Source organism: Pseudomonas sp. FYR_7 (genome assembly GCF_043106155.1).
Classification (GTDB): domain Bacteria; phylum Pseudomonadota; class Gammaproteobacteria; order Pseudomonadales; family Pseudomonadaceae; genus Aquipseudomonas; species Aquipseudomonas parafulva_B.
In genome coordinates, this window is sequence record NZ_JBICMI010000055.1 from 1 (window position 1) to 48,766 (window position 48,766).

Genomic DNA, 48,766 nt, shown 5'->3' on the forward strand with positions numbered 1-48,766 from the left:
GGCATCCATGCCTGTCACCTCCCTCCGCAAGACCTGCGTTCGGCCTTCTGAAGTCGCGAAGATCAAAAGCAAGATCAAGATCAAGATCAACAGCAACAGCAACAGCAACAGCAACAGCAACAGCAACAGCAACAGCAGAAAGTTGACTATTTATGGTCAGGAGTTGATACATGGCGTACGAGCAGAGTTCAGAGTTTGCCCGCGTTGCCGCAGGCTCACGTCCACGGCTCAAACGCTCCGGATTAACAGGCTATCGCCTCACACTCCCTGCGAAAGCACCCGATCAATACAGTCCACAAAATAATCCACACTTGCCCGCGTGGTGCACATCGGCGGTTTGATCTTCAGGATGTTCAGGTAATCGCCCGTCGGCTGCATGAAAATCCCCAGCTCGCGCAGACGGTTACACAGCACCATGGTTTCCTCGGTCGCAGGTTCCAGCGTATCCCGGTCGCGCACCAGTTCCAGCCCCAGATAAAAGCCCGAACCATGCGCCGCACCCGCCAAGGGATGCTTGTCGACCAGCGCTTGAAGGCGGGCCTTGAAATAGCGCCCCGTCTCGCGGGCGTTGTCCCACAGGCCCTCCTGCTGCAACACATCCAGTACCGCCATGCCAATGCGGCAACTGACCGGGCTACCGCCGGCAGAGGAAAAGAAGTAACCCTCAGCCTCCAGCGCCTCGGCGATTTCGCGACGCGTGATTACCACCCCCAGCGGCTGGCCATTGCCCATGCCCTTGGCCATGGTGATGATATCCGGCACCACGCCTTGCTCCTCGAAACCCCAGAAATGTTCCCCTAGACGGCCATAGCCCACCTGCACTTCGTCGGCGATGCATACCCCGCCGCGTGCGCGCACCTTGGCATAGGCCGCTTGCAGGTAGCCCGGCGGCAAGGCAATGCCGCCGGCATTGCCATACACAGGTTCGCAGATGATTCCAGCCAGCTGGCGCCTGCTCGCATCGAGTTCGGCCAGCCGGTTATCGACGTCGCGCAGGTAGTCAGCGGCGCTGTCCGGGCCTCGGAAACGGCCGCGGAACGTGTTTGGGGCTTCGACCGGGTGCACCCAGGCGGGGCGGGTTTCCAGGGCCTGCGGGTTGTCGGCAATGGACGTGGAGATCGCATCGGTCGCCACCGACCAGCCATGGTAGGCCTCCAGTACGCTGAGCATGTCGCGTCCACCGCTGTAGGCCCATGCCAGGCGGATTGCCAGGTCATTGGCTTCAGTACCGCTGTTGACCATGAAAACGCGGTCGAATCCGTCGGGCGCCAGGGCCAGCAGGCGTTCGGAGAATTCGGTGACGGCGGCGTAGTGAAAGCGCGAATTGGTGTTGAGCAGCGACCATTGCCGTGCCGACTCGGCCGCCATGCGCGGATGACCATGCCCGAGTACGGCCACGTTGTTGAGCATGTCTAGGTAAGAGCGACCTTGCAGATCGATCAGGTAGTTGCGCCAGCCGCGCTCGATCTGGGGTGGGTCTAGGTAATAATGCTTCTGCGACCGGGCAAAACTGGCCTCGCGTCGAGCCAGTAATGCGTGAGGGTCTGGCAGGGCGTCTGCGTTGCAGTCCAACCTCAGTAAGCCCGCAGGGGAAGGGCACAGGGCCAGCCATGCTGGCGCGCGGGAGGGCGCGGCGAAGAACGGCGGTTCGAGGCTGCTGTCCAGGCATAGCTGGACGCTGAGCCTCTCCCCGCTGTTGCCCAAGGCATCGCCCTTTCGCAACCATTGCCCATCGGCGGGGGCCTGTGCCAAACCAGTGAGCCACAGGTCCCATGAGGAGCTGCGCAAGTACCCGCTCTGTTCATCTACAGACCGCCACGTGCCGTCCTGCGGCGCCTGCACGGCCGTGCCAGGCTCCAGTTTCAGCTCCACCCCCAATGCGCAGGTTGCCGGTTCTTCGCTACGATCGATGTGTGTCTGGGACAAGCGATACTGCCCATGCAACGTGCACGCTGGCGCTGACTGGGCTGCCAGCAGGCGCTGGTCGAAACCTGGCACCTCCCAATTGCCGGCATCGCAGTGCACGCTCAGCACCCCCAAATCGAGGCGGGCGACCGGGTGGCCAGCCACGGTAGGTAGCAGCGGTGCGCAATCAACGAAGCAGGGGGCCGAAGGCGCCGAACCAGCTGCCTGTAAAATGGCGACTTCCATCAGTGCCAACGGTGCGGCCTGCGCAGTCTCGAAAATCTGCCATTCATGGGCGGCGTTATCGCGAATGTACTGGTTACCGGGGTCGATGGCCTGCTGTTGAGCACTGCTGAGCACCAACACGATTGCACGGTTGACCACCAAGGGCCACAACGCGCGTAGTTCTGCCTCGGTCAGCGGATTGACCGCCTGATAGGCACTGACGGCGGCAAGCACTCTGAAAGGGTCACCGTCGGCATGATGCAGCAGCGCTGCGCAGGTCACCGACAGATCGGCAACGCGCCAGGTGCGAACCAGGTCGCCGAAATCGATGAGCCCCTGCAGTTGCCACTGGCGCTGCGCATCTTGAGCCCAGACGGTGTTGTCATCGGTGATGTCCAGGTGCACGGCCTGGATGGGCAACTGCTTCATCAGAGGGGAAAGGCGGATGGCAGCGGCTCGTGCTGCCTCGCTCAGCCGTCCGCGTAGCCTTGGGTCTTCCACCTGTGCCAGCAGGCGGTCAATCAATGCCGGGGCGTGCCTGGGGTCCCATTGCAGCGTGCGTGCCAGACCTTCGTGGTCGAAATCTGCAAGGGCCCTGTCGACCTGCGCGCAAAGGGTGCCCATCGCCTGAATCACAGGGGCTGGAAGCCACCCGCATCGGGTCAAGGGCTGTCCTTGCAAGTATTCCAAAACCCGGATCCTCAGCGCTTGCCCTTCGATATCCAGTGTCAGCAGGGTGTTGCCAGTCTTTGCGGCAACCACCGAAGGCACTGGCAAGCCCTGGTCACGCAGCACACCCAGCGCAGCATGCTGAGCGTGCAGCTCGGGCTCGGCGTAGCTGGCGTGGCACGCCTTGAGCACGAACTTGCCCTGGCCAGTATCCATAAGCACATTCAGATCCTGTTGACTGCCAAGCGGCTGTAGTTCGCCGCAGAGGCCGTAATGCTCCGAGAGCAGTTCACGTGCCTGGGAGAGTGCTAGGCAGGGCGCTGGCAGGCTCACACGTTCTGTGATCTGGCGAAGGACGGTGGCGGCATCATGAAGACGTGTAGGCATGGGTCGTACCGGGTCATAAGGAGACTGACGTCATTTATGCGCGTTCTGGGCGATGAAGAAAGACGATTGTCTTCAGTTTTTTTGAAAACCCTCCACGCGGCAGCGCGGAGCAAAGGCCCTTGTATTGAACCTGTACACAGGTGATTACTTGTACAGAAAAAGTGATAGCTGGATGATGGCGTCCTTCCCCGCGCCTTCGTCCCGTTCAATCACATTTATTAAGCCTGTCTATAGGAACGACCGCCGTATCTTCGAGTCGAAACGGCATCAGGGACGTGATGGACAGACCCCAGGCATCCTTTGGACCGCGCTGTGGGCCTGTACAAGTATTGACTGATCTGTCACACGTAAGCAGTGACAGTACGCTGGTGCTGACGCACCCCACCCTCAGGTGACCCCATGTTCAATCGGCAACTCAAAGCTACCTTGGCCGCCCGCGAAACCGAACTGGCTACGCTTCGTCAGCGCCTGGACGTTTTGGAAAACGGCGCATTTTTGCGCCTTGATGCACAACGTCGCGCTCTCGAATGCAGCCCGGCGTTCGCCACTGCCTTGGGCGTTTCGCCCGAAGCGGTGGTAGGGCAGCCACTCGGGAACTGGCTGGCGGCGCCGGCGCAAGAAAGCCAGGCGCTGTTGGAGGCCCTGTTGCGCTCCAGCGCCATCATCCAGTTCGACCTTGAGGGCAAAGTGCTGGCCGCCAACCCCAACTTCCTGACGGCGTTGGGTTACCGCCTGGACGACGTGGTGGGGCAGCATCACCGCATGTTCTGCAGCCCTGATGAGGTCAAGGGCGAGGCATACAGCAACTTTTGGCGCACCCTCAACGCAGGTCGCTATGTGACCGGGCGTTTCAAGCGCCTGGACCGCCACGGGCATGAGGTCTGGCTCGAGGCCAGCTACAACCCGGTCAGCGATGCCAGCGGCAAGCTGGTGAGGGTAGTCAAGTTCGCTTCCTTGGTGACCGACCAGGTGCAGCGTGAAGAGGCCGTCAAGCAAGCGGCGCAGGTGGCGCTGGAGGTGTCGCTGCAAACCGATGGCAGCGCCAGCGAAGGGGTCGTGGTCATGCAGGAAGTGGGGCAGTCCATGCAGGGGGGCGCGCGTCAACTGCAGTCGGCCGGTGACACCATCAGCGCGCTCGGCCAGCAATCGACGGTGATCAGTGCCATCGTCCAGACCATTGGCGCCATTGCATCGCAAACCAACTTGTTGGCGCTCAACGCAGCCATCGAGGCGGCGCGGGCGGGTGATCAGGGGCGTGGCTTCGCCGTGGTGGCAGACGAGGTGCGCAAACTGGCCGGTCGTACCAGCGCGGCCACGGCGGAAATCGATGCGGTGGTGGCACGTAACCAAGCGTTGGTGACCCAGGCCGTGGGCGAAGTGCAAAGCAGCCGTGCCGAAGCGGCCAATGGCCTGCAGCTGGCTGACCATGCAGGGCATGTAATCAGCAGTATCCAGGAAGGTGCCAAGCGCGTGGTCGGCGCTGTCGAGCGGGTCAGCAAGGACCTGCGTTAGCGTCCTGCAGGTCAGGGCGCAGTGTGAAACGCCCGCCGCCGCCTGACAGCGTGTCAAACCGACGCGCCCTGTAGAAGAGCGCGTCGGGCCGGGACACGGTTAACGCGCCGTGGGCGTTAACGGGCTTCAGGCTGCAAGAACGCGGCCTCCAGCAGTTGCTGGGTGTAGGGGTGTTGCGGGGCCTGAAATATGGTTTGAGCATCCCCTTGCTCGACCACATGGCCTTGCTTGATCACCATCAGCTGATGGCTCAAAGCCTTGACCACTGCCAGGTCGTGACTGATGAACAGGTAGGTGAGGTTGTATTTCTGCTGCAGGTTGCGCAGCAGCTCAACCACCTGGCGCTGTACCGTCCGGTCCAGCGCGGAGGTGGGCTCGTCCAGCAGGATCAGCGCCGGCTTGAGCACCAGGGCTCTGGCGATCGCGATGCGCTGGCGCTGGCCGCCTGAGAACTCATGGGGGTAGCGATGGCGCGTCTGCGGGTCGAGTCCGACCTCCTGCAGCGCTGCGATGATGGCGGCTTCCTGTTCCTGGGCGGTCCCGATACGGTGGATGCGCAGGCCTTCACCCACAATCTCGGCCACGCTCATGCGCGGGCTGAGGCTGCCGAACGGGTCCTGGAATACCACCTGCATTTCCCGCCGCAGGGGGCGTACGGCTTGCTGGTTCAGCCCTTGCAGTTCTTTCCCGTGGAAGCGGATGCCACCTTGGCTCCCGATCAAGCGCAGAATCGCCAGGCCCAGGGTCGACTTGCCTGAGCCCGACTCGCCCACGATGCCCAGGGTCTGCCCCTGGGGCAGGCTGAAATTGATACCGTCCACGGCTTTGACGTGGTCGACGGTGCGGCGCAGCAAGCCTTTCTTGATCGGAAACCACACCCTCAGGTCATCCACTGCCAGCAGTGGCGAGCCGGGGGTGTTGTGCGCCGGCAAACCGCTGGGTTCGGCGTTGATCAGCATCTGTGTATACGGGTGCTGTGGGGCATCGAATAGCGTGGCGCAGTCGGCTTGTTCGACGATCTGCCCCTGCTGCATCACGCACACCCGGTGCGCGATTCGCCGTACCAGGTTCAGGTCATGGCTGATCAACAACAAGGCCATGCCCAGGCGCGCCTGCAGCGCCTTGAGCAGGTCAAGCACCTTGAGTTGCACGGTCACGTCCAGCGCGGTGGTCGGTTCGTCTGCAATCAACAATTCTGGCTCGTTGGCCAACGCCATGGCGATCATCACACGTTGACGTTGCCCGCCCGAGAGTTCATGGGGTAGGGCCTTGAGGCGCTTGCGCGGCTCTGGGATGCCGACCATCTCCAGTAACTCAAGGGTGCGAGCGGTGGCCTGCTTGCCGGTCAGCCCCTTGTGGATGAGCAGAATTTCGTTGATCTGCTTTTCGATGCAGTGCAGCGGGTTGAGCGAGGTCATCGGCTCCTGGAAGATCATCGCGATACAGTCGCCACGAATGCGCTGCATGCTCTTTTCGTTCTGCTGCAGCAAATCCTTGCCTTGATAGCGGATCGTGCCACCAGGATGGCGAGCCAGGTGGTAGGGCAGCAAACGCAGGATAGAGTGGGCAGTCACTGACTTGCCCGAACCGCTTTCTCCGACCAGCGCCAGCGTTTCACCTTTGCGGATGTCGAAGCTGATGCCGTCGACCACCCGGTTGGTGTGCTCGCCGGTCACGAACTCGACGGCAAGGTCACGCACTTCGATCAGGTTTTCTTCGCTCATGTCACTTCCTCGGGTCGAAGGCGTCGCGGGCGGACTCGCCGATGAATACCAGCAGGCTCAGCATCACGGCCAGCACGGCAAATGCGCTGATGCCCAGCCACGGCGCCTGCAGGTTGGACTTGCCCTGCGCAACCAATTCGCCAAGCGACGGAGCGCCCGGAGGCAGGCCGAAGCCGAGAAAGTCCAACGCGGTCAGCGTGCCGATCGCGCCGGTGAGAATGAACGGCATGAACGTCATGGTCGAGATCATGGCATTGGGCAGGATATGCCGGTACATGATCGCGCCGTTGCGCATGCCCAGGGCGCGCGCGGCGCGGACGTACTCCAGGTTGCGTCCGCGCAGGAATTCGGCGCGGACCACGTCCACCAGGCTCATCCAGGAAAACAGCAGCATGATGCCCAACAACCACCAGAAATTGGGCTGCACGAAGCTGGCCAGGATGATCAGCAGGTAGAGCACTGGCAAGCCGGACCAGATTTCCAGGAAGCGTTGCCCAGCCAGGTCCACCCAGCCACCATAGAACCCCTGCAAGGCACCGGCGATCACGCCGATGATGGAGCTGAGCACGGTCAGGGTCAGGGCGAACAGTACCGAAATGCGGAACCCGTAGATCACCCGTGCCAACACGTCGCGCCCTTGATCATCGGTGCCCAGCCAGTTGTCAGCTGAGGGGGGAGCGGGGGCGGGCACGCGCAGGTCGTAGTTGATGCTCTGGTAGCTGAACGGTATGGGTGCCCACATCACGAAGCTGTCCTTCTTGGCCAGCAGGTCACGCACGTAGGGGCTCTTGTAGTTGGCTTCCAGCGGGAACTCACCGCCAAACGTGGTTTCCGGGTAACGCTTGAAGGCAGGGAAGTACCACTGGCCGTCGTACTGCACGGCAATGGGCTTGTCGTTGGCGATAAGCTCGGCGCCCAGGCTCAGCCCGAACAGGATCAGGAACAGCCACAGCGACCACCAGCCACGGCGGTTGGCCTTGAAACGCTCGAAGCGACGACGGTTCAGGGGGGACAAGGCCATGTCAGTGCTCCCGGCTGGCAAAGTCGATGCGTGGATCGACCAAGGTGTAGGTCAGGTCGCCGATCAGTTTCACCACCAGCCCCAGGAGGGTGAAGATGAACAGGGTGCCGAAGACCACCGGGTAATCGCGGTTGATGGCCGCTTCGAAACTCATCAGGCCCAGCCCGTCGAGGCTGAAGATCACCTCGATCAGCAGCGAGCCTGTGAAGAAGATGCCGATGAACGCCGAAGGAAAGCCTGCGATCACCAACAACATGGCATTACGGAACACGTGGCCGTACAGCACCCGTGACCGGCTCAGGCCCTTGGCCTTGGCGGTGACCACGTACTGCTTGTTGATCTCGTCGAGAAAGCTGTTCTTGGTCAGCAGCGTCATGGTGGCGAAGTTGCCAATCACCAGGGCCGTGATCGGCAAAACCAGGTGCCAGAAATAATCGAGGACCTTGCCCGTGGTGCTCAGCTCATCGAAGTTGTTGGAGGTCAGGCCGCGCAGTGGGAACCAGTCGAAGTAGCTGCCGCCGGCGAACAGCACGATCAGCAGGATCGCGAACAGGAACGCCGGGATGGCATAGCCCACGATGATCGCCGAACTGGTCCACACATCGAAGTGACTGCCGTGTCTGACCGCCTTGGCGATCCCCAGGGGGATCGAGATCAGGTACATGATCAGCGTGCTCCAGAGCCCCAGCGAGATCGATACCGGCATCTTCTCCAGGATCAGGTCGATGACCTTGGCGTCACGGAAGAAGCTGTCGCCAAAATCCAGCCGGGCATAGTTCTTGATCATGATCCACAGGCGTTCGGGCGGCGATTTGTCGAAGCCGTACATGCGCTCGATCTCCGCCACCAGCGCAGGGTCCAGGCCTTGGGCACCCCGGTAGTTGGAGCCGGCCACCGACACCTCGGCGCCCCCACCTGCGATTCGGCTGGTGGCGCCTTCGAACCCTTCGAGCTTGGCGATCATCTGCTCTACGGGCCCGCCAGGAGCGGCCTGGACGATGATGAAGTTGATGATCAGGATGCCGAACAATGTGGGGATGATCAGCAGCAGTCGCCGCAGGATATAGGCCAGCATGTCAGTTGGCCTCGCCGGCAGTGGCCTGGCTTGCCTTGGGCGATGTGCCGGGCTTGATCCACCAGGTGTCGATGCCAATGTCGTACTTGGGCGAAACCTTGGGGTGACCGATGTGGTTCCAATAGGCCACGCGCCAGGTCTTGATGTGCCAGTTCGGAATCACGTAGTAGCCCCACAGCAATACCCGGTCCAGGGCGCGGCAGTGGTCGATCAGGCTCTGGCGCGACTCGGCGTTGATCAGGCCATCGACCAGTTGGTCGATGGCAGGGTCACGCAGGCCGATGAAATTGCGGCTGCCGGGGTTGTCGGCGGCCGCGCTGGACCAGAATTCCCGTTGCTCGTTGCCAGGGGAGTTGGACTGGGGGTAGCCGCCGACAATCATGTCGTAGTCGCGCGAGCGCAGGCGGGTGATGTACTGAGACACATCAACCCGGCGGATGTTGAGCTCGATACCCAGGTCCGCGAGGTTGCGCTTGAAGGGCAGCAAAACCCGCTCAAACTCGGTCTGGGCAAGCAGAAACTCGATGCTGACCGGCTGGCCGTTGGTGTCGACCATCTTGTCGTCGACGATTTTCCAGCCCGCTTCCTGCAGCAACTTGTAGGCTTGGCGCTGCTGCTCCCGGATCATGCCGCTGCCGTCGCTGACCGGGTTATGGAAGGCCTGGGTGAAGACCTGCTCAGGCACCTGGCTGCGCACCGGCTCGAGGATTTTGAGCTCGCCAGGGCCGGGCAGGCCACGGGCCGCCATCTCTGAATTCTCGAAGTAACTGCCGGTGCGCGTATAGGCGCCGTTGAACAGCTGCTTGTTGGTCCATTCGTAGTCCAGCAGCAGGCTCAGCGCCTTGCGCACGCGTATATCCTGGAAGACCGGCCGGCGGATGTTGAAGATGAAGCCCTGCATGCCGGTGGGGTTGCCATTGGGCAGCTCCTCCTTGATCAGGCGGCCATCGCGCACGGCCGGCACGTTGTAGGCTGTGGCCCAGTTCTTGGCGCTGACCTCCAGCGAATAGTCGAAGGCGCCGGCCTTCAGTGCCTCCAGCGCAACCGTAGTGTCGCGGTAGGAATCGAAGGTCATGGCGTCGAAATTGTAGAAACCACGGTTGATGGGCAAGTCCTTGGCCCAATAGTCCTTGACCCGCTCATAGCGCACCGAGCGCCCGGCCTTGACCTCGGCCACCTTGTAGGGCCCGCTGCCCAGCGGAATTTCCAGGTTGCCGCGGTTGAAGTCGCGCTGCGCGTACCAATGCTTGGGCAGCACGGGCAACTGGCCGAGAATCAGCGGCAGTTCACGGTTGCCCTTGTGCTTGAACTTGAACACGACCTTGAGCGGGTCTTCGGCGACCACCTCGGCCACGTCCGCGTAGTACTGGCGGTACAGAGGGGCACCGTCCTTCATCAGCGCATTGAAGGTGAACACCACGTCTTCGGCGCGCATGGGATGGCCATCGTGGAACCGCGCCTCGGGGCGCAGGTAGAAGCGCACCCAGCTGTTGTCAGGCGCCTTCTCGATCTGTCGAGCGACCAGACCATATTCGGTGAAAGGCTCGTCCAGGCTCTGGCGCATCAAGGTGTCGTAGATGATGCTGATGTTTTCGGCCGATACCCCCTTGTTGATGAAGGGGTTGAGGCTGTCGAACCCACCAAAGCTGGACTGTCGGAAGGTGCCACCCTTTGGGGCGTCCGGGTTTACGTAATCGAAGTGCTTGAAATCCGCTGGGTATTTGGGCGGCTCGTCGTACAGGGTGAGTGCGTGCTGCGGCGCTGCCAGCGCGGGAAGGCTCAGGCAGGCCAGCAACAGGCTGCCGGCCAGCCGGCGCAAGGAATGCGTGGGCGTCATTGGGCTTTCTCCGAAGTCTTGATCCACCAGCTGTTCAGCCCGAGGGTATAGGGCGGCGTGGTGACGAAGCCGAACCGATTGCGGTAGGCCAGGCGGTGGTTGTCGAGGTACCAGTTGGGAATCATGTAGTGCTGCCATGACAGCACGCGGTCCAGCGCTCGCGCGGCTGCGACCTGGTCATCACGGGTGCGCGCCGCCAGCAAGGTGTCGAGCAGATGATCGACCACAGGGTCGTCAACCCCGGCGTAGTTCTTGCTACCTTTGGTGGCCGCCTGGCTTGAATGGAAGTACAGCCACTGCTCGAGGCCCGGGCTCAGGGTCTGGTTCAGGGTCATCAGAATCATGTCGAAGTCGAACTGGTCCAGTCGCTGTTTGTACTGGGCGCGGTCCACAGTTCGCAAGCGCGCGTCTACACCGATGCTGGAGAGGTTTTCGACATACGGTTGCAGGATGCGTTCCAGGTTGGGGTTTACCAGCAGCACTTCCATGCGCAGCGGTTGGCCCTTGCTGTCGACCAGGCGCTGGCCCTTGAGCGTCCACCCGGCCTCCGCCAGCAAGGCCAGGGCCTTGCGCAACGTCTGCCGGTCGATCCCGCGCCCGTCCGTGCGGCTGACCTGGTAGGGTTCGGTGAACAGCTTGGCCGGAAGCTGGTCGCGAAACGGGGCCAGCAACAGCCATTCCTTGCCCTGGGGCAGGCCAGCGGCTGCGAATTCGCTGTTGGGGTAATAACTGGTCGAACGGCGGTAGGCGCTGCTGAACAGCGCACGGTTGGTCCACTCGAAATCGAACATCAGGCCCAGCGCCTGGCGCACCCGCGGATCGCTGAAGGTGGCCCGACGGCTGTTCATGAACAGGCCTTGGGTCTGGGTCGGGATGCGGTGGGGGATCTGCGCCTTGATCACCTCGCCGCGCCGCACGGCGGGGAAGGTGTAGCCGTTGGCCCAGTTCTTGGCTTGATGCTCGATGTAGATGTCGAACTCGCCTGCCTTGAAGGCTTCGAAGGCAACGGTCGAGTCGCGGTAGAACTCGTACTCGACACGGTCGACGTTGTACTTGCCGCGATTGACTGCCAGGTCCTTGCCCCAGTAGTTTTTCACCCGCTCGAATACCAGGCGCCGGCCTGGCTGTACCTGGGTCACCCTGTAGGGCCCGCTGCCCAGCGGGGGCTCGAAGGTGGTGGCCTTGAAGTCGCGTGTGCGCCAGTAATGCAGGGGCAGAACGGGCATTTCCCCAAGGCGCAGGATGAGCAGCGGGTTGCCGGCACGCTTGAATACGAAGCGAATACGCAGCGGCCCGAGAATGTCCACCCGCTGCACTTCCTGCAGGTTGGTCCGGTAAAGCGGATGGCCTTCCTTGAGCAGTGTGCGGAAGGAGAAGGCCACGTCTGCCGACGTGATGGGCTTGCCATCGTGCCAGCGGGCTTGCGGGCGCAGATTGAACACCACCCAGCTGCGGTCCTGGCTGTATTCGACCGAGCGGGCGATCAGCCCATAACTGGAGGTCGGCTCATCGCCCGAGGGGTCGTACTGGCCGGTGCCCACCATGAGGGTTTCGTTGAGTTCGTTGACCCCATACTGTTGAAAGTTGGGCGTGCTCACCGGGCTCGTACCCTTGAAGGTATAAGGGTTGAGGGTATCGAACGTACCGAAGGCCATCGCCCGCAAGGTGCCACCTTTGGGGGCTTGCGGGTTGACCCAGTCGAAATGGGTGAACGAGGCCGGGTACTTGAGCGTGCCGAACTGCGCGTAACCGTGGCTTTCGCTCACGGTTGCGACGGCGGGAAAGCTCAAGGCCAGGCTGAGTGTAAGAAGGAGGGGACGTATCAAGTCGGCATCCGATCCAAAGGCATTGGGCTTTGATCGGGCTACAGTAACAGTTTGCACTGGCGCGGCAAGCGCCAAACGGCAAGAAAACACAGGTACGCGCACGTACGGGTGTCCCCTTGCCGCCAGGGGTCAGTGGCCGACGTAGACGGTCAGGGTCTGGCCTGGTTTCAGCGCATGGCCACTGCGCGGGTTCCAGCGCTTGAGGTGGGTCATCTCGACATTGAAGCGTTTGGCCACCAGATACAGCGAATCGCCCTTGCGCACCTTGTATTGAGTGGTGCGTTTTGCCGAACTGGCGACCCGGTTGGCGGCGCCACTGGAGGCGTTGCCGCCGCGCAGGGCTAGCACCTGGCCTGCGCGCAAGCTGCTGCCCGAAAGGCGGTTCCAGCGCTTGATGTCCGCAATGGAGACACGGTTGGCCTTGGCGATGGCCCCCAGGTTGTCACCACGCCTGACCTTGTAGCTGCGCGCGGCCACAGGCGCCTGGGCTTCGGCCACGGCGCGAGCGAAAGCTGCCTTGGGGGGCTGAAGGGTGACCAACTGCTCGGGGTTGAGGTTGGAGAGGCTGGCCGAGAGCAGCTGCGCCTTGGCCGTGGGTACCAGCAACTGCTTCGGGCCATCGACCGTCATGCGCTTTTTAAAAGCTGGGTTCAGCTGGATGAGTTCGTCTTCGTCGATGTCGGCGAAGGCAGCCACCCGCGTCAGGTCGAGCCGGTCGTTGATCGCGACGGCTTCGAAGTACGGTTCGTTGGCAATCGGTGTCAGGTTCACGCCGTAGGCTTCAGGCGTGGAAACTACCTGTGACAAGGCCAGCAGTTTCGGCACATAGTCACGGGTTTCCTGAGGCAGCGGCAGGTTCCAGTAGTCGGTGGGCAAGCCCAGCTTCTCGTTGCGCTCCATTGCCCGACTGACCGTGCCTTCCCCAGCGTTGTAGGCCGCCAGCGCCAGCAACCAGTCGCCGTTGAACATGTCGTGCAGGCGGGTCAGGTAGTCAAGCGCGGCGTTGGTCGAAGCGGTGACATCGCGGCGCCCGTCATAGAAGTTGGTCTGGCGCAGGTTGAAGTGCCGGCCGGTGGCTGGCATGAATTGCCACATGCCGGCTGCACTGGCGCGTGAGTAGGCCATAGGGTTGTAGGCGCTCTCGATCGCCGGCAGCAGGGCCAACTCCAGTGGCATGCCGCGCTCTTCGAGGCGTTCGACGATGTAGTGCAGGTAGAGGCTGCCGCGCTCGCCAGCACTTTCGATGAACGTCGGGTTGCTGGCAAACCACAGGCGCTGCTGATCGATGCGCGGGTTGACGTCGCGGTACTCTTGGAGCACGAACCCCTGGCGCATGCGTTCCCAGACATCTCGAGGCGCTTGCTCGACCGGCTTGACCAGCAACGGCGCGGGTCTTGGCTTGATTCGCGCTTGCTGGCTGTGCGCACGGACGCTATCGGCTTCGTCGAGCTGACGTGTGCTCTGGCAACCCACCAAGGTGGCGGCCAGCGCGAGCGCACTGACCTGGGCCAGGCGCGTCAGCGCGACGGAATGAGAGGTTCTGCGGCTTCGAGAAGACATCGGCGGGCACAGGTATCCGGGCAAAAAATTTCGGCGATTCTAGGAACCGCTCCGGACCGGGTCAACCTCTGACCGCCACTTGCGATATATCTTGGGGTTATCAGAAGCTATCTTTCCAAGACCTCAAGGCAGCAAAAACAGCGACATGCGAGGTGTTGGAATGTCCCTTCCATTCGTCTGCTTTTTGTTTAACAGATGTTTCAGCGGTGCGCAGGAAGGGGTTCGTCAGCCGTTCCAGGGCAATGGTGGTGGGCAACGTGATGCGGTCTTGCGCACGCAGACGGGAAACCGCTTCGAAACGCTTCAATACATCTTCATTGTCAGGTTCCACGGCCTTGGCGAAACGCAGGTTGCTCAAGGTGTATTCATGGGCGCAGTACACCAGGGTCTCGGCTGGCAGGGCTGCCAGGCGGGCCAGGGCCGGTTGCATCTGCTCGGCAGTGCCCTCGAACATGCGCCCGCACCCAGCTGCGAACAGGGTGTCGCCACTGAACAGTACAGGTGTAGCCGCGCCACCGTTGAAGAACGCAATATGCCCCAGCGTGTGGCCTGGCACGGCAAGCACGTCATACACCTCTCCCAGCACCGTGACCTGATCGCCATCGTCCAGTGCCACATCCCTGCACGGGATGCGCTCGTTGGCCGGGCCGTGTACGTGCGCGCCAGTCAACGCCTTGAGCCGCTCCACACCGCCCACATGGTCATTGTGGTGATGAGTGATGAGCATGTCGGTCAGCTGCCACCCCGGGTGAGCGGCGAGCCACCGTTCTACCGGGCCGGCATCGCCAGGGTCGACCACCGCGCAGTGGCGTTTGGCAGTATCCTGTAACAACCAGATGTAATTGTCCGAGAAAGCGGGCAACGCTTCGATCTGTATCATGGTGGGAATCCGATTCGCCTTGCTTGGCACATGAAGGCATCTTAGCCGCGATGGCGCGGTGGGAGAACCTTCCGAGGAATTGCACAATGACCGACCAAGCCTTCGCCCAGGCCGACCCGGACTGGGTCAAGCTGATCAGCCTGGCCCGTGAGTGGTTTCAGGGCCCGCTCGGCCAGTTGATGCTGCACGAAGAACAGAAGCTGCTGGAGGAAGAGCTGGGGCGCTTCTTCGGTGGCTACCTGGTGCACTACGGCCCCTGCGCCGATGCCCCGCCCAGTGCGCCGAAGGTCCAGCGCAACGTGCGCCTCGGCGCACCGCTGCCGGGGGTGGAGATCGTCTGCGAGGAACAAGCCTGGCCGTTGAGCGAGCACGCGGCCGATGTGGTGGTGTTGCAGCATGGGCTGGATTTCAGCCTCTCGCCCCATGGGCTGTTGCGTGAGGCCGCCAGCGCCGTGCGCCCCGGCGGCCACCTGCTGGTCGTCGGGATCAACCCGTGGAGCAGCTGGGGAGTGCGTCACCTGTTCAGCCGTGGCGCTTTGCGCAAGGCTCGCTGCATCTCGCCTTCGCGACTGGGTGACTGGCTCAATCTACTGGGCTTTGCCTTGGAGAAACGTCGCTTCGGGTGCTATCGTCCGCCGCTTGCTTCGCCTGCCTGGCAGCAGCGCCTGCAAGGGTGGGAACGCATGGCGGGCGGTTGGCAGAGCGCTGGCGGCGGTGTCTATGTGCTGGTGGCGCGCAAGATGGTCGTGGGCCTGCGGCCGCTGCGGCCCCAGCGTCGCGAGCCGATGGGCAAGTTACTGCCGTTGCCATTGGCCAAGGTCAACCGCACCTCGGCGACCCCCGATCCCGATAAGCAGTGAATACGAGTGGTACATGAGCGATAGCGTCGAAATGTTTACCGATGGTGCCTGCAAGGGCAACCCTGGCCCCGGCGGCTGGGGTGTGCTGATGATTTTCAAGGGCGTTGAAAAAGAGTTGTGGGGCGGCGAACGTGAGACCACCAACAACCGCATGGAGTTGATGGCCGCCATCCAGGGGCTCATGGCGCTCAAACGTGAGTGCGAGGTCGTGCTGACGACTGACTCGCAGTACGTGATGAAAGGCATCAGCGAGTGGATGGTCAACTGGAAAAAGCGTGGCTGGAAGACCGCGGCCAAGGAGCCTGTGAAGAATGCCGACCTGTGGCAGTTGCTGGACGAACAGGTCAACCGCCACAAGGTGACCTGGAAGTGGGTGCGCGGCCACATTGGCCACCCCGGCAACGAGCGTGCAGACCAGCTGGCCAACCGTGGCGTGGACGAAGTGCGCGCCCGGGCCTGAAGCCCTGAACCCGATCCCAGGTGCGAAGGGGGCACAGCGCTTGCCTTCGGCCTGCTGTTATACTGCGCACCTTTGTAAGCGATGCAAGTTGGAGTCCCCAGGTGGAGCAACAGCAAGACAAGCGGTTCGTTATCCTCGATACCGAAACCACGGGTATGCCGGTCAGCGAGGGGCACCGCATCATCGAGATCGGCTGCGTCGAGGTGGTCGGCAGGCGTCTGACAGGCAGGCACTTCCACGTCTACCTGCAGCCTGACCGCGAAAGTGACGAGGGCGCGATCAATGTCCATGGCATCACTGACGCCTTTCTGGTTGGCAAACCTCGCTTCAGCGACGTAGCCGAGGAGTTCTTCGCGTTCATCCAGGGCGCCACGCTGGTCATCCACAACGCAGCGTTCGACGTGGGGTTCATCAACAACGAGTTCGCGCTGCTGGGCCAGCAGGACCGTGCCGACCTGTCCCAGCACTGCACCATTCTCGACACCTTGTTGCTGGCGCGGGCGCGTCATCCGGGGCAACGCAACAGCCTGGATGCCTTATGCAAACGCTACGATATCGACAACTCGGGGCGCGAACTGCACGGCGCGCTGCTCGACGCCGAGCTGCTGGCAGATGTCTATCTGGCGATGACCGGCGGCCAGACCAGTCTGTCGTTGGCAGGGCACGGCAGCGATTCGGACGAAAACGGGCAGGGCAGTGGTGGAACTGACATACGCCGCATCAGCGGACGTGCGCCAGGCCGGGTCATTCTGGCCACACCGGATGAGCTGGAATCACATGCCGAACGTCTTGCAGCGATTGCAAAGTCCGCCGGCGGCCCCTCGCTCTGGCAGGCGCTGACCGAGCGGTCAGCGGACTGAAAAAGTCACGGCCCGTTGCTGTTCAATCCAGGCCCGCAAAATCGGTACAAACATGATTGAGTAGCAACAGGCTAGTACTGTCTCCCTGTCATGGGATACGAATGATTTCGACACCGGTGCGGGCAAGCTCGAATCGATTTTCACCCAGGTAGTTGACGCGGTCGCCGATGGCAAGGCGGTAAGTAGTGATAGGTGCGCCGGTCGTGCTGCCGTCCAGTTGCAGGGTAGATTCCTGGAACTCGTGAACGGGATAGATACGGCCTTCGGCGTCGCGGGCATGGAATTGGCCGACCATTACTGCTGCCATTTGGGTGGAACCCTCTGAATTGCGTAGGAAATGTCTGTAGCAGTAGACCTTCCAAGGGCAAGGGAAGTTTTCGCGGCCAGGAAAAAAAACCAAAGCCGTGCAAAACGGTCATCTATAACTACATCGTCCCTGAAAACGTGAAGTTGGAGATTGCCATGACCCAGGTCTATTCGGTTGCCGTCGTCGTCGGTAGCCTGCGCAAGGATTCCTATAACCGCAAGGTGGCCCGCGCGCTGTCTGAGCTGGCGCCGTCTAGCCTGGCACTGAAGATCGTCGAGATCGGCGACTTACCCATGTATAACGAAGACCTGGAAACCGATGCTCCGCCAACTGCCTGGACACGCTTTCGGGAGGACATCAAGGGCAGCGATGCGGTGCTCTTCGTCACGCCAGAGTACAACCGGACCATGCCAGGCTGCCTGAAAAATGCCATCGACGTGGGTTCAAGGCCTTACGGGCAAAGCGCGTGGGGCGGTAAACCGGCAGCCGTGGCGAGTGTGTCGCCAGGCGCGATCGGCGGCTTTGGTGCCAACCATTCGGTGCGTCAGTCTCTGGTGTTCCTGGACATGCCGTGCATGCAGATGCCGGAGGCCTACATTGGCGGCGCTGCCAGTTTGTTCGACGAGTCAGGCAAGCTCAACGACAAAACCCGGCCGTTTCTGCAGGGCTTCATCGACAAGTTCGCGTCTTGGGTGAAGCTCAATCGGTCCGTATGACGGTGGGCTAGGCGGCGCCACATTGCGCAGGCCAGCCGGCCGGCGCAATGTCTGTCAGCCAGAGAATGCTCGATTGTGGCAGTCAATGGAAGGTATAGGACACTCCAGCATAGACCGCAGCGCCTTCCCCCGGGGTGGAGCGGGCAATGTCGCGCCCTGCGTCATTGAAGCCTGGGGTAACGGTTGCCGCGTAACGCTTGTTGGTCAGGTTGCGTAGATCCAGCCAGGTCTGCCAGTCACGCTGCGGCGAGTCCCAACCGAGACGGGCACCGAGCGTAGCGTAATCGTCGGCGTGGTAGCTGTTGGCATAGTCCACTTGCACCTTGGACGCCATCTGCGTGTTGAGCCCGGCGTAGAAGCCATTGGGCCAGTCGAAGCGCAATTCGGCCTGGTAGTAATGCATGGGGATGCCCGGCAGGCGGTTGTGGCCGAATTTTTCGTCGTCGCGGTAATGGAAGTCACTGAAGGTATAGGCCTGGCGCAGGCTCAGACGGCCCATGCCTGACTGTTCCCACAGGGTGCTGTCCAGCCCGGCCTCCACGCCTTGGTGCACCGTGGCGCTGGCGTTGAATTCCGAGGTGAAGTTCGGCACCACCTCGACCGCGAGCAGTTCGTGGCGTACCTGGGAGTAGTACCAGGCAAGGTCCCATCGCCCGACCGCGGACGCGCCGCGCGCACCCACCTCCAGCGTGGTGGCGGTCTGGTTCTGCATTTTGATCGGTTGAATCTGCTTGCCGCCAACGCTTGGCGCACTCCAGATCAATGACCAAGGGTGCGGCGGTTCTACCGACCGGCTGAGGTTGCCGTATACCTGCAGGTCGGGGCGTATGTCGTAGCGCAGGCCCACCCGTGGCGCATAGTCCCAGTCGTGCAGGGACACCTTGCCGCCCTGGGCAGGGTAGGTCACGTCGCTCTCGCGGCGGGTATAGATCGCGGCCAGGCCTGTGGTCAGCCACACATTGGGTACCAGCTCCAGGTCGTTACCCACGTGCAACACGGTGTCTGAGCCTTGATAGGTAAAGTCTCGGGTGCGGTCTGCGAATACATGGCCGTTACGAGCAAACTGCGACGCGCCGCTGTTGGGCAGGTGTTTGGTGGTGCGCCAGCCGATTGTGGACTTGCTTTCGCGCCCGAACAACGTATCGCGGCGCCTGTAGTCGAGTGTGCCGCTGACGTCGGTATAGGCGACTTTCAGGCGCATGGGCCCTTCGCGAAGGTCCATGGGGTAATCGTGGTACACCAGGCCAGCTTCAAGCTTGGCGTCATCATCGAGGTAAAAGGTTGTTTTGTTGCCCACCCAGGTGCTGCCCGGTTGCGGGCGACTGTCATCGCGAGCCAGGTAGCTTGGGTTGGCTGCCCGCGGGTGGTGCTTGATCTGGTCTTTGGTCAGGCGGCCGGCCAGTTCGTTTTCGGTTTCCCGGTAACGCAGGTAGAACCGCGTTTCCAGGTTCGGGTTGAAGCGGTAGCCGATGTTGGCGGCCATCCCGCTGGCGCTGCCACTGCTGTGCCGCTGATAGCCGTTGTACTCGACGTCGGTAAGGGCCACGTAGTAATCCAGGTCACCGAGTACCTGGCCCGAACTGATGTGCCGATGCTGATAGCCCCGGCTGCCCACTTCGTAGCGTATTTGCAACGGCGCGGCATCGCGGCCCGTGTGGGTGACATAGTTGATCGCGCCGCCGAGGGCCAGGGCACCTTGATCAAAGCCATTGGCCCCCCGTAGCACTTCGGCGCGGCTCAACCATAACGGTTCGAACAGCTCGTAGGGCGTGCCACCTGGTCCAGTCAGGGGCAGGCCATCGAACAGGGTGTACACACCCGAGCCATGCGCACCCGGTGCCCGGTTGATGCCCGAGCCACGGATCGACAGCTTGATCCCATCGTTGCCTGCCGACTGGGCGAACACCCCTGGCTGGTAGGCCAGAACGTCCTGGTTGCTGGCCACGCGGCCTTGTCCAATGCCGTGCATGTCCACCACGTTGCTGGCGCCCGGTATGGCCCGCAAGCGCTCACTGGCGGCGCTCAGGTCGTCCTGTTCCTCCTCGGTGATCAGCACCTGGCCCAGTTCGACCGGCGCCGCTGCCAGCGCGGGCTGGGCGGCCATGAACACACCCAGCATACCCACGCAGGGGGTAAGGGACAAAACGCAACGCATTGTAGGGCTCCAGATAGATGGCGGACGAATATCAGCATTGAGACGAGCGAAATGGCGCTCGGAGCACGTCGAAAGTCGGCGAATCCATCGGGTTTCCAAGGCGCGCAAGTGTATGAAGTTTCCGTACAAAGCCCACCGCTAGAGCAGGCGCGTACTTGCTTCGTAAGGTGAGTGCAGGCCGGCAGCATCGCCGATCGTAAATTATCCGGAGTTCGAACATGGCTACCGATGCAAGAGGTTCACAACAATCCCTCTCAGCTAAACCCACAGGCGCGCCCATCGGCGACTCCACATTCGTACCCACGCGCCTGACGCCGCGCGAAGAGCAAGTACTGCTGTGGTGCGCCTACGGCAAGAGCTCGTGGGAAATCGGGCAGATACTGGGATGCAAGGAATCGACGGTGAATTTTCACGTATCCAACATTATGCGCAAATTCGACGTACCCACCCGGGTAGGGGCTGTCATCAAAGCCATTCGCTATGGCCTGTTGGCCGAAGCGTGAGGTGCTTTCATGAATCATCAAGACATCGTTCGTGCTGTCGACTGCCACGACCCATTCTGGCCACGCATTGATCTGAACGGGCTGCGCAAGCGCCTGAAGTTGCAGCGAACCACAGGTGATGCGGCCATCGAGGTAGCCGCTTATTGCGCCGTGATCAAAGCCGCTCGCGAGTTTGCCAACTGGCGCGCCGCGTTGCGAAGCCTGGGCTACAGACGCCTGGATGACGTGTGCGGGCATGACCATGGGCGTGCGCTGCGCATTTGTTACCTGTGCTTTGTGGACGCGGCAATCTTGTACCACCTGGGCGTGCCCTACGTGCGCTCATCACGCCGGGGTGTCCGTCATGGCTGAACGACTTGATGCAGGTGTATTCCAAGCGGTCATAGAGCTGCTAAGCACGGAGGCCAGCGTGTTGTTTGCCGCCTTGCTTGGCGCGTTGCTGGTCAGTGCGGCTCGAGATCGGCTGATCACCGACACGGCCAAGCGGCTTACATTGAGCAAGAAAATACTGCTGGTGTTCGTGACGGTTGGGGTAGGGCATCTGTTCGAACCCTTGATTTCGTCCATCGCGCCTTTGCTGACCCCTGGCATGTCGGCCTTCGTCGCCGCTGTCGTGGTCATTCCCATCAGCTTGAAGGTCATGGTCTGGCTGGATTCGCTGGATCCGCGCGAGCTTATTCAGCGTTGGCGCCGTCGGGGTTAAGGGGCACTACTGCCAGAACCCTTACTGAGCTCGGTCAGTCGTTGTTCCAGCAGCTGTATCCGTTGTTTGTCCTTGATCACGAGCAGGATGGCCTGGCGGTCAGTGGGGGACAGAGTGCGCAATCGCCCCAGCAGATCCGACTCCCACTCAGCGTTTTCTTGAGCAAAAAAAGCAGCTTGGCCCTTGCCCAACAGCAACCAGTCAAGAGAGCACGCATAGTGTACGGCAATCTCTACGCAAAACGAATATGGGACACTGTTGCGGACTTTCCAGCTGCTCAAGGTCTGCGGGCTGATCGACAACGCCCGTGAAAGCTCCGCATCAGTGTGGGTACCGGTCAGCTGCTTGAGACGCTCCATGACGGCAGCGAGCGCATGAGTACTCATAACAAATATCCATCACTGGTTTAATGATATTCCATGGGCTTAAACTACTCGTTACGAATACAGCCCTGTGCTTTTAGGAGGATTCCCGCATGAGGAACTTGAAGATGAGCCACCCAGCCATGCATTCAGCCAAAACTTACGTGGCCCTAGGATCATGCCTACATCGCAGAAGCAGCAACAATGCTAGCAGGTACTTCTCGTGAGTACTTATAAACTGGTTTGCCCGCATTGCCACAGCCGCATGCGCATACGTACCAGCGAAGGCCGTCATATTTTCCTGCGAATTGCCTATTTGCAATGCACCACCGAGGCGTGCGGTTGGTCAGTACGGGCTGAGTTCGAGATGACCCACGAGCTGTCCCCAAGCGGCATGCCCAACCCTGGCGTTTACCTCCCACCCGCCAAGGGCGACGTGCGCAAGGCGGCATTACCGGACACAGCCGCTGTGCTGGCGCGGTGAGTGAGGCGCAGCGATGTGGCCAAGGATGGCGTACCACGTTAATGGCGCGGATACAAAAACACCCCGCACAAGCGGGGTGTTTCGCGTTGCCAGACCGATCAGCCGATCAGTTGCAGGCTTGCTTGCTGCACAAGGTCCAGCAAGGGCTGTGGATACACGCCGAGAATGAACGCAAGCACGGCGACGGCCAGCAGCATGACGCCACCGGTGCGCTGTTCCCATTTCAGCGGGGCATCATGACGGCGCAGGTTCGGCTCTACCAGGTACAGGGTCACCATGACGCGCAAGTAGTAGTACACGCCAATGGCGCTACCGATTACCAGAGCACCTACTAGCCACCACAGTTGCGACTCGACACCGGTGGCAATGATGTAGAACTTGCCGATGAAGCCAGCGGTGAGCGGGATGCCGGCCAGCGAAAGCATCATCACGGTGAGCACGGCAGTCAGGTAAGGGCGACGCCAGAACAGGCCGCGGTACTCGTACAGCGCGTCAGCGTCGCGGCCACCGTAAGGCGAGGACATCAGTGTGATGACCCCGAACGCCCCCAGGCTGGTGAGCACGTAGGTAACCAGATAGACGCCCATGGCCTCCAGCGCCAAGCCCTTGCTGGCGACCAGCGCGATCAGCAGGTAGCCGAAATGGGCGATGGACGAGTAACCCAGCAGGCGCTTGAGGTTGTTCTGGGTCAACGCCAACAGGTTGCCGACCAGGATCGAGGCCACGGCGATCACTGCAAGCACCGTGCTCAGCACACCGCTGCTGGCGGCAGGGGAGAGCATGAACAGGCGGATGACCACCGCGAAGACCGCTACTTTGCTGGCCGTGGCGAGGAACGCTGCGACCGGCGCCGGGGCACCTTCGTACACATCGGGCGTCCACAGGTGGAACGGTACCAGCGACAGCTTGAACGCCAGCCCGACCAGCATCATGCCCAGACCCAGTTGAGCCAGCAGGCTCGGCATGCTGGTGGCAGCCAGCGCCTTGCCCAGCTGGTCGAAGGTCAGGCTGCCGGCGTCTGCGTACAGCAGCGCCATGCCGAACAGCAGGAAGGCCGAACCTGCAGCCGACAGCACCATGTACTTGATGCCGGCTTCAAGCGAGCGCTTGTTGAAGAAGGCGTAGGCCACAAGGCCGTAGACCGGTACCGACAGCAACTCCAGGCCAATGAACAGGCCCGCCAGGTGGTTGGCGCTGACCAGCACCAGCCCGCCCAGTGCCGACATCAGCAGCAGCAGGTACAGCTCTTCGCGGTTGCCCGGGAAACCCTTGGCGCCTTCGCCCAGGTAGGCATGGGCGAGCGTCACGCACGCCAGGGTCGCGACCAGCATGATCGCCATGTACAGGCAGGCGAACTTGTCGATGGTGATCAGCGACGTGACCGCCAGCGGCGCGACCTTCAGTGCCGGCAGGATCGAGAGCAGGGCCAGGTTCAGCCCCACGGTGGACAGCAGGAATGTCTGCGAGTGATTGCGCTTCCAGGCGATTGCCAGCATCACCACCACCGTGGTGATGGTGGTGATCAGCATCGGCGCCAATGCGATGAAGTGTTGAGTGGTGAATTCCATAGCGCTCTTACCGGGCCGAAGCGAGTTGAGTGAAAGCGGAACCGAGCCACTGCTGCACACCACTCATGGTGGCGGCAGAGGTGTCGAGGAACGGCTGTGGATACACGCCCAGCAGCACCAGCAGTACCGCCAGGCCCAGCACCATGACCAGCTCGCGGGTGTCCATGCCGGCCAGTACGGTGTCCGATTTGCTCGGGCCGAAGTAGGCGCGGTGAATCATGATCAGCGAGTAGACCGAGCCGAACACCAGGCCAGTGGTGGCGATGACGGTGATCCACGGCACGTGTACGAAGCTGCCGAGCAGGATCAGGAACTCACCCACGAAGTTGCCGGTACCTGGCAGCCCCAGGGAGGCGGCAGCGAAGAACAGGCTGATGGCAGGCAGGTAGGCGATGCGGTGCCACAGCCCGCCCATCTGGCGCATGTCACGGGTGTGCAGACGCTCGTACAGCTGGCCGGACAGGATGAACAGCGCGGCAGCCGACAGGCCGTGAGCCAGCATCTGGATGACCGCACCCTGCAATGCTTGCTGGCTACCGGAGTAGATGCCGATCAGCACGAAGCCCATGTGTGAGACGCTGGAGAAGGCGATCAGGCGCTTGATGTCGGTCTGGGCAAAGGCCAGGAAGGCGCCGTAGAAGATGCCGATCAGGCCCAGGGTCATGGCGATGGGCGCGAACTCTGCCGATGCATTGGGGAACAGCGGCAGCGCAAAGCGCAGCAGGCCATAGGCCGCGGTCTTGAGCAGAATACCGGCCAGGTCCACGGAGCCTGCAGTAGGCGCCTGGGCGTGGGCATCGGGCAACCAGGAGTGGAACGGTACCACCGGCAGCTTCACGGCAAAGGCAATGAAGAAGCCCAGCATCAGCAGGTACTCGGTACCGGCCGGCAGGTCGGCCTTGAGCAGGTCGCTGTAGTTGAAGGTGATCACACCGGTGTTGGTGTAGTTGACCAGGACCAGGCCCAGGATCGCCACCAGCATGATCAGGCCACTGGCCTGGGTGAAGATGAAGAACTTGGTCGCCGCGTAGATGCGCGTCTTCTTGCCGTCCGCCGAGCTATGACCCCAGAGCGCGATGAGGAAGTACATCGGCACCAGCATCATTTCCCAGAAGAAGAAGAACAGGAACAGGTCCAGCGCCAGGAACACACCGACCACACCGCCCAGGATCCACATCAGGTTCAGGTGGAAGAAGCCGACGTGGCGCTGGATCTCTTTCCAGGAGCACAGCACCGACAGCACGCCCAGCAGGCCAGTGAGCAGAATCATCAGCAGCGACAGGCCGTCGAGCGCCAGGTGGATGCTGATGCCGAAGCGCTGGATCCACTGGACTTTGTATTCCAGCGCCCATGCAGGTTCGGCGCCCGGGGCAGGGGCAAGGGTGTAGTCGCCGTTAGCCCACAGCCACAGGCCGATACCGAGCAACAGGGACATGGTCAGCAGCGCGATCCAGCGCGGCAGGGTAGCGCCGAAGCGCTCGCCCAGCCAGCACAGGAAGCCGCCGATGAAGGGGATCAGGATCAGCCAAGGCAAAATCATGACGGGTTGGTTTCCTTTTGCAGGGTCGCAAGGTTCGCAAGGTTCATGGTCATACCGCGGCCACTACCACAGCGCCGAGTACCAGCACTGCGCCAATGGCGATGGAGGCGGTGTACCAGCGCAGCTGGCCCGTCTCGGTCTTGGTCATGGCCACGTGGCCACCGCGAGCCAGGCGAGGGATCAGGCCGATACCGCGGTCAACCGGGTCTTTGCGCAGCAGGTGGCTGATCAGCAGGTAGGGCTTGACGAACAGCTTGTCGTAGATCCAGTCAAAGCCCCAGGCCGCGAACCACCAGGCCGACAGCACGCGGCCGATGCCACTGTTGGCCACCGCGCTGACGAAGCTGCGCTTGCCCAGGAACAGCAAGGCGGCGAGCAGGATACCGGCAATGGCGATGGCGCCCGAGGTGATCTCCAGGGCATGCTTGGCTTCACCGCCGGCATGGCCTGCGCTCTGTGGCAGCACATCAGCCAGCGGCGGGGTGATCCATGCGCCGACGAAGGTCGACAGCACGATCAGCACGCCCAGTGGCAGCCAATGGCTGATGCCGTGGCCGGCATGAGCTTCGGTCTTCGCTTCGCCGTGGAAGGCGATGAAGATCAGGCGGAAGGTGTACAGCGAGGTCATGAAGGCGCCGACCAGACCGGCGTAAAGCAGGCCGGAGTTGCCGCTGGCGAAGGCTTCCCACAGGATCTCGTCCTTGGAGTAGAAGCCCACGGTCACGATCGGCAAGGCCGCCAGGGCAGCGCCACCGACCACGAAGCTGGCGTAGGCCAGGGGCAGCTTTTTCCACAGGCCGCCCATCTTGAAGATGTTCTGCTCGTGGTGGCAGGCCACGATGACGGCACCCGAGGCCAGGAACAGCAGCGCCTTGAAGAAGGCGTGGGTCATCAGGTGGAAGATCGCCGCATCCCAGGCGCCGACACCCAGGGCCAGGAACATGTAGCCGATCTGGCTCATGGTCGAGTAGGCCAGGATACGCTTGATGTCGGTTTGCACCAGCGCAGCGAAGCCCGCCAGCACCAGGGTCACGCCACCCACCACGCCCACCAGGTGCAGGATGTCCGGCGCCAGCAGGAACAGGCCATTGGTACGGGCGATCAGGTAGACACCGGCCGTCACCATCGTCGCCGCGTGGATCAGCGCCGACACTGGGGTCGGGCCGGCCATGGCGTCCGCCAACCAGGTCTGCAGCGGTAGCTGCGCGGATTTGCCCACGGCGCCGCCCAGCAGCATCAGTGTTGCCAGCACCATCCAGGTATCACCGGCCTGGAATTTCTGCGGTGCCAGCACCAGCAGTTCCTGGACGTTCAGCGTGCCCAGCTGGGCGAACAGGATGAACAGGCCGATGGCCATGAACACGTCGCCAATCCGGGTGACGATGAAGGCCTTGAGCGCTGCGTTACCATTGTTCCGGTTGCTGTAGTAGAAACCGATCAACAGGTAGGAACACAGGCCCACGCCTTCCCAACCGAAGTAGATGAACAGCAGGTTGTCGCCCAGGATCAGGAACAGCATGCTGGCGATGAACAGGTTGGTGTATGAGAAGAACCGCGAGTAGCCGGTCTCGCCACGCATGTACCAGGACGCGAACAAGTGGATCAGGAAACCCACGCCTGTCACTACGCCCAGCATGGTGACCGACAGGCCATCCAGGTACAGGGTGAAGTTCGGCGCAAAGCCATCCACCGACATCCACTGCCACAGCAGCTGGCTGTACGCACCGCCTTCAGGCGGGGCGACGTTGAACTGCCAGATCACGTAGGCGGCCGTGGCCGCCGACAGGCCCACCGAACCGACGCCGATCAGAGCGGACAGGTTCTCCGAGAACCTCCCGCGCGAGAACGACAGCAGCACAAAGCCGATGAGGGGAAAGACGAAAGTCAGGAAGAGAAGGTTCATCCGCGCATCTCACTGGCAGCATCGATGTCGAGAGTGTGGAAGCGGCGATACAGCTGCAGCAGGATGGCCAGGCCAATGCTGGCCTCGGCTGCTGCCAGGCTGATCACCAGAATGAACATCACTTGGCCATCGGGTTGGACCCAACGGGCACCGGCGACGACGAACGCCAGGGCAGAGGCGTTCATCATGACTTCCAGGCTCATGAGCACGAAGAGGATGTTGCGGCGGACCATCAGGCCAACCAGACCTAAGCAGAACAGGATGCCGGCGACGGCCAGACCATGTTCGAGAGGGATAGCACCCATGATTTACTCCTTCGCCTCATTGCGGCCCAGGTGGAAGGCGGTGACAGCTGCCGCGAGCAGCAGCATCGACGCCAGTTCGACCACCAGCAGGTAAGGGCCGAACAGGCTCACACCCACTGCTTTCGGGCCCACGGTGGTACCACTGATGGCAGCGCCGCTGGGTGCGACGAACAGCACGTACAGCAGCTCCACCAGCAACAGGGCGCCGAGGATCACCGGCCCTGCCCAGATACCGGGCTTGAGCCAGCCGCGCTCCTGGGCGACCGACGCCGGCCCCAGGTTGAGCATCATCACCACGAAGACGAACAGCACCATGATGGCGCCGGCATAGGCGATCACTTCCAGGGCGCCCGCGAACGGCGCGCCAAGGGAAAAGAAGATCATCGCCACGGAAATCAGCGAGATGATCAGGTAGAGCAGGGCGTGCACGGGGTTTGTGCCGGTCACCACCCGAAGGGTGGAGACCACGGCGATCCCGGATGCGAAGTAGAAAGCGAATTCCATCTTTCTGTCCTTATGGGAGCAAGCTCTTCACGTTGATCGGCTCGGCTTCGTTCTGTGCAGCGCCTTTCGGCTTGCCAGCGATCGCCATGCCCGCAACACGGTAGAAGTTGTAGTCAGGGTTCTTGCCGGGGCCGGAGATCAGCAGATCTTCTTTCTCGTACACCAGGTCCTGACGCTTGAACTCGGCCATTTCGAAATCCGGAGTCAGCTGGATTGCGGTGGTCGGGCACGCTTCTTCGCACAGGCCGCAGAAGATGCAGCGCGAGAAGTTGATGCGGAAGAACTCCGGGTACCAACGGCCGTCGTCGGTTTCTGCCTTCTGCAGCGAGATGCAGCCCACCGGGCAGGCTACCGCGCACAGGTTGCAGGCCACGCAGCGCTCTTCGCCGTCGGGGTCGCGCGTCAGGACGATGCGGCCACGGTAGCGTGGCGGCAGGTACACGGGTTCTTCGGGGTACTGCAGGGTGTCGCGCTTGCGGAACCCGTGGGAGAACACCATGGCCAGGCTGCGCAGCTGGGTGCCGGTGCCCTTAACGATGTCGCCGATATACTTGAACATGGGTCAAATCCTCACTGGGCCGCGACGGCTGGCGTGTTGTAAAGCACGATCGCAGCGGTCACCAGCAAATTGATCAGGGTCAGCGGCAGGCAGAACTTCCAGCTGAAGTCCATCACCTGGTCATAGCGTGGGCGCGGAATGGAGGCGCGCAGCAGGATGAACAGCATGATGAAGAACGCGGTCTTCAGGGCGAACCACAGGAACGGCAGTTGCGGCAGGATGCCGAACGGGCCGTGCCAGCCGCCGAAGAACAGGGTGACCAGCAGCGCCGAGATGAGGATGATGCCGATGTACTCACCGACGAAGAACATGCCCCACTTCATGCCGGCATACTCGATGTGGTAGCCGTCGGCCAGTTCCTGTTCCGCTTCCGGCTGGTCGAAGGGGTGACGGTGAGTCACGGCCACGCCAGCGATGAAGAAGGTACAGAAGCCGAAGAACTGCGGAATGATGAACCACAGGTTCTGCGCCTGGTACTCGACGATGTCGCGCATGTTGAACGAGCCGACCTGCACCACCACGCCCATCAGCGCCAGGCCCAGGAACACTTCGTACGACACGGTCTGGGCCGAGGCCCGCAAGCTGCCGAGCAAGGCGTACTTGTTGTTCGAGGACCAGCCGGCAAACAGCACGGCATACACCGACAGACCGGCCATGGCGAAGAAGAACAGCAGGCCGATGTTCAAGTCGGCCACGCCCCAGGTCGGGGTGATCGGGATGACCACGAAGGCAATCAGCAGGGCGCTCATGGCCACGACCGGTGCCAGGGTGAAGATCACGCGGTCGACGAAGGGCGGGTTCCAGTCTTCCTTGAAGAACATCTTGAGCATGTCGGCAGCGATCTGGAACATGCCGAACGGGCCGACGCGGTTCGGACCGTAACGGTCCTGCCACCAGCCCAGCAGGCGCCGCTCGATGAAGCTGAGCAGCGCGCCGCAGACCACCACCGCCAACAGGACCACGATGGCCCGTAGCACGGTGAGGATCACGTCGATCACTTCGGGGGTGAACCAGCTCATTGTGCTGCCTCCTGCAGGCCTTCGACGGATGCCCCGAACACGGCTGGCGGGATGCCGGCCAGGCCCTTGGGCAGCGCGACCAGGCCAGCGCCCAGCGCTTCATTGATACGCAGCGGCAAGCGTAGCGCCACACCCGCGACGTTCAGGTCCAGCAGGGCGCCTTCGTTGACGCCCAGGCGATCGGCTTCGGACTTGGCCAGGGCCACGTAGGCAGCCGGAATGCGCTCTTGCACTGGCGCGGCACGCGAGGAGCTTTCTTCGCTGCCGAACAGGTGGAAGAACGGTACCGCCGTCCAGGTGCCGCGGGCCGGGTTGAAGGCGCCAGGCACCGTGGTGAACCAGGCCAGGCCATCACCTTGGGATTCGATCAGGCGCACGCCGGGGTCGCCGGCACGCAAGTGACCGCCCACCTCGTCCTGAAACTTGTTCCAGGCCTGGGGCGAGTTCCAGCCTGGCGACCAGGCGAACGGGACCTGCTGACGCGGCTCGGCCGAGCCCGAATACCCTTCCATCGAGAAGGCAAAGGCGGTATCGCGGTCTTGCGGGGTACGCGGCTCGTGCACGCTGATGTTGGCGCGCATGGCGGTGCGACCGGAGTAGCGCAGCGGCTCGCGGGCAAGCTTCAGGCCCTTGATGCGGAAGGCGGCGCTTGGCGCGGCGTCGACGATGCCAGCCAGTTGCGGTGCCGCCTGGGCGCAGGCGTGGGTCACGTGGTCCAGTTGGGTCCAGTCCACGGGCTTAGTCAGCAGGGTTGCACGCAGGGCGTGCATCCAGCGCCAGCCTTCGTGGACCTGGATGCTGCTGTCCAGGTACTGCGGGTCGAACACCTGGAAGAAGCGCTGGGCACGGCCTTCCTGGCTGACCAAGGTGCCGTCGCCTTCGGCGAAGGAAGCGGCCGGCAGTACCAGGTGAGCGCGCTCGACCGTCGGGGTTCTGGAATGGTCGGCAACGATGACCACCTTGGCCGCTGCCAGGGCAGCGTCCACTTTGGCCGCAGGCACACGGGCGTAGAGGTCGTTTTCCAGCACCACGATGGCGTCGGCCTTGCCGTCGATGACCGCATCCAGCGCAGCGTCGACCGATTCGCCACCGAGCATGGCCAGGCCAAGGCTGTTGGCTTCAGGCACCACCAGGCTCAGCGAGCCTTGTTTGTCGCGCAGCTTCAGGGCTTTGGCGATGTTGGCGGCGGCTTCGATCAGCGAGGCATCGGCCAGCGAGGTGCCGGCAATGACCAGCGGGCGCTTGGCCGCGATCAGGGCATCGGCGATGCGCTGGACCAGGGCCTTGGCCTCGTCGTCCAGGCCGGCGACGGCGGGTGCACTTGGGTCGATGGCATGGGCCACGGCAAAACCAAGGCGGGCCAGGTCCGCCGGGGCTGCATGCACGCACTCCTCGGCCACGTCGTCGAGCTTGGTCTCGGCCAGGCTGGCGATGAACAGGGGGTACAGCGCATGCTGACCGATATTCTTGACGGCGGCGTCGAGCCACGGCTGAACCTTCATCGCCTCGGCCATGGCCTCGGCCTTGCCCTTGGTGGCCTGGCGCACGGCCAGGGCGACACGGGCAGCGGTCTGGGTCAGGTCTTCACCGAGCACGAATACCGCGTCGTGGTCTTCGATGTCGCGCAGGGTCGGAACGGGCAGGGGGCTGTTGTTCAACACCTCCAGCGCCAGGCGCACGCGCGCCAGTTCACCGGCTTCCATCCCACAGTGGAAGTACTCGGCACCAACCAGCTCGCGTAGGCCATAGTTGCTTTCCAGGCTGGCGCGTGGCGAACCGATACCGACGATGGTGCGGCCGCGCAGCAGGTCGGCGGCTTTGTCCAGGGCGGCGTCCAGGCCCAGCTTGGTGCCGTCGGCCAGTTGCGCCTGGCGTGGACGATCCTTGCGGTTGACGTAGCCATAGCCGAAGCGGCCCCTGTCGCACAGGAAGTACTGGTTCACCGAGCCGTTGAAACGGTTCTCGATGCGGCGCAGTTCACCGTAACGCTCGCCTGGGCTGATGTTGCAGCCACTGGAGCAACCGTGGCAGATGCTCGGGGCAAACTGCATGTCCCACTTGCGGTTGTAGCGTTCGGAGTGGGTCTTGTCGGTGAACACGCCGGTTGGGCAGACTTCGGTCAGGTTGCCCGAGAACTCGCTTTCCAGCACGCCGTCTTCGACGCGGCCGAAATAGACGTTGTCATGGGCGCCATAGACACCCAGGTCGGTGCCACCGGCATAGTCCTTGTAGTAACGCACGCAGCGGTAGCAGGCGATGCAGCGGTTCATCTCATGGGCGATGAACGGGCCAAGGTCCTGGTTCTGGTGGGTGCGCTTGGTGAAGCGATAGCGGCGCTCGTTGTGGCCGGTCATCACCGTCATGTCTTGCAGGTGGCAGTGACCGCCTTCCTCGCACACGGGGCAGTCGTGCGGGTGGTTGGTCATCAGCCATTCGACGACGCTGGCGCGAAACGCCTTGGACTCGTCATCGTCGATGGAGATCCAGGTGCCGTCGGATGCAGGCGTCATGCAGGACATGACGATACGCCCGCGAGTGTCGTTCTCGTCTGTGTACTGCTTGACCGCGCACTGGCGGCAGGCACCGACGCTGCCAAGCGCCGGGTGCCAGCAGAAATAAGGGATGTCGAGGCCAAGTGACAGACAGGCCTGTAACAGGTTGTCTGCACCGTTGACTTCGAGCGCTTTGCCGTCTACGTGGATAGTGGCCATTGTTCAAAGTTCTTCGTTGGCCCGCGTGAGCAGGCGTGGCTAATGGAATCGGTAAGCCTGCGACACGCCGCGATCGGGTCGGGCCTGTCGGCAAGCTGGCGGGTGGCACGGACCACCCGCTGGAACATCTTGTTATGCGCCGACTACGGTCGGCCCGGCCTGAAGCGGTCTTGCCAGGTCAGGGCGCAACGCCTCGCCAGCGACGACCGGCGCGACACCGGCCTCGAACTCCGAGCGGAAGTACTTGATGGCACTGCCAAGCGGCTCCACCGCACCCGGTGCGTGGGCGCAGAAGGTACGGCCTGGGCCAAGGAAGTTGACCAGCCCCAGCAGGGTCTCGATGTCTTCGGCACGGCCCTGGCGGTTTTCCAGGGCGCGCAGCATCTTCACGCTCCACGGCAGGCCGTCACGGCACGGTGTGCACCAGCCGCACGACTCACGGGCGAAGAACTCCTCCATGTTGCGCAGCAGCGAGACCATGCTGATGCTGTCGTCCACCGCCATGGCAAGGCCTGTGCCCATGCGGGTGCCGACCTTGGCGATACCGCCTGCGTACATCTGCGCGTCCAGGTGCTCGGGCAGCAGGAAACCGGTGCCGGCGCCGCCTGGCTGCCAGCACTTGAGGCGGAAGCCGTCGCGCATGCCGCCAGCGTAGTCCTCGAACAGTTCGCGTGCGGTGACGCCAAACGGCAATTCCCACAGGCCTGGGTTCTTGACCTTGCCGGAGAAGCCCATCAGCTTGGTGCCATGGTCTTCACTGCCCTCGCGGGCCAGCGACTTGTACCAGTCGTTGCCGTTGGCGACGATGGCCGGCACGTTGCACAGGGTCTCGACGTTGTTCACGCAGGTCGGCTTGCCCCATACGCCTACGGCGGCAGGGAAGGGCGGCTTGGAACGCGGGTTGGCGCGGCGACCTTCGAGCGAGTTGATCAGCGCGGTTTCTTCGCCGCAGATGTAGCGGCCTGCACCGGTGTGCACGAACAGCTCGAAATCGAAACCGCTGCCCAAGACGTTCTTGCCCAGCAGGCCAGCGGCCTTGGCTTCATCGATGGCGCGGTTGAGGTTTTTCGCCGCGGTGGTGTATTCGCCGCGCAGGAAGATGTAACCGCGGTAGGCCTTCAGCGCGCGGGCGCTGATCAGCATGCCTTCGATCAGCAGATGGGGCTGTTGCTCCATCAGCATGCGGTCCTTCCAGGTGTTGGGCTCCATTTCATCGGCGTTACACAGCAGGTAACGGATGTTCATGGATTCATCCTTGGGCATCAGGCCCCACTTCACCCCGGTGGGGAAGCCAGCGCCACCACGGCCCTTGAGGCCGGAGTCCTTGACGCTTTGCACGATCTCGTCAGCCGACATCTGCGCCAGCGCCTTGCGGGCAGCGGCGTAGCCGTTCTTCGATTCGTACTCGGCCAGCCAGACCGGCTCGCCGTCTTCACGCAGGCGCCAGGTCAGCGGATGGGTCTCAGCCGAGCGCGCGATGCGGTTGGCCGGGCCGAAGGAAGTGATGGTCATGCGTAACCCTCCAGCAGCTTGGAGACGCCAGCAGGCTGCACGTCGCCAAAGGTGTCGTCGTCGATCATCAGCGCCGGGGCCTTGTCGCAGTTCCCAAGGCAGCAGACCGGCAGCAGGGTGAAGCGGCCATCGGCAGTGGTTTGACCCAAACCGATGCCCAGCTCGCTCTGGATCTGGCTAACCACCGACTCGTGGCCGCCGATGTAGCACACCATGCTGTCGCACACGCGGATGATGTGGCGGCCGACCGGCTGGCGGAAGATCTGGCTGTAGAAGGTGGCGACGCCTTCGACGTCGCTGGCCGGGATACCCAGCACCTCGCCGATGGCGTGAATGGCGCCGTCCGGCACCCAGCCACGGGCTTTCTGCACGATCTTGAGGGCTTCGATGGACGCCGCACGCGGGTCCTCGTAGTGGTGCATTTCATGCTCGATGGCCGAGCGCTCGGTTTCGCTCAGGGCGAAACGGTCTGTCTGGATAAGCGTGCTGTTCATGCTTAGCGGTCCACGTCAGCCATAACGAAGTCGATACTGCCCAGGTACGCAATGAGGTCGGCAACCATGCTGCCTTTGATCACCGAAGGGATCTGCTGCAGGTGCGGGTAGCTCGGGGTGCGGATCCGGGTGCGGTAGCTCATGGTGCCGCCGTCGCTCGTCAGGTAGTAACTGTTGATGCCCTTGGTCGCCTCGATCATCTGGAACGACTCGTTGGCCGGCATGACCGGGCCCCACGACACTTGCAGGAAGTGGGTGATCAAGGTCTCGATGTGCTGCAGGGTGCGCTCTTTGGGCGGCGGCGTGGTCAGCGGGTGGTCCGCCTTGTACGGGCCTTCCGGCATGTTGCGCAGGCACTGGTCGATGATGCGGATACTCTGGCGCATCTCCTCGACACGGACCATGCAGCGATCGTAGGCATCGCCGTTGTGGGCCAGCGGCACTTCGAACTCGAAGTTCTCGTAGCCGGAGTAAGGGCGCGCCTTGCGCAGGTCGAAGTCGCAACCGGTGGAGCGCAGGCCGGCACCCGTAGTGCCCCAGGCCAGCGCCTCTTGCGTGTTGTAGGCGGCCACGCCAATGGTACGGCCCTTGAGAATGCTGTTCTGCAGGGCGGCCTTGGTGTATTCGTCCAGGCGCTTGGGCAGCCACTCGACGAAATCCTTGACCAGCTTGTCCCAGCCACGCGGCAGGTCGTGGGCGACGCCGCCGATGCGGTACCAGGCCGGGTGCAGCCGGAAACCGGTGATCGCTTCGATCACCGTGTACGCGCGCTGGCGGTCGGTGAAGGTGAAGAACACCGGGGTCATGGCGCCCACGTCCTGGATGTAGGTGCCCAGGAACAGCAGGTGGCTGGTGATGCGGAAGAATTCGGCGAGCATGATGCGAATCACGTCGACCTTCTGCGGCACCTGGATGCCGGCCAGCTTTTCTACCGCCAGGACGTACGGCAGGTTGTTCATCACACCGCCGAGGTAGTCGATACGGTCGGTGTAGGGAATGAAGCTGTGCCAGGACTGACGCTCGGCCATCTTCTCGGCACCGCGGTGGTGGTAGCCGATGTCCGGTACGCAGTCGACGATTTCTTCACCATCGAGCTGCAGGACGATACGGAAGGCACCGTGGGCAGACGGGTGGTTGGGGCCAAGGTTGAGGAACATGTAGTCCTCGTTGGCGCCCTGACGTTTCATGCCCCAGGCTTCGGGGTTGAAGCGCGCCGACTCTTCCTCAAGCTGCTGCTTGGCCAGGGTCAGGCTGTAGGGATCGAACTCGGTGGCGCGGGCCGGGTAGTCCTTGCGCAGTGGGTGACCTTCCCAGGTCGGCGGCATCATGATGCGGCTCAGGTGCGGGTGGCCGGCAAAATCGATGCCGAACATGTCCCACACTTCACGCTCGTACCAGTTGGCGTTGGGCCAGATGCTGGTCACCGACGGCAGGTTCAGGTCGCCTTCGCTGAGCGAGACCTTGATCATCACATCGCTGTTACGCTCGATCGACAGCAGGTGGTAGAAAACGCTGAAGTCGGCGGCAGGCAGGCCACGGCGCTGGGTGCGCAGGCGTTCGTCGACCCCGTGCAGGTCGTACAGCATGCTGTAAGGCTTGGCCACGCCACGCAGGAAGCTCAGCACTTCCTTGAGTTGGGCGCGCTTGACCCACAGCACGGGCATACCGGTGCGGGTTTCCTGGGCGACGAATGCTTCGGCGCCAAAACGGTTGTGCAATTCGACGACCACATCTTGGTCGTTTGCCTTGTAGGGCGGAATGTAAATAGCGTTGTCCGCTGTCATGGTCTCGGTCGCTTTGGGTCAACGTTAAGAATGAAGCCAGGCCGCCGGCACCCTCGGGCACCGGCGGCAGGTCGCTGGATCAGACTTCGTCGGGGCTGCGCAGGTTGGTGACGGCAATGCGCTGTTCACGACGCAGCTCTTTCTGGGCAGGCATCTCGGCACGGTAAATGCCTTGATCACCCACGACCCAGGAAAGCGGACGTCGCTCCTGGCCGATCGACTCCTGCAGCAGCATCAAGCCTTGCAGGAAAGCCTCAGGGCGTGGCGGACAGCCGGGCACGTAGACGTCCACGGGGAGGAACTTGTCGACCCCCTGAACGACCGAGTAGATGTCGTACATGCCGCCGGAGTTGGCGCACGAACCCATGGAAATGACCCATTTGGGCTCGAGCATCTGCTCGTAGAGGCGCTGAATGATCGGCGCCATCTTGATGAAGCAGGTACCGGCAATGACCATGAAGTCGGCCTGGCGCGGCGAGGCCCGGATGACTTCGGCGCCGAAGCGGGCGATGTCGTGGGGCGCCGTGAAGGCCGTGGTCATTTCCACGTAGCAGCAGGACAGGCCGAAGTTGTACGGCCACAGGGAGTTCTTGCGGCCCCAGTTGACGGCGCCACGCAGCACATCTTCGAGCTTGCCCATGAAGATGTTCTTGTGGACCTGGTCTTCGAGCAGTTGATCGGTGACGGTTTCCCGTTCACCAACCGGATACTGCTCGTTGGGTGCGTCCGGATCGATTCTGGTGAGATTGTATTGCATGCCAAAGCCTCATTGTTTCAGCTTCGCTTGCCGCTTGCGGCGACCTTCGGGTGCCCAGTCAAGGGCCCCGACGCGCCATAGGTAGACAAGACCTGCCAACAGAATTGCTATGAAAACGAGTGCTTCGACGAACCCGGTCCAGCCGCTTTCGCGGACGGACACAGACCATGCAAAGAGAAAGAGGGCTTCGATATCGAAGATCACGAAGAGCATCGCGACCAGATAGAATTTTGCCGACAGGCGCAGGCGCGCGCTGCCGGTGGGCAGCATGCCGGATTCGAAGGGTTCGTTCTTGGCGCGGCCCCAGGCCTTGCTGCCGAGTAGGCTGGACAGGCCGAGCATGAAGGCGCACAGGCCGACGACACCCAGAAGGAAGATGGCAAAGCCCCAGTTGTGGGCGATGAGTCCTGCCGAATCGGACATGCTTTAAATCCTTATACAGAGACCCAGCTCTGCAGTCTGAAATAAGTGTAGAGCGGCGACGTGGTGTCGCACTTGCAGTGACCAAATGTCGCAGCTGAATCAATCCTGCTGATTTTATGGGTAAACCCGGGCCAAGTAAAATTTCCGTAGCAAATTTATTCGCAGGGTCAACAACATAATCGGCGTGTAACTGGCTGAAAGCCTTGAAATTCGGGCATTGCGCGCGCTTTTGTTAATTATGTTTCTTGCGAGTGGTAACGAATTACGAATTGAGTAATGATAATTAATATCATTTGGACTGATGCCGCTTATTTGGTCCGTTCTGCGCCTTGTAAAGTTCATCTGCAGATTTCCTCTGCTTGCAAATGCGAAAAGCTCGTGTTCTAGCACTTATCGACCCGCTGGGTACCGCCCTGGGTCAATACTAAAGCGCGTTTGCGGTGGTGGGGTCGCGCGTGGCGCTGTGCCTGCAAGCATAGACCAGGGTGCTCTGATTGCTCCTCGTCGTGGCTGCACGCGCTGGATAGGCAGGGCTCGCTCTAGGCGACATCGCACACGCAGAGCGGGCTCAGCGCCAGGTGCAGTTAGGCGCGGGGTCACTGGAATGTCGGATTTAACCCCTTCCCTGTAGGGCATTTCCCAAACATACTCTTGCCGCCTGATTTCCGTTGCGGCTGCCCGGGTAGCGCTCTAGTCTCGGCCTGTCGTTGCTCATCAACGACACAGCTTTGACAGGCTGTGACGGTAAATAGTGCGCGGCTTTCCTATATGGTGGCTGTGCGTGCGGGCACGCTTGCGTGCGCCGGAACTTAGCTATTTCCGCCGGTCTGTCAACCCACGTACAGCTGCCGCCCTTCTGTTTGACAGCAGGTGGGTGGCCAGCCATAGAAGGTAAATAGCTATGTTGAAGATAGTCCCCGATCCACCTCGCATCTCTCATTCCCTCGAAGACACCCTGATCCAGGCCACCGACCACGCACTCTGCGCAGCGACCGTGGTGCATCAGGCCTTGCTTCAACAGCCCAAGTCCCCTGCACCGATCCTCATGATGACCTCGATGCATGAACTCGAAGCGCTTCGAGCTTTGCTTGAGTCGGCCTTGATTCAGGTGCAGATGCCAGCCGGTGCCAAGCCTTTGCACTGAGGCTGATCGATGTGTAGCGACAGCCGGCCTTTGGCGGGTAAGTCCATGCCTACGCAATCACCGCAGCCTGCAATGTTCCACATTGACGGCGGGAGCGGGTCTGCCCGCATCAGGGGTCGGCTATGCAGTCGGAAATTCTCAGGGGATTCAAACATGACTACAGAAGACACCCAGTTCACCGTCGGTCAAACAACGTTTTGCCAAGGTGAAAACGGCACGCACGCGTTGTTTCGCATCGAGCCCGGCATACCGTGCCGGGATGCTCGCGAGCAGTCGTCAGAGTTGATGGGTTACGTTCGCGAACTGACCATCATCGGCTTGACGGAGGACAGGCCAATGATGATCTGGGCGGCCCACTACCTCAGCGCCATGGCCAAGGCATTGATGGATGACGCCGAACTGGGCATGGCGCACTGAGGTACTGTGCGGTCACATGTCTAGATGCAGTTTTGCATGGCGAGAGCTCAGCTGGCAGCTGAGTAGTCATTGCTTGATGCCTGCATGCCGTTGCAGGTGCAGTGTATGCCTGCTTGTGCCAGGTGCATGAGACAAAGCCCCAAGCTTAGGAAGCTTGGGGCTTTGTTCGATTGCAGCCCACTATCAGTGGAACTGCTCTTCCTCAGTCGAACCGGTGAGCGCAGTCACCGACGAGGCCCCGCCCTGAATCACGGTGGTCATGTCATCGAAGTAGCCCGTACCCACTTCCTGCTGATGCGCCACGAAGGTGTAACCCTTGCTGGCGTCGGCAAACTCCTGTTCCTGCAACTTCACGTAGGCGGTCATGTCGTTGCGGGCGTAGTCGTGCGCCAGGTTGAACATGCCATGCCACATGTTGTGGATGCCGGCCAGGGTGATGAACTGGTGCTTGTAGCCCATGGCCGACAGCTCGCGCTGGAATTTGGCGATGGTGGCATCGTCCAGGTTCTTCTTCCAGTTGAACGAAGGCGAGCAGTTGTACGACAGGATCTGGTCCGGGTACTCCTTCTTGATCGCTTCGGCAAAGCGGCGGGCTTCGTCCAGGTCCGGCTTGGCGGTTTCGCACCAGATCAGGTCGGCGTAAGGGGCGTAGGCCAGGCCGCGGGCGATGGCCTGGTCTAGCCCTGCGCGCACTTTGTAGAAGCCTTCGCGGGTGCGCTCGCCGATCACGAACGGCTGATCGTAGGGGTCGCAGTCACTGGTCAGCAGGTCGGCAGCGTTAGCGTCGGTACGGGCAAGAATGATCGTTGGTACGCCCGAAACGTCGGCTGCCAGGCGCGCGGCGACCAGCTTTTGCACGGCTTCTTGGGTCGGCACCAGCACCTTGCCGCCCATGTGGCCGCATTTTTTCACCGAGGCCAGCTGGTCTTCGAAGTGCACACCCGCAGCGCCTGCTTCGATCATGTTCTTCATCAGCTCGTAGGCGTTGAGTACGCCGCCAAAACCGGCTTCGGCATCCGCCACGATGGGCGCGAAGTAGTCGATGTAGCCTTCATCGCCTGGGTTCTTGCCAGCCTTCCACTGGATCTGGTCGGCGCGGCGGAAGGAGTTGTTGATGCGCTTGACCACCGTCGGCACGGAGTCGACCGGGTACAGCGACTGGTCGGGGTACATGGACTCGGCGGAGTTATTGTCGGCAGCTACCTGCCAGCCCGACAGGTAGATGGCCTGGATGCCTGCCTTGACCTGCTGCACGGCCTGGCCGCCGGTGAGGGCGCCCATGCAGTTGACGAAATCTTTTTCCGGGCGGAACGATGGATGTGCACCTTGGGTAACCAGCTTCCACAGCTTTTCTGCACCCAGGCGGGCCAGGGTGTGCTCCGGCTGCAGGGAGCCACGCAGGCGAACGACATCGGCGGCGGTGTAGGTACGGGTCACGCCTTTCCAGCGCGGGTTTTCGGCCCAGTCTTTCTCAAGGGCTGCAATTTGCTGTTCGCGTGTCAGTGCCATGGAAGTAAACCTCGTCGCATCGATCTTGGGTTAATTGTGCGGATGCTCGGGGCAGATCAGGGCGCTGGCGGCAGTCCTGTTCAAGCGGGTACGGCGGCATCGGGCAAGGATGAGGGGCAAGGCGGGCAGTCAGGTCCATCGGTGCCCCGGCAGGTCGGCTCGTGGATGCCTCGCTGCGGTGCTACGCGAATGCTGTGACGGCGGTGACGCACTTGAGTCCCTCGCAACCACTTGCTCGTTGCAGTCGCCACCTCGTCGAACCGCCTTGTGGGCTGTACGGACACAGGGCGCCTCCAAGGTGACAGAGGGCGCCCCGAAGGCCCTTGCCAGGGCCCCTGATTAGCGGGAGCGAGGCCATCATGCCCTCGTGAAAAAGTGCCTGTCAAACGCTTTGTAGTGCTTTTTTAGGTCTACTACATCTTTGGTCTAATACGACTCATCAGTCAGTTCAGAGGCCTTTGGTCGAGGCCGCAGACTGTCTGGGATCAGTCCAAAACATCGACTTTCACCCGCACTGTCATGTTTTTTCCCCGCTCGGTGCTGTAGATATGGCTTGCGCTGCTGAAACCGGCCTGGCTCTGCTGGTTGAACCCGGCCATATCGATCCACTCGCCAACCTTGCCGGTCAGGGTTGTGTCGGTGCTTTGAACATCCACTACATCTGCACGTTCGCGGCTGATACGATCATTATTGGTGCTGATCTGTAGGCGAACGGTGTCCCCAGTAAGCATCGGCGTTACGTAAAAACCTTGGGTGACATTGCGGTATTGGGTGTCGCTCTGCATGCGCCCGTATCCATCGGTGCTGGAGCTGGTGACGGGGATGCTCTGGCCGACCTGGATCAGCGCTGGTTGGCCTTCGCTTGCCTGGATCTGCTGTACGCCGCCGTCGCGGTTGGAGGTGCCGTGGCGGATGATCCTGGCGTTGCCGCGGGTATCCTGAAATTGGCTGTCGCTGGTGTCGACGCTGATCAGCAAGCGCTTGGCGGCCGTGTCCAGTTGCTTGAGCACATTACGCAGCTCGCCGATGCGTTGTGGGCTGGCATTGACGATGAGCTTGTTCTCGAAGGCACTGACGGTGCCGTCCTGGCCGATGAAGGCTTGCGCGGGCGCCAGCAATTCGGCGCTGCTGCGGTGCTGCAGCGGCACGACCTCAGTCTCGGCCTGTGCGGCCAGGCTGGCCAGCATTGCCAGCGAGATGAAAAGCGGGCGTGTGGACATGGGCAGGTCTCCGTAAAAGGTGAGTGTAATCGCTGCATCGGCAGCGTCTGGACTTCCTGAGCTATTTCGCAGCAATTAATTCCTGGATCGTCAGCGGTGCCATCTTGGACCTCGGCTTCCACAAGGAGGGTCCCGAAGGACAGGGCAGCGGCTGAACCTTGGCAGGGGTCGTGGGTCGCAATCACAGGCCATCCGGGGGCGACTGTCATGAAACGCTGGTTCATCGTATGGGGGTGCTTGTGGAGCGCCGGTTTGCAGGCAGCGCCTGATGTGCTGCGCATCCAGCACCTGCAACGCTGCGGTGATGTATTGAGTACTGAGCGCCAGCAGTGGTGCCTGCGCGTGACGGGGCTGGGTGAACAGCCGCCAACATTCAAGGTTGGGGGTGTGACAGTGCCTGCTAAAGCGTTGGAGCGCCAAGGTGACACGTTCACGCTGACCCTTGGAGACCAGCCTGGACCGAGTGCGCCGTTGTGGCTGGAGGTCAACGGGCAGGCCAGCAACCCTGTGTGGTTGACTCGTCAACGCAGTCATGTGGTCGCCGCAGGCCCCGATGAGGTGGCCAAGAACATGGACGGCCTGACCACCTACCTGAATCTGGTCAGTGTGCTGGTAGAAGAGAAATACGACGGTCTGCACGAGGCCAGGCGCATTGCCGAAAAGTACGGCGCGCAGGTGGTGGGCGCCATAGCGCCGCTGAACGTCTACCAGTTGCGCTTGCCGGTGCACGACCTGGTGCAACGGGACGCCATGATCCTGCGCATGGGTACGGAGGTCAGTGTCGATGCAGTGATCGTGGAAGAGTCGGCTCCCGAACGGGGCGAGGAGGGGGACGACCGCGCCGAACCAGCCATCACCCAGGCCGATGAATGGGCCGCGAACCGCTTCATGGACGCCTTGTACTACTATCAGCGCCGCATCCCTGCCTCCAGAATCCCTGTCCAGCCTGTGCGTGTGGGTGTGATCGAGAGGGGTGTGGACTTCGGTGCAGCTGGCTTCACGCGTTATCGCGGCGCCTGCGAGCACGGGCAGACGTGCGTGTATGCCAGGGACGGCAGCGAGTCTGCTAGCCATGGCACTCATGTGGCGGGCATTTTCGCCGCCCAGGATGAAGGCTTTCTCGCTGGGCTGGGCAAGGCAAGCCCGGGGTTCGATGTGATCGTCGACCGTAATTCCGACGCCGGTATCACGGCCAATATCGCCGCATCCGTCAACCTGGTGCAGGACGGTGTGCGGGTGCTGAACTGGAGTTGGGGCATTCACCGGCTAGGTGCCCGTAACATCAAGGGAGATGAGGTCGACTCGCTGGTCCGTTCCGGGCTGGCCATGAGCGGTTATGAAGAGCTGCTGGAGGAGTTTTTCCTGTGGCTGCGGGCCAAGCATCCGGATGTGATTGTGGTGAATTCCGCGGGTAATGGGGCTTCGTGGTCGGGCACGGACGAATACCGATTGCCGTCGTCCTTCGTCACCGAACAGTTGCTGGTGGTGGGCGGCCATCAGCGCAGTGAGCACGCTGTACCCGTCAGTGACCCGCGGCATGTGCGCAAGCGCCACAGCTCCAACATCGACAGCCGTGTGGATGTCAGCGCCGCCGCATGCCTGCGCCCCTCCGGCGAAGCCAAACCCCATTGCGGCACGTCCTATGCCACGCCTTTGGTGGCGGCCACCGTGGCCGCGATGCTGTCGATCAACCCGGCGCTGACCCCGACGCAGGTGCGTATGCTGCTACGTCGCAGTGCGCTGACCCTTGGCGAGCAGCAGGATTTCGAGGCGATGGATGCCGAGGACTTGACTGCCCCCATTTTGCCGTCGGAGCGAGGCGGGCGCCTGGATGACCCGGACCTTGGGCGTTCTGCGCGCCTGGACATGCAGCGTGCCCTGGATTTGGCGGTGCAGAGCCGCGATCGGGTGCGCTGATCGGTGGCTCCTGGCTGACAAATTCCGTAACATCGCGCCTTTGTTTTCGCACTCCGTCCGTTCTGGACCGTCACCCAGGAATTCCATGAAACCCGTTCGCCTACGTGCCGACCTGCTGGCCGGCTTGACCACCTCGTTTGCCCTCGTGCCCGAATGCATCGCGTTCGCCTTGGTGGCACACCTCAACCCCTTGATGGGCCTTTATGGCGCATTCGTCATTTGCACGCTGACCGCGCTGTTCGGCGGCCGGCCGGGGATGATTTCCGGTGCTGCGGGCTCGATGGCTGTCGTGATCGTCGCCCTGGTGGTGCAGCACGGCGCGCAATACCTGCTGGCCACAGTGTTGCTCGGGGGCGTAGTGATGATCCTGTTCGGCGTATTGCGCCTGGGCAAGCTGGTCAGGCTGGTGCCGTACCCGGTAATGCTCGGCTTCGTCAATGGTCTTGCGATCGTCATTGCCATGGCCCAGCTTGAGCATTTCAAGCAAGGCGAGCGCTGGCTGCACGGGGTGCCCTTGTACCTGATGGTCGGCCTGGTGGCCTTGACGATGGCGGTGGTCTACATTCTGCCCAGGCTCACCCGCGCCGTGCCTCCGGCGTTGGTTGCGATCCTGGGCGTAGGCCTGTTGGTGTACCTGTTCGACCTGCCGACCCGCACCCTGGGTGACATGGCCCACATTGCCGGTGGCCTTCCGCAGCTGGCTTGGCCGGCGGTGCCCTGGACCCTTGAAACTTTGCAGATCATTGCCCCTTATGCCGTATTGATGGCCATGGTGGGCCTGCTCGAAACCCTGCTCACCCTCAACCTGACGGACGAGATCACCGAAAGCCGCGGCTTTCCGGACCGCGAGTGCGTGGCGCTTGGGGCGGCCAATATGGTGTCGGGATTGTGCGGCGGCATGGGTGGATGCGCCATGTTGGGGTTATATAAAGTGATTTCTACGTCCCAAGCTCCTCGAATTGCGCTGGTAGGCCTTAGTCCGCTCCATAACGGACGAAAACGTCTTCCAATCGAGTCAGACGTAAAAAGTTTTACGCCCACTTACAACCTCGCAAGCGAATCGCCTTTGGTAGCCAAGTTTTACGCCTAGATGCAAAACCTGTAGACGGATACCGCTACGTGTCCCCTTCCGTAGCTACGAACTTTGTATTTTATATCCAAATACGGTGCAACCGTTGTGCGCGTCAGAATTTCGAACGCACTAAGCCAGCGCTGTAAAATATTTCCAGAGCGAGCATTTCGCTAAGTACACCTGTAGGTATCTCATGTCCCCCAAACGCCTGTACACCGATGCTTTAGCTGGGCTTACGACATCCTTCGCCCTTGTGCCTGAGTGCATAGCGTTCGCTTTGGTCGCGCACCTCAATCCACTGATGGGACTGTATGGCGCGTTCGTAATCTGCACTCTCACAGCTTTACTCGGCGGCCGACCAGGCATGGTGTCGGGTGCCGCAGGATCAATGGCAGTAGTGATAGTCGCGCTAGTGGTCCAACACGGGGTGCAATACCTTCTTGCAACAGTCTTGCTGGGAGGTTTGGTGATGATCAGTTTCGGCCTTTTGCGGCTAGGCAAACTTGTAAGAATGGTGCCACATTCCGTGATGCTGGGTTTCGTCAATGGTCTCGCAATCGTCATTGCCATGGCTCAGTTGGAACACTTCAAGAGTGGAGAGCATTGGCTCACAGGGGGGGCGCTGTATTGGATGGTTGGACTTGTTGCGTTTACGATGTCAATTGTGTACCTGCTCCCCAAAATCACTCGAGCTCTTCCACCCGCGCTCATCGCCATTCTCACGGTCGGATCACTCGTTTATTTACTCGATATTCCGACTCGCACGCTGGGCGATATGGCACACATTGCCGGCGGGTTGCCCAACGTCTCACTACCCGATGTGCCGTGGAGCTTTGAAACTTTAAGTATCATAGCCCCATATGCGTTCCTCATGGCATTAGTAGGCCTTTTGGAAACCCTATTGACGCTTAATATAACAGACGAAATCACCGAGACTCGCGGCTATCCAGACCGTGAATGCGTGGCGCTTGGGGTCGCAAACATTGCTTCTTCTGTAGTCGGGGGCATGGGGGGGTGTGCGATGATTGGGCAAACGGCAGTTAACTTGAGTTCAGGAGGCCGCGGCAGGCTGTCGGGAATTATTGCAGGTGTGGCAATTTTGCTATTTGTCCTCTTTCTATCTCCGATGATCGAAGGAATTCCACTTGCTGCACTTGTCGGCGTCATGTTCGTAGTTTCGCAACAGACCTTCGCATGGGCGTCCCTACGTGCGCTAAACAAAGTCCCTCTCAGCGACACCATTGCGATCGTCTTAGTCACTATCATTACAGTAGCCACAGACTTGGCAACTGCTGTTTTTTATGGAGTTATAATTGCGGCACTTAACTTCGCCTGGCAGCACGCAAGACAGCTCTACTCTGACTCCCACAATGAAAACGGGAACAAGACTTATCGCGTGCATGGAACTCTTTTCTTTGCGTCCACTGCTATCTTTTTAAATCAATTTGACCCAGCAGGCGACCCTGATTCCGTAACGCTTGATTGTCAACATTTGAGTTTTGTGGATTATTCGGCCGTTGCAGCACTGAATACTTTGCGCGAGCGATACGCTAAATCCGGTAAGCATCTTCGAATAGTTCACCTTTCAGAACGTTGCAGAAAGCTTCTAAAGCGAGCGCGCGCTCATCAAAACTGACTATGGGCGCGGAGCATCACCATCATCGCCACATTGATCGTTTGTCACACAAACCAGCAGGAGAGCACTGGCCATAATGCCTCCAAAATATGACATTGGGACGTTCTAACTAATTACCTTCGTTGATTTTTAGCGTCCTGATGTGGGCTGCATCTGGTTGAGGGAGCGCTTAATCAAATACAGCTAGACTGTCTTGAATCACGACTCAAAACATGCTAAAACCAAAAATAATTTAATCTAAAGTCAGCTTTTCCGAGGCAGTCCAGCGAGCCATCCTCCAGGTTCGAGTAAAGGGCTACGAGCAGCGGCACTGCAAAAAATATCCTTATGCTTGGAGGCCGCCAAGACCGCTCTCGCCTCTGCACGCCATTTTTCTACTGCGGCCCACTTGTCCGTTTTTACTTTTCTGCGACCTTTCAAAGGAACTCCTCGACTTAGAACGCTAGGGATATCACTGATATACACCAAATTCGATGCGCTCTAGGTATTCCTTAACAGTCTGTAGCCCACAAGCGTCATCTATAATCTCAGCTGGAATGTTATTATTAAGATGCCTACAAGGGCGAGCAAGCCATTCTTCTGCAAGCAATCGCGTACCAAAGACGACTGTGGCATACGCAAGGATATTATCATAATTAAGTCTAGCCCCTGCCGTGTTTTGATCGACTAAATTGTCCCCGCTTTGGTCCGCCGACTTCATGACTCCTCCCTGCTCGAAATAATTTTCATCTGGAAGTACTCATTTTCTCGCGCCAAAACTTTGCGACAAGTACACGCTGCGCCACCATTAAGATTTTTCAAAGGGACCCAAATGAAGCTTGGCATCAAAAACTCTTTCCGGAGACGTTCTCAAGTTATTTAGTGATTCTCCAAGAGCGTAAGTTTTTCCCTGGACAGTTCGATGGGCTACACCGACGGGTGCTCCATCTTCATCCCGATAAATCAATACTTCAAGTAACGGCTCTAGCCTCCATGCACCTGTACCATTGATATCTCCTGGAGTCCCAATGTACGCCGCCTCTAACCACACAGTCTTGGTTCGTGCTAACGCCACACCGGACAATTCTGATGTTGTGGATAGCATCAGCATGGTCCGCAACAGCTCAGTGCCAAAATCCTGCACTACTTGAACGTAATACCATGGCCAGAAGATATCGTGCTCTACAACGGACCAAAACTGTATACCGTCCGGCCCACTAGGACCTCCCATCAACTCATGGTGCTCGGTAGTCTTGAACATCAGGCTCCTCCTTCACTTGAACAGAGGCTGAGTCTCTGACGAGTCGGCCAGTGGGATGTAGTCGCCCTCCGGCAGCGGCAGCCAGAGGTATGGGGCTATTCGGTCCCACGCCCTCGCACCCTGATTGACGTGAAAGACCAGCCTGTGCGTGTCGAATTCCGATCCAGAGCAGGATAGCTCATGAAATACGGACTATAGTCCGTGGCCCTATAGTCCGCAAACGCAAAATACTGCCGCCTCAAGCAGATTGAGGCGACTATGCGGGATCTAGCGAAAGAGCTGGGCGAAAGGATCAGAGAGGCCCGTAAGCTCAAAAAGATCTTTCAAGAGGCCCTAGCGCTCACCTGCCGAGTAGATCGGAGCTACATGGGCCGTATAGAAAGAGGTGAGGTCAATCTCACAGTAGAGAAGCTTTATCAAATCGCCGCAAGCCTGGAGTGCGAGCCAGCCACCCTTCTTCCCGCCGGCCGCTCCCCCAGCTAACCTGCCTAAACTCCATCAGCGACTCGCCCATAAAAAGCATCAAAACGCGTTGAGGTTGCATGGAGGCATGAGCTGTGCGCGAACCGAAACGCGTGCCTGCTCACGACGTGATGCAGTTCAATATTTACTCTTGGGACCTATGGAGGAATTGAAGCGCCTCATGTGAGCCGGGTAGAGGAGAGGGAAGCCAGATCGATCGGTCTGGTTTTTTTGTGCCGGCGATCTACTTGGTGTCGGTCCCTTGGTGCTTCTCCCGTCCTGTGATGCCGTATGAGTGGTGAAGGTGAATGGTCCTGCTGGTAGGATGCCACCACTCGAAATATGGAAGGGATACCCCTGTGAAAAATGTGAAGGGCTGGCTTACTCGCAACTGGATCTGGCTTGCGATGGCGAGCATCATTGCTGTGCTTGGAGGAAAACTTTTCTACACGTACTCTCATACATTCCCTTACGTATCAGACAACCACGGCGCATGGAGTAGCTTCGGTTCTCTTATGGCTGGCTTCTTCACTTTGACAGGGACGGTGGCTACCCTCGCTACCCTTCTGTTCCTCGCACGGCAGAACAAGGAGATGCAGACGGTCACGCAGACGCAGATGGATACGCTGACGTTCGAGAGGTACATCAACCATCGCAAGCTCTTCACTGAGCATCTGCGAGAGCTTGAAGTGCTGCACAAGAACACCTTCACCTTCCGCGACCCTTCAAGCCTGTATAGCGCGATCTTCCCTGACAACAGCCCGCACCATTGTTCGTTCTCTGTGTCTCCCATTTACGACGAAAATGGCGACGGCGAAAATCACATAGGCATGATCCTGAGCAAGACGAAAACGCTCAAGGCATATCTTGAAAAATCCGAGTTCAGGGATGGTGATGCCGATGAATTCGTGTTGCACCTAATCGATCTTAATTGCTCCATCTGCATGATTGAGCCTAATACAGAGCTACGAGATGGTGATGTGACGTTTCTAGAAAGGTTCTATGGCTTCAACATCTATACGCTTGATGATTTCGTGAA

General features: G+C 61.0%; 41 protein-coding genes and 4 pseudogenes. 17 read left to right on the forward strand and 28 right to left on the reverse strand.

Going from position 1 to position 48,766, the window contains the following annotated elements:
• Positions 1–258 precede the first annotated feature (258 nt).
• Positions 259–3,186: an aminotransferase gene (locus tag ACF8R3_RS14395; protein ID WP_392515775.1), complete on the reverse strand. Its 2,928-nt coding sequence runs from the start codon at positions 3,184–3,186 to the stop codon at positions 259–261.
• Positions 3,187–3,585: 399 nt separating this feature from the next.
• Between ACF8R3_RS14395 and ACF8R3_RS14400 the strand changes: the two are divergent.
• Positions 3,586–4,161 (forward strand): annotated as a pseudogene (locus tag ACF8R3_RS14400) (PAS domain S-box protein); the annotation flags it as partial.
• A gap of 165 nt (positions 4,162–4,326) precedes the next feature.
• A pseudogene (locus ACF8R3_RS14405) lies at positions 4,327–4,698 on the forward strand (methyl-accepting chemotaxis protein); the annotation flags it as partial.
• A 116-nt stretch (positions 4,699–4,814) separates the two neighbouring features.
• Here the strand turns inward: ACF8R3_RS14405 and ACF8R3_RS14410 are convergent.
• The 7 genes from ACF8R3_RS14410 to gloB form a co-directional block, all read right to left on the reverse strand.
• Positions 4,815–6,422: an ABC transporter ATP-binding protein gene (locus ACF8R3_RS14410; RefSeq protein ID WP_392515776.1), complete on the reverse strand. Its 1,608-nt coding sequence runs from the start codon at positions 6,420–6,422 to the stop codon at positions 4,815–4,817.
• A 1-nt stretch (position 6,423) separates the two neighbouring features.
• On the reverse strand, positions 6,424–7,443 hold the full coding sequence (locus ACF8R3_RS14415; RefSeq protein ID WP_196127959.1) for an ABC transporter permease: 1,020 nt from the start codon (positions 7,441–7,443) through the stop codon (positions 6,424–6,426).
• Between the two features lies 1 nt (position 7,444).
• The gene (locus ACF8R3_RS14420) at positions 7,445–8,518 is read right to left on the reverse strand and encodes a microcin C ABC transporter permease YejB (protein WP_023534831.1); all 1,074 of its coding nucleotides are present in this window, start codon (positions 8,516–8,518) and stop codon (positions 7,445–7,447) included.
• A 1-nt stretch (position 8,519) separates the two neighbouring features.
• The gene (locus tag ACF8R3_RS14425; protein ID WP_392515777.1) at positions 8,520–10,355 is read right to left on the reverse strand and encodes an extracellular solute-binding protein; all 1,836 of its coding nucleotides are present in this window, start codon (positions 10,353–10,355) and stop codon (positions 8,520–8,522) included.
• Positions 10,352–12,181: an extracellular solute-binding protein gene (locus ACF8R3_RS14430; protein WP_392515778.1), complete on the reverse strand. Its 1,830-nt coding sequence runs from the start codon at positions 12,179–12,181 to the stop codon at positions 10,352–10,354. Before ACF8R3_RS14430 ends, ACF8R3_RS14425 begins: the two co-directional genes overlap by 4 nt.
• A gap of 129 nt (positions 12,182–12,310) precedes the next feature.
• The gene (locus ACF8R3_RS14435) at positions 12,311–13,741 is read right to left on the reverse strand and encodes a transglycosylase SLT domain-containing protein (protein WP_392515779.1); all 1,431 of its coding nucleotides are present in this window, start codon (positions 13,739–13,741) and stop codon (positions 12,311–12,313) included.
• 100 nt (positions 13,742–13,841) lie between these two features.
• A complete protein-coding gene (gene gloB, locus ACF8R3_RS14440) occupies positions 13,842–14,621 on the reverse strand; it encodes a hydroxyacylglutathione hydrolase (RefSeq protein WP_058639802.1) in 780 nt (259 codons plus the stop codon).
• A gap of 86 nt (positions 14,622–14,707) precedes the next feature.
• On the opposite strand from gloB, the gene ACF8R3_RS14445 reads away from it, so the two are divergent.
• The 3 genes from ACF8R3_RS14445 (at position 14,708) to dnaQ (ending at position 16,801) form a co-directional block, all read left to right on the forward strand.
• Positions 14,708–15,481, forward strand: a complete 774-nt coding sequence (locus ACF8R3_RS14445) for a class I SAM-dependent methyltransferase (protein WP_058639801.1) — start codon at positions 14,708–14,710, stop codon at positions 15,479–15,481.
• A gap of 13 nt (positions 15,482–15,494) precedes the next feature.
• A complete protein-coding gene (rnhA, locus tag ACF8R3_RS14450) occupies positions 15,495–15,941 on the forward strand; it encodes a ribonuclease HI (protein WP_058639800.1) in 447 nt (148 codons plus the stop codon).
• A 155-nt stretch (positions 15,942–16,096) separates the two neighbouring features.
• Positions 16,097–16,801 carry a DNA polymerase III subunit epsilon gene (dnaQ, locus tag ACF8R3_RS14455; protein ID WP_230375146.1) on the forward strand — a complete coding sequence of 235 codons (705 nt, stop codon included), beginning with the start codon at positions 16,097–16,099 and terminating at the stop codon, positions 16,799–16,801.
• A gap of 88 nt (positions 16,802–16,889) precedes the next feature.
• Here the strand turns inward: dnaQ and ACF8R3_RS14460 are convergent, their stop codons facing one another.
• Positions 16,890–17,108, reverse strand: coding sequence for a hypothetical protein (locus ACF8R3_RS14460; protein ID WP_023534782.1), 219 nt, complete (start codon positions 17,106–17,108; stop codon positions 16,890–16,892).
• Between the two features lie 155 nt (positions 17,109–17,263).
• Here ACF8R3_RS14460 and ACF8R3_RS14465 point away from each other — a divergent pair, with 155 nt between their 5' ends.
• Entirely contained in the window at positions 17,264–17,824 is a 561-nt protein-coding gene (locus tag ACF8R3_RS14465) for an NADPH-dependent FMN reductase (RefSeq protein ID WP_078478309.1), read from the forward strand.
• 82 nt (positions 17,825–17,906) lie between these two features.
• On the opposite strand, the gene ACF8R3_RS14470 is transcribed toward ACF8R3_RS14465, so the two are convergent.
• Positions 17,907–19,979, reverse strand: a complete 2,073-nt coding sequence (locus ACF8R3_RS14470) for a TonB-dependent receptor family protein (protein ID WP_392515780.1) — start codon at positions 19,977–19,979, stop codon at positions 17,907–17,909.
• Positions 19,980–20,197: 218 nt separating this feature from the next.
• Here ACF8R3_RS14470 and ACF8R3_RS14475 point away from each other — a divergent pair, with 218 nt between their 5' ends.
• The 3 genes from ACF8R3_RS14475 to ACF8R3_RS14485 are packed head-to-tail and all read left to right on the forward strand — an operon-like array spanning position 20,198 to position 21,185.
• Positions 20,198–20,482 (forward strand): helix-turn-helix domain-containing protein, encoded by a 285-nt coding sequence (locus tag ACF8R3_RS14475; RefSeq protein ID WP_058605091.1) that lies wholly within the window; start codon positions 20,198–20,200, stop codon positions 20,480–20,482.
• Between the two features lie 9 nt (positions 20,483–20,491).
• Complete coding sequence (locus ACF8R3_RS14480) at positions 20,492–20,833, forward strand: head completion/stabilization protein (protein ID WP_058605090.1); 342 nt, start codon at positions 20,492–20,494, stop codon at positions 20,831–20,833.
• The gene (locus ACF8R3_RS14485; RefSeq protein WP_058605089.1) at positions 20,826–21,185 is read left to right on the forward strand and encodes a hypothetical protein; all 360 of its coding nucleotides are present in this window, start codon (positions 20,826–20,828) and stop codon (positions 21,183–21,185) included. The genes ACF8R3_RS14480 and ACF8R3_RS14485 overlap by 8 nt, the downstream gene beginning before the upstream one ends.
• Here ACF8R3_RS14485 and ACF8R3_RS14490 read toward each other — a convergent pair.
• Positions 21,182–21,571 (reverse strand): helix-turn-helix domain-containing protein, encoded by a 390-nt coding sequence (locus ACF8R3_RS14490; protein WP_058605088.1) that lies wholly within the window; start codon positions 21,569–21,571, stop codon positions 21,182–21,184. The two genes, ACF8R3_RS14485 and ACF8R3_RS14490, sit on opposite strands and share 4 nt — an antisense overlap.
• 199 nt (positions 21,572–21,770) lie before the next feature.
• Here ACF8R3_RS14490 and ACF8R3_RS14495 point away from each other — a divergent pair, with 199 nt between their 5' ends.
• Positions 21,771–22,031, forward strand: a complete 261-nt coding sequence (locus tag ACF8R3_RS14495) for an ogr/Delta-like zinc finger family protein (RefSeq protein ID WP_058605087.1) — start codon at positions 21,771–21,773, stop codon at positions 22,029–22,031.
• Between the two features lie 98 nt (positions 22,032–22,129).
• On the opposite strand, the gene nuoN is transcribed toward ACF8R3_RS14495, so the two are convergent.
• The 13 genes from nuoN to ACF8R3_RS14560 form a co-directional block, all read right to left on the reverse strand.
• Entirely contained in the window at positions 22,130–23,599 is a 1,470-nt protein-coding gene (gene nuoN, locus ACF8R3_RS14500) for an NADH-quinone oxidoreductase subunit NuoN (protein ID WP_058605086.1), read from the reverse strand.
• 7 nt (positions 23,600–23,606) lie between these two features.
• A complete protein-coding gene (gene nuoM, locus ACF8R3_RS14505; protein WP_058639795.1) occupies positions 23,607–25,139 on the reverse strand; it encodes an NADH-quinone oxidoreductase subunit M in 1,533 nt (510 codons plus the stop codon).
• 49 nt (positions 25,140–25,188) lie between these two features.
• Positions 25,189–27,042 (reverse strand): NADH-quinone oxidoreductase subunit L, encoded by a 1,854-nt coding sequence (nuoL, locus tag ACF8R3_RS14510; protein ID WP_078478313.1) that lies wholly within the window; start codon positions 27,040–27,042, stop codon positions 25,189–25,191.
• Complete coding sequence (gene nuoK / locus ACF8R3_RS14515) at positions 27,039–27,347, reverse strand: NADH-quinone oxidoreductase subunit NuoK (RefSeq protein ID WP_003251446.1); 309 nt, start codon at positions 27,345–27,347, stop codon at positions 27,039–27,041. The genes nuoL and nuoK overlap by 4 nt, the downstream gene beginning before the upstream one ends.
• 3 nt (positions 27,348–27,350) lie before the next feature.
• Positions 27,351–27,851 carry an NADH-quinone oxidoreductase subunit J gene (gene nuoJ, locus ACF8R3_RS14520; protein ID WP_023534783.1) on the reverse strand — a complete coding sequence of 167 codons (501 nt, stop codon included), beginning with the start codon at positions 27,849–27,851 and terminating at the stop codon, positions 27,351–27,353.
• 10 nt (positions 27,852–27,861) lie between these two features.
• Positions 27,862–28,410, reverse strand: coding sequence for an NADH-quinone oxidoreductase subunit NuoI (nuoI, locus tag ACF8R3_RS14525; RefSeq protein WP_023534793.1), 549 nt, complete (start codon positions 28,408–28,410; stop codon positions 27,862–27,864).
• Positions 28,411–28,421: 11 nt separating this feature from the next.
• On the reverse strand, positions 28,422–29,429 hold the full coding sequence (gene nuoH, locus ACF8R3_RS14530) for an NADH-quinone oxidoreductase subunit NuoH (RefSeq protein ID WP_392515781.1): 1,008 nt from the start codon (positions 29,427–29,429) through the stop codon (positions 28,422–28,424).
• Complete coding sequence (nuoG, locus tag ACF8R3_RS14535) at positions 29,426–32,140, reverse strand: NADH-quinone oxidoreductase subunit NuoG (RefSeq protein WP_058605082.1); 2,715 nt, start codon at positions 32,138–32,140, stop codon at positions 29,426–29,428. The genes nuoH and nuoG overlap by 4 nt, the downstream gene beginning before the upstream one ends.
• A gap of 132 nt (positions 32,141–32,272) precedes the next feature.
• The gene (gene nuoF / locus ACF8R3_RS14540; RefSeq protein ID WP_392515782.1) at positions 32,273–33,652 is read right to left on the reverse strand and encodes an NADH-quinone oxidoreductase subunit NuoF; all 1,380 of its coding nucleotides are present in this window, start codon (positions 33,650–33,652) and stop codon (positions 32,273–32,275) included.
• Complete coding sequence (nuoE, locus tag ACF8R3_RS14545) at positions 33,649–34,146, reverse strand: NADH-quinone oxidoreductase subunit NuoE (RefSeq protein WP_027916252.1); 498 nt, start codon at positions 34,144–34,146, stop codon at positions 33,649–33,651. The genes nuoF and nuoE overlap by 4 nt, the downstream gene beginning before the upstream one ends.
• A 2-nt stretch (positions 34,147–34,148) precedes the next feature.
• A complete protein-coding gene (gene nuoC / locus ACF8R3_RS14550; protein ID WP_023534867.1) occupies positions 34,149–35,930 on the reverse strand; it encodes an NADH-quinone oxidoreductase subunit C/D in 1,782 nt (593 codons plus the stop codon).
• A 79-nt stretch (positions 35,931–36,009) separates the two neighbouring features.
• Entirely contained in the window at positions 36,010–36,687 is a 678-nt protein-coding gene (locus ACF8R3_RS14555) for an NADH-quinone oxidoreductase subunit B family protein (protein ID WP_023534774.1), read from the reverse strand.
• Between the two features lie 9 nt (positions 36,688–36,696).
• Positions 36,697–37,110 (reverse strand): NADH-quinone oxidoreductase subunit A, encoded by a 414-nt coding sequence (locus tag ACF8R3_RS14560; protein WP_008096178.1) that lies wholly within the window; start codon positions 37,108–37,110, stop codon positions 36,697–36,699.
• 901 nt (positions 37,111–38,011) lie between these two features.
• Here ACF8R3_RS14560 and ACF8R3_RS14565 point away from each other — a divergent pair.
• Both ACF8R3_RS14565 and ACF8R3_RS14570 read left to right on the forward strand, forming a co-directional pair.
• Positions 38,012–38,254 carry a hypothetical protein gene (locus tag ACF8R3_RS14565; protein WP_392515783.1) on the forward strand — a complete coding sequence of 81 codons (243 nt, stop codon included), beginning with the start codon at positions 38,012–38,014 and terminating at the stop codon, positions 38,252–38,254.
• A 153-nt stretch (positions 38,255–38,407) separates the two neighbouring features.
• Positions 38,408–38,671 carry a DUF3077 domain-containing protein gene (locus ACF8R3_RS14570; protein WP_058605078.1) on the forward strand — a complete coding sequence of 88 codons (264 nt, stop codon included), beginning with the start codon at positions 38,408–38,410 and terminating at the stop codon, positions 38,669–38,671.
• Between the two features lie 183 nt (positions 38,672–38,854).
• On the opposite strand, the gene aceA is transcribed toward ACF8R3_RS14570, so the two are convergent.
• Both aceA and ACF8R3_RS14580 read right to left on the reverse strand, forming a co-directional pair.
• A complete protein-coding gene (gene aceA / locus ACF8R3_RS14575; RefSeq protein ID WP_023534769.1) occupies positions 38,855–40,180 on the reverse strand; it encodes an isocitrate lyase in 1,326 nt (441 codons plus the stop codon).
• 485 nt (positions 40,181–40,665) lie between these two features.
• Complete coding sequence (locus tag ACF8R3_RS14580; RefSeq protein WP_392515784.1) at positions 40,666–41,400, reverse strand: secretin N-terminal domain-containing protein; 735 nt, start codon at positions 41,398–41,400, stop codon at positions 40,666–40,668.
• Between the two features lie 207 nt (positions 41,401–41,607).
• On the opposite strand from ACF8R3_RS14580, the gene ACF8R3_RS14585 reads away from it, so the two are divergent.
• The 3 genes and pseudogenes from ACF8R3_RS14585 (at position 41,608) to ACF8R3_RS14595 (ending at position 46,025) form a co-directional block, all read left to right on the forward strand.
• A complete protein-coding gene (locus ACF8R3_RS14585; protein WP_392475238.1) occupies positions 41,608–43,317 on the forward strand; it encodes a S8/S53 family peptidase in 1,710 nt (569 codons plus the stop codon).
• An 85-nt stretch (positions 43,318–43,402) separates the two neighbouring features.
• Positions 43,403–44,293 (forward strand): annotated as a pseudogene (locus ACF8R3_RS14590) (SulP family inorganic anion transporter); the annotation flags it as partial.
• Between the two features lie 289 nt (positions 44,294–44,582).
• Entirely contained in the window at positions 44,583–46,025 is a 1,443-nt protein-coding gene (locus ACF8R3_RS14595; protein ID WP_392515785.1) for a SulP family inorganic anion transporter, read from the forward strand.
• Between the two features lie 451 nt (positions 46,026–46,476).
• On the opposite strand, the gene ACF8R3_RS14600 is transcribed toward ACF8R3_RS14595, so the two are convergent.
• Complete coding sequence (locus ACF8R3_RS14600) at positions 46,477–46,725, reverse strand: antitoxin Xre/MbcA/ParS toxin-binding domain-containing protein (protein ID WP_392515786.1); 249 nt, start codon at positions 46,723–46,725, stop codon at positions 46,477–46,479.
• Between the two features lie 87 nt (positions 46,726–46,812).
• On the reverse strand, positions 46,813–47,265 hold the full coding sequence (locus ACF8R3_RS14605; protein WP_392515787.1) for a hypothetical protein: 453 nt from the start codon (positions 47,263–47,265) through the stop codon (positions 46,813–46,815).
• 258 nt (positions 47,266–47,523) lie between these two features.
• Here ACF8R3_RS14605 and ACF8R3_RS14610 point away from each other — a divergent pair, with 258 nt between their 5' ends.
• Complete coding sequence (locus ACF8R3_RS14610; RefSeq protein WP_392515788.1) at positions 47,524–47,748, forward strand: helix-turn-helix domain-containing protein; 225 nt, start codon at positions 47,524–47,526, stop codon at positions 47,746–47,748.
• Positions 47,749–48,035: 287 nt separating this feature from the next.
• A pseudogene (locus ACF8R3_RS14615) lies at positions 48,036–48,766 on the forward strand (hypothetical protein); the annotation flags it as partial.

Bases quoted from the DNA above. Each gene is read 5' to 3' on its own strand.
- ACF8R3_RS14395 (WP_392515775.1), bottom strand. From the start codon at position 3,186: ATGCCTACACGTCTTCATGATGCCGCCACCGTCCTTCGCCAGATCACA.
- ACF8R3_RS14410 (WP_392515776.1), bottom strand. From the start codon at position 6,422: ATGAGCGAAGAAAACCTGATCGAAGTGCGTGACCTTGCCGTCGAGTTC.
- ACF8R3_RS14415 (WP_196127959.1), bottom strand. From the start codon at position 7,443: ATGGCCTTGTCCCCCCTGAACCGTCGTCGCTTCGAGCGTTTCAAGGCC.
- ACF8R3_RS14420 (WP_023534831.1), bottom strand. From the start codon at position 8,518: ATGCTGGCCTATATCCTGCGGCGACTGCTGCTGATCATCCCCACATTG.
- ACF8R3_RS14425 (WP_392515777.1), bottom strand. From the start codon at position 10,355: ATGACGCCCACGCATTCCTTGCGCCGGCTGGCCGGCAGCCTGTTGCTG.
- ACF8R3_RS14435 (WP_392515779.1), bottom strand. From the start codon at position 13,741: ATGTCTTCTCGAAGCCGCAGAACCTCTCATTCCGTCGCGCTGACGCGC.
- gloB (WP_058639802.1), bottom strand. From the start codon at position 14,621: ATGATACAGATCGAAGCGTTGCCCGCTTTCTCGGACAATTACATCTGG.
- ACF8R3_RS14445 (WP_058639801.1), top strand. From the start codon at position 14,708: ATGACCGACCAAGCCTTCGCCCAGGCCGACCCGGACTGGGTCAAGCTG.
- rnhA (WP_058639800.1), top strand. From the start codon at position 15,495: ATGAGCGATAGCGTCGAAATGTTTACCGATGGTGCCTGCAAGGGCAAC.
- dnaQ (WP_230375146.1), top strand. From the start codon at position 16,097: ATGCCGGTCAGCGAGGGGCACCGCATCATCGAGATCGGCTGCGTCGAG.
- ACF8R3_RS14460 (WP_023534782.1), bottom strand. From the start codon at position 17,108: ATGGCAGCAGTAATGGTCGGCCAATTCCATGCCCGCGACGCCGAAGGC.
- ACF8R3_RS14465 (WP_078478309.1), top strand. From the start codon at position 17,264: ATGACCCAGGTCTATTCGGTTGCCGTCGTCGTCGGTAGCCTGCGCAAG.
- ACF8R3_RS14470 (WP_392515780.1), bottom strand. From the start codon at position 19,979: ATGCGTTGCGTTTTGTCCCTTACCCCCTGCGTGGGTATGCTGGGTGTG.
- ACF8R3_RS14475 (WP_058605091.1), top strand. From the start codon at position 20,198: ATGGCTACCGATGCAAGAGGTTCACAACAATCCCTCTCAGCTAAACCC.
- ACF8R3_RS14480 (WP_058605090.1), top strand. From the start codon at position 20,492: ATGAATCATCAAGACATCGTTCGTGCTGTCGACTGCCACGACCCATTC.
- ACF8R3_RS14485 (WP_058605089.1), top strand. From the start codon at position 20,826: ATGGCTGAACGACTTGATGCAGGTGTATTCCAAGCGGTCATAGAGCTG.
- ACF8R3_RS14490 (WP_058605088.1), bottom strand. From the start codon at position 21,571: ATGAGTACTCATGCGCTCGCTGCCGTCATGGAGCGTCTCAAGCAGCTG.
- nuoN (WP_058605086.1), bottom strand. From the start codon at position 23,599: ATGGAATTCACCACTCAACACTTCATCGCATTGGCGCCGATGCTGATC.
- nuoM (WP_058639795.1), bottom strand. From the start codon at position 25,139: ATGATTTTGCCTTGGCTGATCCTGATCCCCTTCATCGGCGGCTTCCTG.
- nuoL (WP_078478313.1), bottom strand. From the start codon at position 27,042: ATGAACCTTCTCTTCCTGACTTTCGTCTTTCCCCTCATCGGCTTTGTG.
- nuoK (WP_003251446.1), bottom strand. From the start codon at position 27,347: ATGGGTGCTATCCCTCTCGAACATGGTCTGGCCGTCGCCGGCATCCTG.
- nuoJ (WP_023534783.1), bottom strand. From the start codon at position 27,851: ATGGAATTCGCTTTCTACTTCGCATCCGGGATCGCCGTGGTCTCCACC.
- nuoI (WP_023534793.1), bottom strand. From the start codon at position 28,410: ATGTTCAAGTATATCGGCGACATCGTTAAGGGCACCGGCACCCAGCTG.
- nuoH (WP_392515781.1), bottom strand. From the start codon at position 29,429: ATGAGCTGGTTCACCCCCGAAGTGATCGACGTGATCCTCACCGTGCTA.
- nuoG (WP_058605082.1), bottom strand. From the start codon at position 32,140: ATGGCCACTATCCACGTAGACGGCAAAGCGCTCGAAGTCAACGGTGCA.
- nuoF (WP_392515782.1), bottom strand. From the start codon at position 33,652: ATGACCATCACTTCCTTCGGCCCGGCCAACCGCATCGCGCGCTCGGCT.
- nuoE (WP_027916252.1), bottom strand. From the start codon at position 34,146: ATGAACAGCACGCTTATCCAGACAGACCGTTTCGCCCTGAGCGAAACC.
- nuoC (WP_023534867.1), bottom strand. From the start codon at position 35,930: ATGACAGCGGACAACGCTATTTACATTCCGCCCTACAAGGCAAACGAC.
- ACF8R3_RS14555 (WP_023534774.1), bottom strand. From the start codon at position 36,687: ATGCAATACAATCTCACCAGAATCGATCCGGACGCACCCAACGAGCAG.
- ACF8R3_RS14560 (WP_008096178.1), bottom strand. From the start codon at position 37,110: ATGTCCGATTCGGCAGGACTCATCGCCCACAACTGGGGCTTTGCCATC.
- ACF8R3_RS14565 (WP_392515783.1), top strand. From the start codon at position 38,012: ATGTTGAAGATAGTCCCCGATCCACCTCGCATCTCTCATTCCCTCGAA.
- ACF8R3_RS14570 (WP_058605078.1), top strand. From the start codon at position 38,408: ATGACTACAGAAGACACCCAGTTCACCGTCGGTCAAACAACGTTTTGC.
- aceA (WP_023534769.1), bottom strand. From the start codon at position 40,180: ATGGCACTGACACGCGAACAGCAAATTGCAGCCCTTGAGAAAGACTGG.
- ACF8R3_RS14580 (WP_392515784.1), bottom strand. From the start codon at position 41,400: ATGTCCACACGCCCGCTTTTCATCTCGCTGGCAATGCTGGCCAGCCTG.
- ACF8R3_RS14585 (WP_392475238.1), top strand. From the start codon at position 41,608: ATGAAACGCTGGTTCATCGTATGGGGGTGCTTGTGGAGCGCCGGTTTG.
- ACF8R3_RS14595 (WP_392515785.1), top strand. From the start codon at position 44,583: ATGTCCCCCAAACGCCTGTACACCGATGCTTTAGCTGGGCTTACGACA.
- ACF8R3_RS14600 (WP_392515786.1), bottom strand. From the start codon at position 46,725: ATGAAGTCGGCGGACCAAAGCGGGGACAATTTAGTCGATCAAAACACG.
- ACF8R3_RS14605 (WP_392515787.1), bottom strand. From the start codon at position 47,265: ATGTTCAAGACTACCGAGCACCATGAGTTGATGGGAGGTCCTAGTGGG.
- ACF8R3_RS14610 (WP_392515788.1), top strand. From the start codon at position 47,524: ATGCGGGATCTAGCGAAAGAGCTGGGCGAAAGGATCAGAGAGGCCCGT.